Source organism: Bordetella genomosp. 13, assembly GCF_007679965.1.
GTDB lineage: Bacteria > Pseudomonadota > Gammaproteobacteria > Burkholderiales > Burkholderiaceae_B > Bordetella.
In genome coordinates, this window is record NZ_VEHL01000002.1 from 1 (window position 1) to 56,729 (window position 56,729).

Annotated in this window: 50 protein-coding genes and 1 rRNA gene (1 of these 51 running past the window's edge); 31 read left to right on the forward strand and 20 right to left on the reverse strand. The window is 68.3% G+C overall.

Features of this window, described 5'->3' with window-relative positions:
- The first annotated feature begins 167 nt into the window (after positions 1–167).
- The 5 genes from rrf (at position 168) to FS845_RS26450 (ending at position 2,627) form a co-directional block, all read left to right on the forward strand.
- Positions 168–280 (forward strand): 5S ribosomal RNA (gene rrf / locus FS845_RS05865).
- A 99-nt stretch (positions 281–379) separates the two neighbouring features.
- Positions 380–874: a YaiI/YqxD family protein gene (locus tag FS845_RS05870; RefSeq protein ID WP_144631352.1), complete on the forward strand. Its 495-nt coding sequence runs from the start codon at positions 380–382 to the stop codon at positions 872–874.
- Positions 871–1,029 (forward strand): hypothetical protein, encoded by a 159-nt coding sequence (locus FS845_RS26445; RefSeq protein ID WP_186332177.1) that lies wholly within the window; start codon positions 871–873, stop codon positions 1,027–1,029. Before FS845_RS05870 ends, FS845_RS26445 begins: the two co-directional genes overlap by 4 nt.
- 96 nt (positions 1,030–1,125) lie before the next feature.
- A complete protein-coding gene (locus tag FS845_RS05875) occupies positions 1,126–2,109 on the forward strand; it encodes a LysR substrate-binding domain-containing protein (RefSeq protein WP_144631354.1) in 984 nt (327 codons plus the stop codon).
- A 380-nt stretch (positions 2,110–2,489) separates the two neighbouring features.
- Positions 2,490–2,627, forward strand: a complete 138-nt coding sequence (locus FS845_RS26450; protein WP_186332210.1) for a hypothetical protein — start codon at positions 2,490–2,492, stop codon at positions 2,625–2,627.
- A 158-nt stretch (positions 2,628–2,785) separates the two neighbouring features.
- Here the strand turns inward: FS845_RS26450 and FS845_RS05880 are convergent, their stop codons facing one another.
- The 5 genes from FS845_RS05880 to FS845_RS05900 all read right to left on the reverse strand — a co-directional run bounded on the left by FS845_RS05880 (position 2,786) and on the right by FS845_RS05900 (position 9,370).
- Entirely contained in the window at positions 2,786–4,171 is a 1,386-nt protein-coding gene (locus FS845_RS05880; protein ID WP_144631356.1) for an MFS transporter, read from the reverse strand.
- Between the two features lie 84 nt (positions 4,172–4,255).
- Positions 4,256–5,983: a hydantoinase B/oxoprolinase family protein gene (locus FS845_RS05885; protein WP_144631359.1), complete on the reverse strand. Its 1,728-nt coding sequence runs from the start codon at positions 5,981–5,983 to the stop codon at positions 4,256–4,258.
- Between the two features lie 2 nt (positions 5,984–5,985).
- Positions 5,986–8,097 (reverse strand): hydantoinase/oxoprolinase family protein, encoded by a 2,112-nt coding sequence (locus FS845_RS05890; protein WP_144631361.1) that lies wholly within the window; start codon positions 8,095–8,097, stop codon positions 5,986–5,988.
- 405 nt (positions 8,098–8,502) lie between these two features.
- Positions 8,503–8,961, reverse strand: coding sequence for a hypothetical protein (locus FS845_RS05895; RefSeq protein WP_144631363.1), 459 nt, complete (start codon positions 8,959–8,961; stop codon positions 8,503–8,505).
- Between the two features lie 25 nt (positions 8,962–8,986).
- Entirely contained in the window at positions 8,987–9,370 is a 384-nt protein-coding gene (locus FS845_RS05900; RefSeq protein WP_144631365.1) for a hypothetical protein, read from the reverse strand.
- Positions 9,371–9,731: 361 nt separating this feature from the next.
- Between FS845_RS05900 and FS845_RS05905 the strand changes: the two genes are divergently transcribed.
- From FS845_RS05905 to FS845_RS05915, 3 genes are read left to right on the forward strand one after another with little or no spacing between them, the layout of a single operon-like run.
- A complete protein-coding gene (locus tag FS845_RS05905) occupies positions 9,732–10,454 on the forward strand; it encodes a gluconate 2-dehydrogenase subunit 3 family protein (RefSeq protein WP_260986181.1) in 723 nt (240 codons plus the stop codon).
- Positions 10,447–12,216, forward strand: coding sequence for a GMC family oxidoreductase (locus tag FS845_RS05910; RefSeq protein WP_144631369.1), 1,770 nt, complete (start codon positions 10,447–10,449; stop codon positions 12,214–12,216). The genes FS845_RS05905 and FS845_RS05910 overlap by 8 nt, the downstream gene beginning before the upstream one ends.
- Positions 12,216–13,148 carry a c-type cytochrome gene (locus FS845_RS05915; protein ID WP_144631371.1) on the forward strand — a complete coding sequence of 311 codons (933 nt, stop codon included), beginning with the start codon at positions 12,216–12,218 and terminating at the stop codon, positions 13,146–13,148. Before FS845_RS05910 ends, FS845_RS05915 begins: the two co-directional genes overlap by 1 nt.
- 178 nt (positions 13,149–13,326) lie before the next feature.
- Here FS845_RS05915 and FS845_RS05920 read toward each other — a convergent pair whose 3' ends face one another.
- The 5 genes from FS845_RS05920 to FS845_RS05940 form a co-directional block, all read right to left on the reverse strand.
- Positions 13,327–14,625 (reverse strand): MFS transporter, encoded by a 1,299-nt coding sequence (locus tag FS845_RS05920; protein ID WP_186332178.1) that lies wholly within the window; start codon positions 14,623–14,625, stop codon positions 13,327–13,329.
- A gap of 190 nt (positions 14,626–14,815) precedes the next feature.
- Positions 14,816–15,796 (reverse strand): threonine/serine dehydratase, encoded by a 981-nt coding sequence (locus FS845_RS05925; protein ID WP_144631375.1) that lies wholly within the window; start codon positions 15,794–15,796, stop codon positions 14,816–14,818.
- 22 nt (positions 15,797–15,818) lie between these two features.
- Positions 15,819–17,096 carry an MFS transporter gene (locus FS845_RS05930; RefSeq protein WP_144631377.1) on the reverse strand — a complete coding sequence of 426 codons (1,278 nt, stop codon included), beginning with the start codon at positions 17,094–17,096 and terminating at the stop codon, positions 15,819–15,821.
- 33 nt (positions 17,097–17,129) lie between these two features.
- Positions 17,130–18,323, reverse strand: a complete 1,194-nt coding sequence (gene argE, locus FS845_RS05935) for an acetylornithine deacetylase (RefSeq protein ID WP_260986182.1) — start codon at positions 18,321–18,323, stop codon at positions 17,130–17,132.
- Positions 18,323–18,685: a RidA family protein gene (locus FS845_RS05940; RefSeq protein ID WP_144631381.1), complete on the reverse strand. Its 363-nt coding sequence runs from the start codon at positions 18,683–18,685 to the stop codon at positions 18,323–18,325. Before FS845_RS05940 ends, argE begins: the two co-directional genes overlap by 1 nt.
- Before the next feature lie 203 nt (positions 18,686–18,888).
- Between FS845_RS05940 and FS845_RS05945 the strand changes: the two genes are divergently transcribed.
- Positions 18,889–19,896 carry a helix-turn-helix transcriptional regulator gene (locus FS845_RS05945; RefSeq protein ID WP_144631383.1) on the forward strand — a complete coding sequence of 336 codons (1,008 nt, stop codon included), beginning with the start codon at positions 18,889–18,891 and terminating at the stop codon, positions 19,894–19,896.
- Positions 19,897–19,965: 69 nt separating this feature from the next.
- Here FS845_RS05945 and FS845_RS05950 read toward each other — a convergent pair whose 3' ends face one another.
- Positions 19,966–22,146: a malate synthase G gene (locus FS845_RS05950; protein WP_144631385.1), complete on the reverse strand. Its 2,181-nt coding sequence runs from the start codon at positions 22,144–22,146 to the stop codon at positions 19,966–19,968.
- Between the two features lie 375 nt (positions 22,147–22,521).
- On the opposite strand from FS845_RS05950, the gene glcC reads away from it, so the two are divergent.
- A complete protein-coding gene (gene glcC / locus FS845_RS05955) occupies positions 22,522–23,286 on the forward strand; it encodes a transcriptional regulator GlcC (protein WP_144631387.1) in 765 nt (254 codons plus the stop codon).
- Positions 23,287–23,345: 59 nt separating this feature from the next.
- Here glcC and ubiA read toward each other — a convergent pair whose 3' ends face one another.
- Both ubiA and FS845_RS05965 read right to left on the reverse strand, forming a co-directional pair.
- On the reverse strand, positions 23,346–24,263 hold the full coding sequence (ubiA, locus tag FS845_RS05960) for a 4-hydroxybenzoate octaprenyltransferase (protein ID WP_144631389.1): 918 nt from the start codon (positions 24,261–24,263) through the stop codon (positions 23,346–23,348).
- 75 nt (positions 24,264–24,338) lie between these two features.
- A complete protein-coding gene (locus tag FS845_RS05965) occupies positions 24,339–25,538 on the reverse strand; it encodes a PLP-dependent aminotransferase family protein (RefSeq protein WP_144631391.1) in 1,200 nt (399 codons plus the stop codon).
- A gap of 168 nt (positions 25,539–25,706) precedes the next feature.
- On the opposite strand from FS845_RS05965, the gene FS845_RS05970 reads away from it, so the two are divergent.
- From FS845_RS05970 to FS845_RS05995, 6 genes are all read left to right on the forward strand, one after another.
- Positions 25,707–26,234 carry a GAF domain-containing protein gene (locus tag FS845_RS05970; RefSeq protein ID WP_144631393.1) on the forward strand — a complete coding sequence of 176 codons (528 nt, stop codon included), beginning with the start codon at positions 25,707–25,709 and terminating at the stop codon, positions 26,232–26,234.
- A 134-nt stretch (positions 26,235–26,368) separates the two neighbouring features.
- Positions 26,369–27,298: a 4-hydroxy-tetrahydrodipicolinate synthase gene (gene dapA, locus FS845_RS05975; RefSeq protein ID WP_144631396.1), complete on the forward strand. Its 930-nt coding sequence runs from the start codon at positions 26,369–26,371 to the stop codon at positions 27,296–27,298.
- A 221-nt stretch (positions 27,299–27,519) separates the two neighbouring features.
- Positions 27,520–28,296, forward strand: a complete 777-nt coding sequence (locus FS845_RS05980) for a sterol desaturase family protein (RefSeq protein WP_144631398.1) — start codon at positions 27,520–27,522, stop codon at positions 28,294–28,296.
- The gene (locus tag FS845_RS05985) at positions 28,235–29,215 is read left to right on the forward strand and encodes a fatty acid desaturase family protein (RefSeq protein ID WP_144631400.1); all 981 of its coding nucleotides are present in this window, start codon (positions 28,235–28,237) and stop codon (positions 29,213–29,215) included. The genes FS845_RS05980 and FS845_RS05985 overlap by 62 nt, the downstream gene beginning before the upstream one ends.
- Complete coding sequence (locus FS845_RS26780) at positions 29,199–31,364, forward strand: beta-ketoacyl-ACP synthase III (protein ID WP_260986183.1); 2,166 nt, start codon at positions 29,199–29,201, stop codon at positions 31,362–31,364. The genes FS845_RS05985 and FS845_RS26780 overlap by 17 nt, the downstream gene beginning before the upstream one ends.
- A 73-nt stretch (positions 31,365–31,437) precedes the next feature.
- Complete coding sequence (locus FS845_RS05995; RefSeq protein ID WP_260986184.1) at positions 31,438–32,394, forward strand: DUF6999 family protein; 957 nt, start codon at positions 31,438–31,440, stop codon at positions 32,392–32,394.
- A gap of 175 nt (positions 32,395–32,569) precedes the next feature.
- Here FS845_RS05995 and FS845_RS06000 read toward each other — a convergent pair whose 3' ends face one another.
- Positions 32,570–33,913, reverse strand: a complete 1,344-nt coding sequence (locus FS845_RS06000) for an APC family permease (protein WP_144631402.1) — start codon at positions 33,911–33,913, stop codon at positions 32,570–32,572.
- 365 nt (positions 33,914–34,278) lie between these two features.
- On the opposite strand from FS845_RS06000, the gene FS845_RS06005 reads away from it, so the two are divergent.
- Positions 34,279–35,952 (forward strand): GMC family oxidoreductase, encoded by a 1,674-nt coding sequence (locus FS845_RS06005; RefSeq protein ID WP_144631404.1) that lies wholly within the window; start codon positions 34,279–34,281, stop codon positions 35,950–35,952.
- A gap of 48 nt (positions 35,953–36,000) precedes the next feature.
- Here the strand turns inward: FS845_RS06005 and FS845_RS06010 are convergent, their stop codons facing one another.
- The gene (locus tag FS845_RS06010) at positions 36,001–36,285 is read right to left on the reverse strand and encodes a BrnA antitoxin family protein (RefSeq protein WP_260986185.1); all 285 of its coding nucleotides are present in this window, start codon (positions 36,283–36,285) and stop codon (positions 36,001–36,003) included.
- Positions 36,263–36,589, reverse strand: a complete 327-nt coding sequence (locus FS845_RS06015; RefSeq protein ID WP_144631406.1) for a transcriptional regulator — start codon at positions 36,587–36,589, stop codon at positions 36,263–36,265. The genes FS845_RS06010 and FS845_RS06015 overlap by 23 nt, the downstream gene beginning before the upstream one ends.
- Before the next feature lie 150 nt (positions 36,590–36,739).
- Between FS845_RS06015 and FS845_RS06020 the strand changes: the two genes are divergently transcribed.
- From FS845_RS06020 to clsB, 6 genes are all read left to right on the forward strand, one after another.
- Positions 36,740–38,017, forward strand: a complete 1,278-nt coding sequence (locus FS845_RS06020) for a putative Na+/H+ antiporter (RefSeq protein WP_144631408.1) — start codon at positions 36,740–36,742, stop codon at positions 38,015–38,017.
- A 186-nt stretch (positions 38,018–38,203) separates the two neighbouring features.
- Positions 38,204–38,500 carry an FmdB family zinc ribbon protein gene (locus FS845_RS06025; protein ID WP_144631410.1) on the forward strand — a complete coding sequence of 99 codons (297 nt, stop codon included), beginning with the start codon at positions 38,204–38,206 and terminating at the stop codon, positions 38,498–38,500.
- 17 nt (positions 38,501–38,517) lie between these two features.
- Positions 38,518–39,171 carry a DUF502 domain-containing protein gene (locus FS845_RS06030; RefSeq protein WP_144631412.1) on the forward strand — a complete coding sequence of 218 codons (654 nt, stop codon included), beginning with the start codon at positions 38,518–38,520 and terminating at the stop codon, positions 39,169–39,171.
- A gap of 44 nt (positions 39,172–39,215) precedes the next feature.
- Complete coding sequence (aspS, locus tag FS845_RS06035) at positions 39,216–41,006, forward strand: aspartate--tRNA ligase (RefSeq protein WP_144631414.1); 1,791 nt, start codon at positions 39,216–39,218, stop codon at positions 41,004–41,006.
- Positions 41,007–41,070: 64 nt separating this feature from the next.
- Complete coding sequence (locus FS845_RS06040) at positions 41,071–41,931, forward strand: endonuclease/exonuclease/phosphatase family protein (RefSeq protein ID WP_144631417.1); 861 nt, start codon at positions 41,071–41,073, stop codon at positions 41,929–41,931.
- Positions 41,928–43,139: a cardiolipin synthase ClsB gene (gene clsB / locus FS845_RS06045; protein WP_144631420.1), complete on the forward strand. Its 1,212-nt coding sequence runs from the start codon at positions 41,928–41,930 to the stop codon at positions 43,137–43,139. Before FS845_RS06040 ends, clsB begins: the two co-directional genes overlap by 4 nt.
- A 68-nt stretch (positions 43,140–43,207) precedes the next feature.
- Here the strand turns inward: clsB and FS845_RS06050 are convergent, their stop codons facing one another.
- The 4 genes from FS845_RS06050 to FS845_RS06065 all read right to left on the reverse strand — a co-directional run bounded on the left by FS845_RS06050 (position 43,208) and on the right by FS845_RS06065 (position 47,509).
- A complete protein-coding gene (locus FS845_RS06050; protein ID WP_144631422.1) occupies positions 43,208–44,101 on the reverse strand; it encodes a DMT family transporter in 894 nt (297 codons plus the stop codon).
- Positions 44,102–44,117: 16 nt separating this feature from the next.
- Positions 44,118–45,470 (reverse strand): MFS transporter, encoded by a 1,353-nt coding sequence (locus FS845_RS06055; protein ID WP_409929271.1) that lies wholly within the window; start codon positions 45,468–45,470, stop codon positions 44,118–44,120.
- Between the two features lie 129 nt (positions 45,471–45,599).
- Positions 45,600–46,169 carry an SRPBCC family protein gene (locus FS845_RS06060; protein WP_144631427.1) on the reverse strand — a complete coding sequence of 190 codons (570 nt, stop codon included), beginning with the start codon at positions 46,167–46,169 and terminating at the stop codon, positions 45,600–45,602.
- A gap of 71 nt (positions 46,170–46,240) precedes the next feature.
- Positions 46,241–47,509 carry an O-antigen ligase family protein gene (locus tag FS845_RS06065; protein ID WP_144631429.1) on the reverse strand — a complete coding sequence of 423 codons (1,269 nt, stop codon included), beginning with the start codon at positions 47,507–47,509 and terminating at the stop codon, positions 46,241–46,243.
- Positions 47,510–47,698: 189 nt separating this feature from the next.
- Between FS845_RS06065 and FS845_RS06070 the strand changes: the two genes are divergently transcribed.
- The 8 genes from FS845_RS06070 to FS845_RS06105 form a co-directional block, all read left to right on the forward strand.
- The gene (locus tag FS845_RS06070; protein WP_144631432.1) at positions 47,699–48,829 is read left to right on the forward strand and encodes an MraY family glycosyltransferase; all 1,131 of its coding nucleotides are present in this window, start codon (positions 47,699–47,701) and stop codon (positions 48,827–48,829) included.
- The gene (locus tag FS845_RS06075; RefSeq protein ID WP_144631434.1) at positions 48,826–49,944 is read left to right on the forward strand and encodes a glycosyltransferase family 4 protein; all 1,119 of its coding nucleotides are present in this window, start codon (positions 48,826–48,828) and stop codon (positions 49,942–49,944) included. The genes FS845_RS06070 and FS845_RS06075 overlap by 4 nt, the downstream gene beginning before the upstream one ends.
- A complete protein-coding gene (locus FS845_RS06080) occupies positions 49,934–50,695 on the forward strand; it encodes a glycosyltransferase family 2 protein (protein ID WP_186332179.1) in 762 nt (253 codons plus the stop codon). Before FS845_RS06075 ends, FS845_RS06080 begins: the two co-directional genes overlap by 11 nt.
- Positions 50,696–50,888: 193 nt before the next feature.
- Positions 50,889–51,740: an ABC transporter permease gene (locus tag FS845_RS06085; RefSeq protein ID WP_186332180.1), complete on the forward strand. Its 852-nt coding sequence runs from the start codon at positions 50,889–50,891 to the stop codon at positions 51,738–51,740.
- Positions 51,730–53,034 carry an ABC transporter ATP-binding protein gene (locus FS845_RS06090; RefSeq protein WP_144631438.1) on the forward strand — a complete coding sequence of 435 codons (1,305 nt, stop codon included), beginning with the start codon at positions 51,730–51,732 and terminating at the stop codon, positions 53,032–53,034. Before FS845_RS06085 ends, FS845_RS06090 begins: the two co-directional genes overlap by 11 nt.
- Entirely contained in the window at positions 53,021–53,965 is a 945-nt protein-coding gene (locus tag FS845_RS06095; RefSeq protein WP_144631440.1) for a class I SAM-dependent methyltransferase, read from the forward strand. Before FS845_RS06090 ends, FS845_RS06095 begins: the two co-directional genes overlap by 14 nt.
- Positions 53,966–53,985: 20 nt before the next feature.
- Positions 53,986–55,017: a UDP-glucose 4-epimerase GalE gene (gene galE, locus FS845_RS06100; protein ID WP_144631442.1), complete on the forward strand. Its 1,032-nt coding sequence runs from the start codon at positions 53,986–53,988 to the stop codon at positions 55,015–55,017.
- A 94-nt stretch (positions 55,018–55,111) separates the two neighbouring features.
- Positions 55,112–56,729: the 5' portion of a glycosyltransferase gene (locus FS845_RS06105; RefSeq protein ID WP_186332181.1), read on the forward strand. Its footprint extends 980 nt past the window's final position; 1,618 of the gene's 2,598 nt are visible here — the first part of the coding sequence; the start codon lies at positions 55,112–55,114; the stop codon falls past the right edge of the window.

Below are 56,729 nucleotides of genomic sequence, written 5' to 3' on the forward strand. Positions count from 1 at the left end.
ACGCGGCGCCCTCGAGCGCGCCGCCCAAGGTGCTAACGCGCACCGTGCCGGCGAGAACGCCGTGCAACACAACCCCCCAAATACTTGCGTAGGTACCTCAACCGTACCGGCGTGCTTCTTCCTTCAGAGCTGTTGAACACACAGCGTCAACTGCTCGACCAGTTACGCCTGACGACCATAGCAAGGTGGTCCCACCCCTTCCCTTCCCGAACAGGACCGTGAAACGCCTTCGCGCCGATGATAGTGGATGTACATCTGTGAAAGTAGGTCATCGTCAGGCTCTTATCCCAAAACCCCGTAGACTCAATGTCTGCGGGGTTTTGCTTTTGCGGCAACGAAAAACGCTACAACCCTTCTTCCACTTCCCTTCTGGATGGCCATGCATATCTGGGTCGACGCCGACGCCTGCCCCGCCGTCATCAAGGACATCCTCTTTCGTGCCGCGCAGCGGTGGCAGGTGCCCCTTACCCTGGTGGCCAACCAGATGCTGCGTACGCCGCCGTCGCCGTTGATACGCGCGGTGCAGGTGCCCAGCGGCTTCGACGTGGCCGACGCCTATATCGCCAAGCACGCCGTCGCGGCGGACCTGGTCATCACGGGCGACATTCCCCTGGCCGCCGAGGTGCTGGGCAAAGGCGCGATGGCGTTGAATCCTCGAGGCGAGCGTTATTCGAACGAGACCATCCGCGAACGGCTGGCCGTGCGCGACATGATGGAAGAGCTGCGCGCCAGCGGCGTGCAGACAGGCGGTCCGGCGGCGTTCGGCCAGTCGGACAGGAAGGCTTTCGCAAACCAGCTGGACACGCTGTTGGCGCGCCAGGCGCGTTCGAACAACCTGGTGGGGAACGCATCGAAAAAAGGCGGCGATGCATGAGCACCTGGCGGCGCAAGGCTATCGAGGCCGTGCCGGAGCTTCGAGAAGCGGTGCGGCAATGGCGCGGGATCACGGCGCATCGTGCCGACGCACAGACGCTGGCCGCGCTGGAGGCCGCTTGCCAAGGCCGCATCAGGCACGCGCGAAACAGCTAGTCGATGCAATATGATTGAGCGCGCGCGAGGGCGAGCCACCGGCGCCCGGGTGTGCGACATCCGGAACGGCCCTCCGCATTGCAGGCCCCAGCATTCATGCGCTATCGACTTCCTCCTCTGAACACACTGCGGATCTTCGAAGCCGTGATGCGGCATGGCTCCATACGCCAGGCCGCCGGCGAGCTGTGCCTGACGCCGCAGGCCGTCAGCCAGCAGTTGAAGCACCTCGAATCGCATCTGGACCAGCAGTTGTTCCAGCGTGACGTCAGCAGCTTGAAACCGACGGCGGCGGCCCAGCAGTTCTACGTGCACGTGCGCGATGGGCTGGACCGCTTCGCCGACGGCGTGCAGGCCGTGCAGGTGTCGCCCGAGAAGCCGCACCTGTATCTCTACGTCAGCCCGTACTTCGCCACCGAATTCCTGGTGCCGCGGTTGGGGCTGTTCACGTCGTCGATGCCTGACCTGGATCTGCGCATGGCCGTGGGCGTGGAATTGATCGAGCTGGATGCCCAGGGCCTGGATGCCGCGATCCATTGGAACTATGGCGCGCCGCCCGGATACGAAGAGACGCCGTTGCTGGATGACTTGAAGGTGCTGGTGGCGACGCCCGCCTTGCTGACGCGGATGCCCGTGGCCGAGCCCAGGGATCTGCTGCGGCACAACGTGATCTCGTCGTTGGTGGAAAACACGATGTGGGAAGACACGTTGGATCTGCTGGGCGTGTCCGAGCGGCCGACGCAGTCCATCATGCGCCTGCATACGCATGCGGCGATGATGGAGGCCGTGCTGGCGGGGCTGGGGGTGGGTTTCCTGTCCTATGCCGACGCGGTGCGCCACGTCACTGCAGGACGCCTGGTGGCGCCCTTCGGCATGGACGTCCTGGAGCGGCTGCCGCGCGATCGCATGCCGCGTTTCAGCCTGTTGGTGAAGGCCAATCACCACTACTCGCCGGTATTGCAGCAGTTCACGCGGTGGCTGCTGGACGACGTGTGTACCGAGCAGGTCAGCGGCTACCCGTCGAGCTGCCGGATGCCGGCGGAACACGAGCAGGACGGCGGTGCAACCGCGCGTCAGGCCTGAGAGAAGCGCTGACCTCAGGTGAGCGCGAATCCGTCCTGCGATCAGGCTGCCGCGAGCGTGGGCAGATACGCAGGCAGACTTCACCAAGCTTTACGGTCGCGTCTGGGCGAATGCGCAAGGTCCTCACCAAGTCCGCTTCGAACCGGCCTACGACGGATACCGCGGCACCCATTTTTCAGGTGGCGATAAGGCTGACTGCATTGTCCGCGCACCATGGCGTCCGGACCCCTGCGCCGGACATGATCGGTCACCGATCAGGTGTTTCGAATCCATTACGCGATAGAACTCGGATGCGCGATCCAGGCCTAATCCTGACCTGCCGCGTCTGTCGACGCGGAGGAATGGACAGCAAGGAGTCCGCCATGTTCAGGACGATGATATTGATGGGCATAGTGGCCTGCACGATGAGCGGCTGCATCGTGGTGCCCGCCCGTCACGCTTACGAGCCGGCCCCGGTCTACTACCAGCCTTATTACTACCACCCGCACTACTACCACCGTTACTACTACGGCTATTGATCGCGAGCCCCCGCCGGCATCCGATGGCTATGAAAAAGGCCGCCGGCCGCGATCATCTATCGCTGGCGGGCGGCCTCATGACAGGCGCCCTCTATCATCCGATCCGCGGCACGAGCGGCGCGATGGCGTCAAGCGAGGTGTGCGTGAAGGCCGACCCCTCACTGCGCCCGCGCGGCGTCCCCCGGCATCGGCTGGCCGGTTCTGTCCCGGCTGTAGAGCAGCGCGACGATGCCCACCACGGCCCCGAACATCAGGTAGTACGCCGGCATGGTCGTATTGCCGGTGCGCTGGATCAGCCACGCGTTGAGCATCGGCGCGGTGCCCGCGAACAGGGCCACGGCCACGTTGTAGCTGAACGCCATGCCCGTGAACCGCACCCGCGTGTGGAACAGCGCCGGCACCGCCGCGAAGATGCAGCCCAGCAGCGCGGCCAGGCACAGGTTCAGCAGCAGCAGCGACACGACCTTGATCACGTAGCTGCCTTCGGCCAGCAGGTGAAAGCACGGGATGGCCAGCACCAGCACGCCGACGCTGCCCGCCAGCATGAGCCGCTTGCGCGAGATGCGGTCGGCGATGATGCCCATCACCGGGATCATGGCGATGAGAAACAACTGCGGTCCCAGGGACAGCAGGAAGCCGGCCGATTCCTTCATGGCCAGGGCGCTGGACAGGTAGGTCGGGATGTAGGTGGTGACCGTGTACAGCGTGATGTTGGTGACGATGATGAAGCCGCACGATTGCAGCAGCTCGGCGCGGTGGGTGGAGAACAGTTCGCTCCACGTGGCCTGGGGGTGCGCCTTCTTGCTGGCGCGCACGGCTTCGAAGGCCGGAGTTTCTTCGAGCTTGTCGCGGATGTACAGGCCGATGGCGCCCAGCGGCAGCGCCAGCAGGAATGGGATGCGCCAGGCCCATTCGGTGATCTGTTCCACGCTGAAGATGGCCGTCAGCACGGTAGTGATGGTGGCGCCGAACGCGAAGCCGCTGATGCAGCCGACCTCGATCCAGCTGGTGATGGCGGTGCGGCGCTTGTCGGAACAATATTCGGCCACGAAGATGGCGGCGCCGCTGCCTTCGCCGCCCGCCGAGATGCCCTGCAGCAGGCGCAGCAGCACCAACAGGATGGGCGCGGCGACGCCGATGGTGGCGTATGACGGGATCAGGCCGATGGCGAAGGTGGACACGGCCATCATCAGGATGGTGACGGTGAGCACGCGCTTGCGGCCGAAGCGGTCGCCGATGGGGCCGAAGATGACGCCGCCGAACGGCCGGGCAAAAAAGGCCACGGCGAACGCCGCCAGCGAGGCGATCAGCTGCATGCCGGGTTCGGTGGATGGGAAGAACACGCGGCCCAGCACGCTGGCCAGGTAGCCGTATACCGAGAACTCGAACCATTCGACGAAGCTGCCCACCACCGAGGCCAGCACGACCTTGTTCAGTTCCTTCTTGCCCACGGCGCGCGGCGCGGCGGCGGGGCCGCCGTCCCCGCCATGGGCCGCGCGGTCGCGATCGATCGCCACGGTTGCTTGCATTGCGTTGGTGCTCATCGTATTACCCCTTGGATTATGTCCGCCGCATCCGAAGTTCGCCTGGGGATGCGGCGCCGGGTACTGCCCCGGTCTCAAGCATGCTCAGTCGAATGCGTGGGGATAGTCGCGCCGCGCCTGCTCCTCGGAGATGTAGCCGTACGCGACGTCGCGCCTGACCTGTTCGGTCGGGCGGTCGACGGCCTGGCCATAGCCGCCGCCGCCGGGCAGGTCCAGCACCAGGCGCCTGCCTTCGGGAATGCGCTGCGTGCCCTTGGCCTTCATGACCGTACCGTCGTCCATGCCGACCTTGCCGGCCGCGCCGTTGCCTCCGCCGAGGTGGCCGCGCGCCGGAAAATCCACGCGGTCGAACATGGCGTTCAGCGAGAAGTGATAGCCCTCGTGCGCGCCGATCTCGATGCGCTGGCCCAGGCCGCCGCGCCAGCGTCCGGCGCCGCCGGAGTCGGGCCGCAGTTCCTTGCGCCAGATGACGATGGGGCCGATGCTTTCGGTCACCTCGGCGGACATGCTGTGCACGCCGCTGGGGAACGCGGTGGCGCTCAGGCCGTCGCTGGCCGGGCGTGCGCCGGTGCCGCCGGTATTGAAGATCAGCATCTCGTGGCGCGACTGGCTGTTGTCGGCGCGCGTGCCCTGGAATTTCATCTGCAGGTTCCACAGGGCGCTGGCGCCCTCGGCCGGGACCAGATCGGGCTTGTAGGCTTGCAGCGCGCCCAGCACGACGTCGGGGATCAGGTGGCCCAGCACGTGGCGCACGGCGACGGGCGCGGGACGCGGCGCATTCAGGATGCAGCCCTCGGGCGCGCTGATCTCGAAGGGGCGCAGCGAAGCCCAGTTGTTGGGAATGGCGGGCGCGATGGCGCACTTCAGCGCATAGCACGCGTAGGCCTTGGTGTAGGTCAGCGGCACGTTGATGCCGTAGCGGCTGGGGCCCGAGGTGCCGTCGAAGTCGGCGTACAGCGTGCCGTCCTGCGACCTGACCTTCACGCGCAGGTCGATGGGCGCTTCGTAGCCGTCCACGCGCATTTCGTAGGCGTTGTCGCCGGCGGGCAGGGCGGCGATGCGCTCGCGCGTGGCGCGTTCGCTGTGGCTGAAAATGAACTCTGCCAGTTCCTGCAGGTCGGCCAGGCCGAACTCGTCCATCATGCCTTCGAGGCGGCGGCGGCCGGTGTCGTTGCAGGCCACCAGGGAATGGAAGTCGCCGATCACCTGGTCCTGCTCGCGGACGTTGTTGCGCAGGATCTCGATCAGGTCCTCGTTGAGCTGCCCCGCCTTGTAGAACTTCATCAGCGGGATGCAGATGCCCTCTTCGTAGACCTCGGTGGCGTCGGGGCCGAAGCCGCGGCCGCCGATGTCGACGACGTGGGCGGTGGACGCGAAGTAGGCGATCAGCCTGGGCGCCTTGCCTGCGGCAGGCGCACGGAACACCGGCGTGACCATGGTGATGTCGTGCAGGTGGCCGGTGCCCATCCAGGGGTCGTTGGTGACCAGCACGTCGCCGGGCGCAAGCTTGCCGCTGAACCTGGCCACGAAGTGGCCCACGGACTCGGCCATGGAATTGACGTGGCCGGGCGTGCCGGTAACGGCCTGGGCGATCATGCGGCCCTGCGCGTCGAAGACGCCGGCCGACAGGTCGCCGGCCTCGCGCACGCTGGTGCAGAAGGCGGTGCGCACCAGGGTGACGGCCTGTTCCTCGACGACCGCGATCAGGCGGTTCCACATGATCTGTTCGCGGACGCGGATGGTTTCGCTGCCGGCCGCGGCAGCCGCCTCGTGAGAAGCGGCGGGCGTGCCGCGCGTGGGGGATGTTGCCATGCTCAGGCTCCCTTCGAGGAATTGCGTTGGATCAGCAGGCAGCCATCCTGCTGCAGGACCAGGCCGTACCCGGGGCTGACGTACGACGAGGTCTCTTTCTCGGTGACGATCAGCGGGCCGTCCAGGCGCAGGTCGCGCGGCAGGCTGGCGCGGTCGTAGATGGCGCACTCCAGGAATTCGCCGCGTTTGGCGTCGAAGACCTCGCGCGTGGCGATGGGAGGGCACTGCTGGCGCGTGGCCACGCCCTTGCTGTCGTCGGCGTGGACGCGTTCGGGAGGCGCCACGTCGCTGCGCAGCGACAGCGCCCAGCTGACCACTTCGATGTCCAGGCCTTCGACTTCGTGGCCGAACAGCTGCGTGTAGGCCTGCGTGAAGTTGGCGCGCAGGGTGCGCAGCGCGGCGTCGTCGATCTCGCCGTCCGGCGCGTCCACGGGGATCTCCCAGCCCTGGCCCGCGTAACGCATGTAGGCGCGCAGTTCGCGCACGGTCTGGCCGCGGTGGCCGGTCTCCTGCACGAAGCCCGAGACCTCTTCGTTCATCTCGGCGATCATCGCATTGACCAGGCCGGTGTCGAAGCGCGACAGGCGCATCACGGCGCTGCGCAGCGACTCGTAGCCGAAGGGTGCCTGCAGGAAGCCGATGGCCGAGCCCACGCCGGCGCCCGGCGGCACGATCAGGCGGTCGATGCCCAGCTTCTCGCACAGACGCGCGGCATGCAGCGGGGCGGCGCCGCCGTAGGCGATCATGGTGAACTCGGTCAGGTCGCGGCCGTTCTCCACGGCGTGCATGCGCGCGGCGTTGGACATGTTCTCGTCCACCATTTCGGCCACCGCGTAGGCGCCCTGCACCGGCGTGCCCTGCAGCGGATCGGCCACGTGGCGGCGCATGGCGGTCTGCGAGGCCTCGGTGTCCAGCGTGATGGAGCCGCCCGCGAAGCGCTTGGGATCGAGCTTGGCCAGGATCAGGTCGGCATCGGTGACGGTGGGGTGCTGGCCGCCGCGGCCGTAGCAGGCGGGGCCCGGTTCCGAGCCCGCGCTTTCTGGGCCCACGCGCACCTGCTTCAGGTCGTCCACGTGGGCGATGGAGCCGCCGCCCGCGCCGATCTCGACCATCTCGATGACGGGAATCGAGATGGGCATGCCGCTGCCCTTTTTGAAGCGGTAGGTGCGCGCCACCTCGAAGGTGCGGGCTGTCTTCGGATGCAGGTCCTCGATCAGGCAGATCTTGGCGGTGGTGCCGCCCATGTCGAAGGACAGCACGCGTTCCATGCCGTAGCGCGCGGCGACGTGGCTGGCGTAGATGGCGCCGCCGGCCGGGCCCGATTCGAGCAGGCGCACGGGGAATTCCGCGGCACTGGACAGCGACATCAGGCCACCGCCGGAATGGATCATGTACAGCGGGCAGCGCATGCCTTCGGCGGCCAGCGCGTCGGCCAGGCGGTTCAGGTACGAGGACATCAGCGGCTTCACGTAGGCATTGGCGCACACGGTGTTGAAGCGCTCGAACTCGCGTATCTGCGGCGAGACTTCGCAGGAGATCGACACGGACACGTCGGGCAGGGCGCGCTGCAGGCGCTCGCGCACGGCGCGTTCGTGCGTGCCGTTGCGGTAGCTGTGCATCAGGCCCACGGCCACGCTGGTGAAGCCGCCTGCGCGGATCGTCTCGATGACGCGGTCCAGGCCGGGCAGGTCCAGCGGCACCAGTTCATTGCCGCTGGCGTCCAGGCGGCCCGCCACGGGGAAGCGGTCACTGCGGGGAATCAGCGGCGCGGGCAGCTGGATGGCCAGGTCGTACTGCTCGAAGCGCCCTTCATGGCGCATCTCGATCACGTCGCGGAAACCCTCGCTGGTGATGAAGGCGGTCCTGGCGCCGCGCCGCTCGATCAGGGCATTCGTGGCCAGCGTGGTGCCGTGCACGACCGAGCCGATGACGGACGGTGCGATGCCGGCTTCCTCGGCGGCGAATTTCAGGCCCTGCACGATGGCGCGCTCGGGTTTCTGGTAGTCGGTCAGGACCTTGGCGGTATACAAGCGTCCTTCGTATTCCAGTGCGATGTCGGTGAACGTGCCGCCGATGTCTGCGCCGGCCCTGCATGCGGACTGCGTAGCTGTCATGGTGTGCCGTGTCTGATGAGTCTGGGTGGATGGCGCGGCGGCGAGCGCGGCGCGGGCGTCCACGGGCCAGGTCATCATGGGCCGCGCCCGGGGGGCTGACAAACAAGTATTGCGTGGCCCGGGGCAAGTTGGGCTGATCCGGCAATTACCCTGATAGGGTTAACCACGGGCCTGGGATGTCTCCCGGGCGCGGGTGAGGGCGGTGGGTGCGAGCCGCGTACCGGGGGATGCCGCAGTGAGGTCCGGGCGAGCGCTGCTTGCCCGGACCCTGCCGTGATCGCCGATGGAAAAAGCCCGCGTCATGCGCGGGCCGGATGTTGGTATCCAGCCGGTTGCCATATGGCCAGCGCGGCCGCCCGGGCGCAGCGGCGGGACGAACCGAGGCGCCCGGCTTCGAGGACGGGCTCAGCGGTGGACCGGCGGAGCGCTGGATCCAGAGGTCGTTCCAGCCGGCTTCTCCTGCTGCTCCTTGCGTTCGATGTCCTGCTGGGTGGCCTCGTTATTGTTCGACTTTTGAGGCTTGTCCTCGACCTTCGAGGCGGGCGCCATGCGATCGCCGGGGTTTTTTGCACCGTTTTGTAGATTTTGCCCGGCCGCGCCGCCGCCGTTCTGGGGCGGTTCGGTCATGTGGCGTTCGGGCGGGGTACTTTGGTGCGGCGTTTCCTGGGCCTGGGCCAAGCCAGCGGCGGCGGCGGCCAGGACACAGGCGGCCAGAACCGAAGCACGGCGGCGCAGCGGCAGGCGCAAGGCTATCGTCGGGCGGGAACTCATGGCAAAAGCTCCTTTTTGGTCATTGACGTTCAGGAAACAGCAAGCCGCGTGCCGCGAGCGCAAGCGGCGTGCCCGATCGGTGCCGAGGTTCATCGCCAGGGCAATCGTCCCAGCGAGATCAGCGGCGATGGTCGGCGCTGCCTCCCGAGCCCGAAGTCGCGCCGGCGCCCGGCATGCCGGCGTTGCCGGTGGAGCCGGCGGTGCTGCCAGAGGGTCCCTTGCCGCCGCGTGATTCGGTGCCGCTATCGTCCCCAGCCTTTCCATTGCGCTTCACCTCGGAGGCGGGCGCATTGCGGTCGGCGGGCGATTTTTCAATGTTCTGCACTTTAGGGTCGGTGTCGGGTTGGCCCGGCCGCGGCGGCTGCGGCGTAGTGGAGGCCGGCGTATGGCCGCTGGGCTGCTGCGCATGGGCGCCGCCTGCCAGCGCCGCGCAGGCGATCGCCCCGGCCAGCAGGGCGTGGCGGGGACGGAATGAGGGGATTCCGAGGGATTCGTAAGCCATGGGGTCCTCCTGCCTGGAAGCGTTTTGCGTTGCCTTCATGTCGCAAATGCCATGCCGGGCTCGCCACTTGCTCCACGCATTTCCCCGCGAAGCCCGGCGGCGGTTGTGAGTCGCCTTCCATCGCAACCCATTGGGGGCCGGCCTGTTGCCTGCTCCACAACCGGAGCCCATGTACATGGACGATTCCTCCGTCCGGGGCCGGCGGGGCCTGTTGAAGGCCATCACGCTTGGCGTACCCGGCGCATTGCTTGCCAGGGGACACGGTGCCGCCGCGCAACCCGCGCCCGCTGGCGCGCCCGGTGCGTCGGCGCCGCCCGCGCAAGCCCCTGCCGCCAATGATGCCCGCATGCCCGGAAGCGGCATGCCTGCCGCGACCCAGGCCAATACCCGCACGCTGAAGTTCTTCAATCAGCAGGAAGCCCAGGCCGTGGACGCGCTGGTGGCGCGTCTGATTCCCGCGGACGACCTGGGGCCCGGCGCCAAGGAGGCGGGGGTGACGACGTTCCTGGACGAGCAGTTGGCCGGCGCCTGGGGCGCGGGCGATCAGCTGTATCGACAGGGGCCGTTCGAGGCGGGCACGCCGGAGCAGGGTTACCAGCTGTCGTTCACGCCGGCGGAAATGTTCCGGCGCGGACTGGCCGAGCTGGATGCGGCCGTGCGCAAGCAGGACGGCAAGCCGTTTGCCGAATTGAGCGCGGACCAGCAGGACGACTGGCTGGCAAAGATGCAGGCGGGCAAGGTGGATTTCTCGCCCTTGCCGGCGCCGGTGTTCTTCCAGGCGCTGCTGGACGGCACGGTCGAAGGCTTCTTCTCGGACCCCATGTACGGCGGCAACGCCGGCATGGTGGGATGGAAGCTGGTGGGCTTTCCCGGCGCCTATGCCAGTTTCTCGAACGACATCGAGCGGCATGGCGTGATCTGGGCGGGCGAACCGGTGTCGATCGCGATGGCCAAGCCGCATCAGATGGAGCCGGCGCATCGGCATGGAGCGCCGCAGCAGCCGGGCAGCGTTGCGCCCCCTGGCAAGGCGCCGGCCAGCAGTGCGCCCGCCGGCACCCCCGCCAAGGAGGCCTCTCATGGCTGAGAACCTGCCCAAGGTCGACGTGGCCATCATCGGCGGCGGCTGGACCGGCGCGATCATCGGCAAGGAGCTGGCCGCGGCCGGGCAGCGCGTGGTGATCCTGGAGCGCGGCGAGGCGCGCTGGCCCTCGCCGGATTTCCAGGGCCCGAACGTGCACGACGAGCTGAAGTACACGCGCCGCCACGCACTGCACCAGAACGCCGCCACCGAGACCTTCACGTTCCGCAACAACACGCAGCAGAAGGCGCTGCCGATGCGGCGCTGGCAGTTCGCGTATCCGGGCACGCACCTGGGCGGCGCGGGCAACCACTGGTCGGGGGCGTACTACCGCTTCGATCCCACCGATTTCAATCTGCGCAGCCACTACAACGAGCGCTACGGCAAGGGCATCTTCGACGATGACCTGATGAGCCGGGACTGGCCGCTGAACTACGACGAACTGGAGCCTTATTTCGACCGCTTCGATTACCTGGTGGGCGCATCGGGACAGGCCGGCAACATCAAGGGGCAGAAGCAGGAGGGCGGCAATCCGTTCGAGCCGTGGCGGTCGCGGCCCTATCCGAATCCGCCGATGAAGGTGCCGTACGCGCCTGCGCTGTTCGGCGAGGCGGCGCGCAGGCTGGGCTATCACCCCTATGTGCAACCGTCGGCGCTGTGCACGCGGCCCTACGTGAACAACGAAGGCCTGCACATGAGCGCCTGTGTGTATTGCGGCTTCTGTTCGAACTTCGGCTGCGAGCATTTCGCCAAGGCTTCGCCGCAGGTCTGTATCCTGCCGGTGGCGATGAAGCTGGACACCTTCGAACTGCGCACCGGCGCCCACGTGCTGCGCGTGGAGCTGACGGAAGACAAGAAGCACGCGCGAGGCGTGACGTACGTGGACGCCGCGGGCAAGGAAATCTTCCAGCCGGCCGACACCGTGGTGCTCTGCGCGTTCGGCATCAACAACGTCCGCCTGCTGCTGCTCTCTCAGATCGGCAAGCCCTACGATCCCGAGACCAATACCGGCGTGGTCGGGCGCAACTACACGCACCAGACTACGTCGGGCGTGAACCTGTTCTTCGACGAGTCGGTGAACATCAATCCATTCATGGGCGCGGGCGCCGTGGCCGTGACGATGGACGACTTCAGCGCCGACAACTTCGACCACGGGCCACACAAGTTCGTGGGCGGCGGCTATCTGCAGATCCAGGTGGTCAGCGGCGCGCCCATCGGCTACCACCCCACGCCCAAGGGCACGCCGGCCTGGGGTTCGGCCTGGAAGAAGGCCGTGCAGCGCTACTACAACCATTCGGCGTCGATCACCATCACCGGTTCGGCGCAGCCCACGCGGGGCACGAACCTCAGCCTGGACCCGACGTACAAGGACGCCTGGGGCCAGCCGCTGTTGCGCGTGACGTATGACTTCCCGGACAACGACATCCGGCTGTCGGCGTTCCTGACGGAGAAGGGCGACGAGATCGGCCGCGCGATGCGCGGCGTGGTCGCCACCGAACCGGGGCCGCGCAAGAAGCCGTTCACCGCGACGGCCTACCAGTCGACCCACCTGACCGGCGGCGCCATCATGGGGGACGACCCGCAGACCAGCGTGGTGAACCGCTTCGGGCAGGTCTGGGACGTGCCCAACGTGTTCGTGACGGGGGCGGCGCTGTTTCCCCAGAACTCCAACTACAACCCGACCGCCACGGTGGGGGCGACGGCGTACTGGATCGTCGAGAAAATCAAGGCGGACTATCTGCGTTCGCCGGGACCCTTGGTGACGTGATGCGCAAGACGAACTCGGGTATCGGGCTGGTGCTGGCGCTGGCCGTGGGCGTGCCCGTCGTCACGCTGGTGGCGACGTGGCATCAGATGGGCAACTTCGGCGGCGACAGCATCATCCGCGGCACCGAGGTGAAGGCGCCGCCGCCGTCGGCGCGGACCGCCGCCGCGGCCCAGAATCAGCAGGGGCAGCCCGGCGTGCCGGCCAGCCAGGCCACGCCGGCCGTGGGCGGTGATCCCGCCACGCCGCCGGCCAGCGGCAGCCAGTCGGCGCCCCGGCCGCAGGCCGCGCAGCCCGAGCCTGGCCGCAGCGCGCTGGATTTCACGGCGTTCAAACCCTCGTGGCAGGAGCCCTTGCAGAAGGCCGACCCCAAGGCCGGCGCGCAACTGGCCAGCGCCGGCCGTCCGCAGGGCGGCGTGCAGGCCTGCGTGGCCTGCCATGGGCAGCAGGGCGTGTCGCCGGCGGGCGGCAATTTTCCCAACCTGGCGGGCCTGAAGGCGGAGTATCTGGCCAAGCAATTGACGGACTATCACGACGGCAAGCGCAACCATCCGTTGATGAGCATGATCGCCAAGGGCCTGACGCCGGAAGAGATCGGGCAGCTGGCACGCTACTACGCCTCGCTGCCCGCGCCGCCGGTGCAGGCGGCGGCGGGACCGGAGTCGGCGCGCACGCTGGACGCGTTGGGCGACAACGGCCGCGCGCTGCCGGCCTGTGCCAACTGCCACGGGCTGCAGGGCCGTGGGGAAGGGCCGCTGCTGCCCAGGCTGGCGGGGCAGCCGAAGGGATACTTCATCGACCAGATGAACGCGTTCCGCGGCGGGCAGCGCGCCAACGACGACGTGGGCGTGATGCGCGCCTTCGCGCAGCGGCTGACGGCGCAGGAGATCGAGGCGCTGGGCGAGTACTACGCGGGGGCGGCGCGGCAGCAGTGACGCGGGGGCGCATACGGGACCGCATCTGGGCCCGGATGCGCCCGCGCCGGCCTCGAGTGTCGGCGGCCGGCCCCGATGCCCGGGCGCTGCCTTGCCGCATGGCCCGTCGCGGCTGGACGCGGCTGCCTCGGCCTCATGCCGCCGCGGACACTGCCTCGGCAATGTCGACCCGCCCCGATCAACGCATGTCGAACCGCCGCTTCGCGATGATCAGCGCGAAGATGCTGCAGGCCGCGCACACCACCAGATACAGGCCGGGCGGATACGGCAACTCGTTCTGCCGCAGGACTTCGACGAGGATGGGCGCGAGCGTGCCGAATACGGCCGCCGTCAATGAATAGGTCAGCGAGACGCCCAGCGTGCGTACCGGGGTGGGGAACATCTCGGCCAGGAACGCGGGCAGCGCGCCCAGGTAGCCGGCCAGCAGGAGGGCCAGGATGAACTGCGCCAGCAGCAGCGATCCCGCCGTACCCGCGTAGGCCGGCAACTGATGCAGCGGGAAGATCAGCACCGCCATAGCGGCGGCGCTGATCGCCATGACGGGCACGCGGCCGACGCGGTCGGACAGCGCGCCCATGCAGGGGCCGACGATCAGCAGGGTCAGCCCTGACACCTGCGCGGAAAGAATCGTGTAGCTGACGGGCAGGGCCATGTCGATCCTTGCCATGATGGGCAGCATCATGGCGACGAAGCCCGCCGCGGTCGCCGCGAGTACGGCGACGCAGGCCAGCACCAGGCGCAGGCCGTTGCGTGCGAACAGGTCGATGAAGGGCCGCGCGGGCGGTTCCTGGCCGCGGAAGGGCGGCGTTTCCTCGCATTGGTCGTGTAAATACCAGGCCACCAGGGCCAGCACGATGCCGAAGGCGAGCGTGATCCGCCAGCCCCAGTCTTGCATGGCGGTCTCGGACAGCATCGGCGACAGGGACCAGCCCATGCCCCCGGCCAGCAGCGCGGTCACCCCCTGGCTGGTCAGCTGCCAGCTGGCGAACAGGCCGCGATGCGTGCGGGTCTGCTCGGCGACGTAGGTGATGCTGCAACCGATCTGGCCGCCCTGCGCGAAGCTGTGCAGCACCAGGGCGGCGGCGACGCCGATGGGCGCTGCCATGCCGATCTGGTCGTAGGTGGGCATGACGACGATCAGCGCGGTGCCCAGTGCCGTCAGTCCGAAGGACAGGGCCAGCGCCGGGCGGCGGCCCACGCGATCGGCCATCAGGCCCAGCACGAGAGCTCCGAGCGGGCGCACCAGCATCGTGGAGGAGAAGAAGATGGCCATGTGGCCCATCCCCTCGCTCGACGAGACGAAGGGCGCGAACGCATCCATGAGGGCCGACGAGAACAGGCCGTAGATGAGCGCGTTGTACCAGACCAGCGTGCTGCCCAGGCTGGCGGTGGCAATGGCCAGCGCTTGCGCGGGCGTGGTGTCGTCCGTGCGGCGCGGTCGGGCGGGACTGCGAGGTGCCGAGGCTGTGGCGGTCATGAAGCGGGAGTCCGGAAGGGCGCGCGGTTGCGGGAGGCCTTTCATGCATCGAATCCGGACGCATCTTAGTGGCTTTGGCCCCGCGGCCGTGTGGCGTCATGCGCCTTCTGGTAACGAACGTTGACGCGATGCTTCGCCAGCCGCGCGACGCGGCGCGGCCCGCCGGGGCCTGCGCGACCTCGTTCGCGCTTTACACGCCCAAGTGCTTCGCCAGCGTGGCCGGGTCGGTGTTGGTGCCGCACAGCAGCACGCCCACGCGCTTGCCGGCCAGTTCGGTTTTCAGCGGGCCCACCAGGCCAGCGGTGGCGGTGGCGCAGGCCGGTTCCACGGCCAGCTTCAGCTGGTCGAACAGCAGGCGCATCGCATCGCGGATCGCGTCGTCGCTGACCTTCACCAGCCGGTCCACGTTGCGGCGGCACAGGTCGTAGCCGTATTGCTCGGTGTGCGGGGCCATCAGGCTATCGGCGATGCTCTGCATCGCGCCCATCTTGATGGGGCCGCCGGCCGCGAAGCTCTGGTGCATGGCATCGGCGCCTTCGGGTTCGACGCCGTAGACCTGGCAGCGCGGCGCGATCAGCTTGACGGCCGTGGAGACGCCGGCCATGAGGCCGCCGCCGCCGATGGGCACGATGACGGCGTCCAGTTCGCCCGCCTGCTCCAGCCATTCCTCGCCCAGCGTGGCGGTGCCCAGCACGGTGCGGTAGCCGTTGAACGGATGCACGAAGAACCGGCCTTCCTCGGCCTCGATGCGGCGCACGGTTTCGAACGCCGTCTGGCCGTTCTCGGCCAGCACGACCTCGGCGCCGTACTGGTGGCACAGCGCCACGCGTGCCGGGCTGGCGGTCTTGATCATGACCACCTTGGCCGACACGCCCAGCCGCATGGCGGCGTAGGCCACGGCCACGGCGTGGTTGCCGGCCGACACGCACGTCACGCCCGCGGCGCGGCGGGCCTCGTCCAGGGCCAGGATGTTCGAGAACGCGCCGCGCGCCTTGAAGGTGCCGCTGGCCTGCAGCAGCTCGAACTTGAAGTTCAGGCGCGTGCCGGGCACGGGCTCGAAGTCGTCGCGTTCCAGCGTGGGCGTGGTGCGCACCCAAGGCTGCAGCTGCTGGCGCAGCGCCGTGATGGCGGCGCGGTCGGGTTGGGTGGTGGTGTCGTAGGGGGTGGTCATGGGTACAACTGCTCCAGGGGGTTCAGCGCAGGCCCAGCCGGCCGCGCACGCCCGCCAGGGCGGCGATGCTGATCACGGCGGCGAAGATCAGATAGAAGCTGGGCGCGTAGGGATTGCCGGTGGCGGAGATCAGCCAGGTGATGATGAAGGGCGCGAAGCCGCCGAAGATGGTCACGGCGATACTGTAGGCCAGCGACATGCCCGTGGTGCGCGTGCGCGTTGGGAACAGGTCGCTGAGCAGCGCCGGCAGCGCGCCGAAGTAGCCCGACAGCAGCACGCCGATGACGATCTGCACCGCGATCATGGTGCCGAAGGTGGGCGACTGCGCCAGGAAGTGCAGCAGCGGATAGATCAGCACGCCGAACAGCACGGCCGAGGCCAGCATGATGCCGGTGCGGCCATGCTTGTCGGACCAATGCCCGACCATGGGCGCGCAGATGAACTGCACGATGCCGGTGACCAGCGTGGCCGCGAAGGCCGCGGATTGCGGGATCTTCAGCGTCTTGACCGCGTAGGTCGGCATGTACAGCACCAGGTACGTCGCCACGGTGCCCAGCACGACGGTGCCGATGGCCAGCAGCAGGCGCAGGCGGTGCTGCGAGAACGTGTCGGACAGCGGCGTTTCGTTGGGGCCGGCGGCCAGGAAGTCGGGCGTCTCGTCGATGCGGGTGCGGATGTAATAGGCCACCGGCCCGATCAAGAGACCGAAGAAGAACGGGATGCGCCAGCCCCAGCTCTGCAGCTGTTCCGGCGTCAGGTACTGCGTGAGGCCCGCGCCGAAGCCCGCGGCCAGCAGCGTGGTCAGGCCCTGGCTGGCGACCTGCCAGCTGGCGAAGAAGCCGCGCCGGTTGGGCGTGTGCTCGGCCAGGAAGGCGGTGGCGCTGCCGAACTCGCCGCCCGCCGAAAAGCCCTGGATCATGCGCGCGACGACGATGCCGATGGGCGCCCAGATGCCGATGGCCGAGTAGGTGGGCATGACGGCGATCAGCAGCGTGCCGATCATCATCAGCACGATGGACAGCGTCAGCGTGGCGCGGCGCCCGACGCGGTCGGCATACACGCCCAGCACCAGCGCGCCCAGCGGCCGCATGAAGAACGACACGCCGAAGGTGCCCAGCGTCAGCAGCAGCGAGACGGTGTCGTCGTCCGTCGGGAAGAACAGCTTGGCGATGGTGACGGCGAAGAAGCCGTAGACCACCAGGTCGAACCATTCCAGCGCGTTGCCGATGGAGGCCGAGGCGATGATGCGGGTGGACGACGGCGGCTTCCTGCCGTGGGCCGTGAGGGTGGCGGTGTTCATGTGATTATTGTTTCCCCGTGGGAGCGCGTGCGGTCAGTGCGGTTGCGCCAGGTTGTCGATGACTTTGTCCAGGAACGCCACGCATTGTGCGATCTGGTCCAGGGCGACGAATTCATTGGGCTTGTGGGCCTGCTGGATGTCGCCGGGGCCGCAGATCACCGACGGGATGCCGGCGCGCTGGAACTGGCCGGCTTCGGTCCCGTAGGCCACCTTGCGCGTGTCGCGGTCGGCGGTCAGCGCGCGCACCAACTGCGTGATGGCGGCCTGCTCTGCGGCGTCCAGCGAGGGCGCGCCCGCGAGGGTTTCCAGCTCGATGGCGGCGTTCTCGTGCTCCGCGCGCATGCGCGGCAGCAGCACGCTGTCGGCGTACTCCTTGATGCGGCCGAAGAAGGCCTGCGGATCCGCGCCCGGCAGGTTGCGGTGCTCGAATTCGAACTGGCACAGCGCGGGAATGGTGTTGACCGCGATGCCGCCCTGGATGGTGCCGACCTGCGCGGTGCTGAAGGGCACGTCGAAGGCCTGGTCGAAGGGGCCGTCGCGGCGCATCTGATCGGCCAGGTCGCGGATGAAGCAGATCAGTTGCGCGGCGTATTCGATGGCATTCAGGCCGCGCGGCGTCAGCGACGAGTGCGCCGCCTGGCCGCGCACGCAGCAGCGCCACACGTTGATGCCCTTGTGGGCCACGATGACGCGCATCGACGTGGGCTCGCCCACGATGCAGCCCTCGGGCTGCACGCCGCGCGCCTTCAGGTCGGCCAGCATGACCGGCGCGCCCAGGCAGCCGAGTTCCTCGTCGTACGACAGCGCGAAGTGCACGGGCTTGGCCAGGCGCGTGGCGGTGATGCGCGGCAGCAGGGACAGCGCGGTGCCGATGAAGCCCTTCATGTCGCAGGTGCCGCGGCCGTACAGCCTGCCGTCGCGGATCCGCGGCGTGAAGGGGTCGTGGTCCCATTGCTGGCCGTCGACCGGCACGGTGTCGGTGTGGCCCGAGAGCACGATGCCGCCCTGCGTGCTGCCGTCGGCGGCGGGCACGGTGGCGTACAGGTTGGCCTTGGCGCCGCTGCCGTCATGGCTGAGGTGGCAGTCGATGCCGGCGCGGCGCAGGTCGTCGCGCACCATTTCGATCAGGCCCAGATTGGAATTGCGGCTGGTGGTGTCGATGGACACCAGGCGCTGGATCCAGTCGATGGCGGCGTCGGTATTCGAGGCGGGTCGAGGGGCGTTCATCATGCGTCCTTGGTCTGTGCCACGGCCTCGATCTCGACCAGCGCGCCGGGCAGCATCAGGTCGGCGCGCACGGTGGAACGCGCGGGCAGCGTCGCGTCACCGAAAAAGGCGCCGTAGGCCTGGTCGAAGGCGCGGAAATCTTCCACTCGCGTCAGCCACACGGTGGTCTTGACGATGTCGGCGCGGGTCAGGCCGACGCTCTGCAAGTGGCGTTCCAGGTGTTCCAGGCAGGTGCGGGTCTGCGCGGCCACGTCCTCGCCGACGATGCGAAAGCCCTCGCCGAAGGCCATCTGGCCCGAGACGAACACCAGGGAGCCCGCGCGGCGGGTCAGCGAGAACTTGGGGAGCGGCAGGTCGGTCATGGCGGGCGGCGGATCTCGAGGAGGAAATCGATCCAGCATAGTCATCCCTCGCCCGGCGCGCTTCTGAGCGGACGGCAGGTTTGTTTGCGCGGTGGGCAGGCAATGCTGCGGGGCCCCCATGATTGCGGGTTTACCCGCAGTGGGCAGCGGCGCGATCCCGGAGCGCTTGACGCTGGCGAAAGCGCGCCGGTAACGTCTTCGCCATGATGCAAGACGCCTACCGCGCCCCCCAGCATCCCGTCCTGGGCGGCGGGCTGCATGCCTATGTGCCGCACTCGTTCGAAGTGACCGACATCGCCGTCACCGGCTCGGCCTGCTTCATCGCGTCGCGGCCGGTGGGCGCGGGCATGCAGGGTTATCGCGACACGCTGGTGTTCGGCACGGGCCTGTCGGCCAGCTGGGCCGAGGTGGCGCGGCCGCGCGACATCGAAGAGCAGTACGACTGCAGCGGGGCGCTGAAGATCCATCTGCGGCTGGCGGGCGAGTCCGCCATCACCGATGGGCGCGAGCCGGTGCACGCCATCGACGCGGGATCGTGCAGCGCGCTGCTGCAGCCGAGCGGCGCGCGCAAGCTCGAGGTGTTCCGCGCCAGCGACCGCGAGCGGTCCGTCACCCTCTCGTGCTCGCGCGACTATCTGCTGCACGAGCTGGGCCTGGATGCCGAGCGCTACGGTGGCGCCCTGGCGCGCTATCTGGCCGGCGAGCCCGATCCGTTCGCCCTGTTCCACGCGAGCCTGTCGCTGGGCATGCGGCAGGCGGCGCAGAGCTTCTTCGAGCCAATCGATGACCGCGTGGAACGCCGGCTGAGGCTGCAGTCCTGCACGCAGGACGTGCTGCGGCATTTCTTCGCGCTGATGCGCGAGGCGGACGAGTCGGCGTGTCCGCCCCGGCCGCGCGATCGCGCCATCGCCGAGCGCGTGGCGCGGCGCCTGGCCGACGCGCTGCGCGAGCCCCCCAGCATGCAGGAACTGGCGGACCAGTCCGGCGTCAGCGTGTCCAAGCTGGCGCGCACCTTCAAGGCGGTGCAGGGCGTGACGCTGTCGGAGTACCTGCTGGCCGCGCGCATGCGCCACGCGATGGCCCTGATTCGCCAGGCCCGCATGCCGGTGACGCAGGTGGCGCTGGAGGTGGGCTATGACCACGCCGGGAATTTTTCCACGGCATTCCGGCGGCACTACGGCATGTCGCCGCGCGACGCGGCACGGGGGTGATAGCCGTGCAATGAACAAAGCGCCCCGTGCCGTGCGGGCACGAGGCGCTTTTTTGGAAGCGCGATTCGATCAGCGCTGCGCGGCCTTGAATGCCAGGCGGTATTGATGCAGCAGCGGCTCGGTGTAGCCGTTGGGCTGCGCCAGGCCCTCGAACACCAGCGCGCACGCGGCGCGGTACGCGAACGAGGCCTCGAAGTCCGGCGCCATCGCGCGATAGTGCGGGTCGTTGGCGTTCTGCTGGTCGACCACGGCGGCCATGCGCTGGAAGGTCTTCTCGACCTGCTCGCGATTGGTGATGCCGTGGCGCAGCCAGTTGGCGATGTGCTGGCTGGAGATGCGCAGCGTGGCGCGGTCTTCCATCAGGCCTACGTTGTTGATGTCGGGCACCTTCGAGCAGCCCACGCCCTGGTCGATCCAGCGCACCACGTAACCCAGGATGCCCTGCGCGTTGTTGTCCAGCTCGCGCTGGATGTCGTCGGCCGTCCAGTCCGACGGATTCCCCACCGGCACGGTCAGCAGGCCCGCCAGCAACTCGTCGCGCACGTCGTCGAGCCTGGTCTTCTCCAGGTCCTGTTGGACGGCCTGCACGTCGACCTGGTGGTAGTGCAGCGCATGCAGCGTGGCGGCGGTGGGCGAGGGCACCCAGGCCGTGTTGGCGCCGGACTTGGGATGGCCGATCTTCTGTTCCAGCATGGCGGCCATCAGGTCGGGCATGGCCCACATGCCCTTGCCGATCTGGGCGCGGCCGCGCAGGCCGCAGTCCAGGCCTACCAGCACGTTGCTGCGTTCGTACGCGGCGATCCAGCTGCTTCCCTTCATGTCGCCCTTGCGCATCATCGGGCCGGCCTCCATCGACGAATGCATCTCGTCGCCGGTGCGGTCCAGGAAGCCGGTGTTGATGAAGGCCACGCGCTCGGCGGCGGCCTGGATGCAGGCCTTCAGGTTGACGCTGGTGCGGCGCTCCTCGTCCATGATGCCCATCTTCAGCGTGTTGCGCGGCAGCTTCAGCAGGTCTTCGACGCGCGAGAACAGTTCGCTGGCGAAGGCCACTTCGGCGGGGCCGTGCATCTTGGGCTTGACGATGTACAACGAGCCCGCGCGCGAGTTGCGGCGCGCCTTGAGGTCGTGCATCGCGGCCAGCGAGGTGACCACCGCGTCGAGGATGCCTTCGGGCAGCTCGCGGCCGTCGCGGTCCAGCACCGCCGGGTTGGTCATCAGGTGGCCCACGTTGCGCACGAACATCAGCGAGCGGCCGTGCAGCGTCAGCGTGCCGCCGTCGGGCTTGCGGTATTCGCGGTCGGCGTTCAGGCGCCGCGTGAAGGTCTTGCCGCCCTTGCTCACTTCCTCGGCCAGATCGCCCTTCATCAGGCCCAGCCAGTTGCGGTAGACCAGCACCTTGTCGTCGGCATCGACGGCGGCGACCGAGTCTTCGCAGTCCATGATGGTGGTCAGCGCGGCTTCCAGCAGCACATCCTTCACGCCAGCGGCGTCGGTGGCCCCGATGGAATGCTGGCGGTCGATCTGGATCTCGAAGTGCAGGCCGTTGTTCTTCAGCAGCAGGGCCTCGGGCGATTGCGCATCGCCCTGGTAGCCGGCGAACTGGGTGGGGGCCTTCAGGCCGGTGGACTGCCCATTCTTCAGGGCCACGGATAGCTTGCCGTCCTGCACGGTATACGACGTGGCGTCGACGTGCGAGCCCTGCGCCAGCGGCGCGGCGCTGTCCAGGAAGGCCCGGGCGCGTGCGATGACGGCCTGGCCGCGCCGGGCGTTGTAGCCCTTGCCGGCCGCCAGCTCGCCTTCCTGCGAGACGGCGTCGGTGCCGTACAGCGCGTCGTACAGGCTGCCCCAGCGGGCGTTGGCGGCGTTCAGCGCATAGCGTGCATTGGACACGGGCACCACCAGCTGCGGGCCGGCCTGATGGGCGATCTCGCTGTCGACGTTCTGCGTGCCGGCCTGCACCGCGCCGGGCTGCGGCTGCACGTAGCCGATGGTCTCCAGGAACTTGCGATAGGCGGCCGGGTCGGCGATGCGGCCCGGGCGGGCGCGATGCCATTCGTCCAGCTTCTGCTGCAGCAGGTCGCGCTGGGCCAGCAGGTCGCGGTTGCGCGGCGCCAGGTCGTGCGCCAGCTGCGCGAATCCCTGCCAGAAGGCGGCGCTGTCCAGGCCGGTGCCGGGCAGGGCTTCGTCTTCGATGAAGCGGTACAGGACGGTCGCCACTTGCAGGCCGTGTTGCGGGGTGCGGTCGGTCATGGATGTCTCGATGGCTTGGGACGGGCGCCGCGGCGGGCGCGAACCGGTCCCGGTGAACGGGAATATGCGTCGCAGTGGAGCCTGGCGCCGCGCGGGGTCGCGCTGCGCGCTCTCGTTATGGCAGCCATGATCGCCTCGGGCGGGGGCCGATGTCCATAGCGCGGAGTGCTGGTCATACCAGTTTATGAGGGCCGGTTGTCGCGGAATTTTCGATTTCGTGCTTTGATTTCAACAGGTTGGCGTATGTGCTGGATGTTTGCATCCGCGCGGCGGGACCGCGGTCATACCAGTGCCCGGCCGTGGAGGCCGAGGTCGGCGGGACGGTGGCGGCCTGGGGCCCGAGACGCGGCCAGGCGTACGCACAAGGAGAAATTCATGGATATGGAAGTGGCCGGCCGGCCCCGCCAGGTGGCGGACGAGGTGGCCGAACGCATCGAGCGGCTGATCGTGGATGGCGTGCTCAAGGCCGGACAGGCGCTGCCGTCGGAGCGCCGCCTGACCGAGAAGCTGTCCGTGTCCCGCACGGCATTGCGCGAGGGGCTGCGGCTGCTGCGCGCGCGCGGCATCATCCATACCGCGCAGGGCAAGGGCTCGTACGTGGCGCAGATCTCGCAGGTGGACGCGGGCCCGCTGGTGCACCTGTTCAACTCGCAGCCGCGCACGCTGTACGACCTGCTGGAAGTGCGCTCGCTGCTGGAAGGCGAGTCGGCGCGCCTGGCCGCCATACGCGGCACGGACGCCGACTTCATCATGATCCGGCGGCGCTACGAAGAGATGGTGGCCGCGCACGGCCAGGACACCGACATCGCCACGCACGCGCACCTGGACCATGCCTTCCATCTGGCGATCTGCGAGGCCTCGCACAACGCGGTGCTGGTCCATACGCTGCAATCGCTGACCGACCTGCTGCTGGGCTCGGTGTTCGCCTGTGTGAACAACCTGTACCACCGCGCGCCGCACAAGCGGCAGATCGACAGCCAGCATGCGCGCCTGTACAAGGCCGTGGTGGGACGCTTGCCGGATCAGGCGCACAAGGCCGCCACCGAGCACGTCGACAGCGTGCGGCAAAGCCTGGCCGAGATCGAGCAGGAAGAGCAGCGCCTGGTGCGCGCGACGCTGCGGCTGGAGGGGTGGGCCTGAGATGCGGCGGCCGGCATTGCATGCCGGCTGCGTTCAGGCAACGGGCCGGCGCGGGCGCGTTACAGCAACGTACCTGCCAGCGCCGCCGCCACCAGGATGACGCCGACCCAGAGATTGGCGCGGAACAGCATGAAGTTGCGGTCCGGGCGCTGCAGGTTGAAGATGGCCAGTTGCCAGCCCAGGTGCGCCGCCAGCGCCAGCATGCCCACGTAGTACCCCCAGCCCAGGCCCATGGCGTAGCCGCCCCAGGTCCACAGCGCCAGCGTGGCCACGTAGAACCCGCCGATCCACAGCTTGCCCTGGTCGGCGAAGCGCATGGCGGTGGAGCGCAGGCCCAGGCTGCGGTCGTCGCGCACGTCCACGTACGCGTAGATGCTGTCGTAGCCGATCTGCCAGAGCACCGCGCCCAGCCACATGGCCACGGCGGCCAGCGGTAGGATGTCCTGCGTGTCGGACCAGGCCATCAGCATGCCCCAGTTGAAACAGATGCCCAGCACGGCCTGCGGCCAGTAGGTGATGCGCTTGCAGAAGGGGTAGATGAACACGAAGGGCAGCACCGCCACCGCGAGCCAGCGGCTCATGCCGTTGATGAAGAACAGCAGCGAGGCGCACACCAGCAGCTGCGCCACCAGGAAGACGATGGCCTGCTTCATGGTGATCTGGCCGCTGGTCAGCGGCCGAAAGCGCGTGCGCTCGACGTGCTTGTCGATGTCGCGGTCCCACATGTCGTTGACGGTGCAGCCGATGCCGCGCATCAGCAGCGCGCCCAGCGAGAACACGATCAGGCGGCCCAGGTCGGGCACGCCGCCGGCCGCCTGGATCAGCGCGGCGATGCAGGGCAGCAGGGTCAGCCACGTGCCGATGGGGCGGTCCATGCGGCACAGGCGGGCATAGGGCCGCCAGGGGCGGGGCAGCCAGCGTTCTACCCAGTCGGTGAAGACGATGTCGTTGAGGTCGGGGGTGGTGGACTGCTGCACGCTCGATCGAATCTGCAAAAGGATGCGCGGCCGCCCGCGCGCAGTGCGCAAGCGGCCGCCAGGGACGCCGCGGCGTCAGGCCTGCTGGCGGATCAGTTGGCCCAGCACGGCGATGCCGGCCCGGATTTTCTCTTCGGGCACCGTGGCGAAGCTCAGGCGCAGTGTATTGCGGCTGGGCGTTCCGGCATAGAAGGGCGCGCCCGGCACGAAGGCCACGTTCCGCGCGATGGCCTGCACCAGCAGCTGCTGGCTGTCGATGTGGGCGGGCAGGGTCACCCACAGGAACATGCCGCCCTCGGGCCGCGTCCAGCTGGCAGAGGCCGGGAATTCGCGCTGGACGGCATCCAGCATGGCGCTGCCCTGGGCCCGGTAGATCTCGCGCACGGCCGGCAGGTGCTGGGCCAGGAAGCCGTCCTTGACGATCTCGTACACGGCCATCTGCGTGAGCGTGGGCGTGTGCAGGTCGGTGGCCTGCTTGGCCTGCACCAGCTTGTCGATGATGACGCGCGGGGCGGCGATGTAGCCCAGCCGCAGGCCGGGCGCCAGCACCTTGGAGAAGCTGCCCAGGCGGATGACCGTGGCGCCGCACTGGCCGCCCAGGGCCAGCAGGCCGGGCTGCGGCTCGCCAGCGTAGCGCAGCTCGCCGTAGGGATCGTCCTCGATCAGGGGCAGGCCCAGGCGCGCGGCCTGCTGCACCAGCGCCTGGCGGCGCGGCAGGTCCAGCGTGCGGCCGGTGGGGTTCTGGAAGTTTGGCAGGGCGTACAGGAAGCGGCCGCCCACGGCCAACTCGGGCGTCAGCGCCTCGGGGATCAGGCCGCCGTCGTCGGTGGGTACCGGGGCGTAGCGCGGCTGGTACAGGCCGAACGATTGCAGAGCCCCCAGGTAGGTGGGGTCTTCGACCAGCACCTTGCTGTCGCGGTCGATCAGTACCTTGCCCAGCAGGTCCAGCGCCTGCTGCGAGCCCGACACGATCAGGATCTGGTCGGGCGTGACGCGCGCGCCCTGGCGGACGAGGTCCTGCGCCACCCACTCGCGCAGCGGCGCGTAGCCCTCGGTCGGGCCGTATTGCAGGGCGGCGCGGCCATTGCCGGACAGCACCCGGTCGAACGCCGCGCGTACCACCTCTACCGGAAAGCCTGCCGGCGAGGGCAGGCCCCCGGCGAACGAAATGACCTCGGGGCGCTCGGTGACCTTGAGGATTTCGCGGATGGCGGAGCTGGTGAGCTGGTTGGCGCGTTCGGAGAACACGCACGCGGGTTCGATAGGCTGGTCCATGGTCGTGCCTGTGGCGGGAAAAAGATCGTGTTGTGCAGAAATTGCGCAATCATTCTCCCATACGGCCCGGCGCGGTCCAGGGGGCGGGCCGGTGCACCGGGTGCGGTTTTGGCCGGTACAGTTGCGCGCCGGCCACGGCCGCGCGCGCAATCCCGCTACAATCGCCCGATGTTCGCTTCCGCAGCCATTTCCGCCGATTCCAAGCCGCAGCTCTATGCCGAGCTGGCGTCGCAGATGCGCGGGCTGCTGGACGGCGAACACGACCTGATCGCCAACGCCGCCAATTTCAGCGCGCTGGTCTGGCAGGCGGTGCCGGACATCAACTGGTCCGGTTTCTACCTGTACGACGGCGCCGAGCTGGTGCTGGGCCCCTTCCAGGGCAAGCCCGCCTGCGTGCGCATCGCGCTGTCGCGCGGCGTCTGCGGCGCCGCCGCCAGCACGCGCCAGACGCAGGTGGTGCCCGACGTCCACGAATTTCCCGGCCACATCGCCTGCGACGCCGCCTCGCGTTCCGAGATCGTGGTGCCGCTGGTGCGCGACGGCGAACTGATCGGCGTGTGGGACGTCGACAGCCCCGTCCCGGGCCGTTTCGACGACGCCGACCGCCAGGGTATGGAAGCCCTGTGCGCCATCTTCATCAATAGCCTGGGCACGGCAGCCGCCGGCCTGAAAGCCAAAAAACAGCAGCTCATCTGACCGGAGCTCGCTGTTCCGTCGGATGGGCGACGGAACGGCGGCGAAGGCGCTGGGGCTGGTCGGGCGCGCGACTCCACTTCATTCACGGGCACATCCGCACGGTACGACAGACGGTCTGTATCGAAGGAGTATTCATGTCCGTGCAATCGCAAATGTCTTTCCAGGGTGTCTGGATTCCGTTGGTCACGCCGTTTCGCGACGGCCTGCCCGATGGCGCCGCCCTGCGCCGCCTGGTGCGGCATTACGTCGGGCAGGGCGTATCGGGGTTCGTGGTGTGCGGCAGCACGGGCGAGGCCGCGGCGCTGGAAGAGGATGAACAGCTGTCCGTGCTGGACGCCACGCTGGAGGCCGCCGGCGGCCTGCCGGTGATCATGGGCCTGGCGGGCGCCAGCCAGCCGCGCCTGCTGCGGCGCCTGGCGGCGCTGCGCGAACGGCCGGTGGCCGCGGTGCTGTCGGCCGCGCCGGCCTACGTACGGCCGGGCCAGGGCGGCGCGATGGCGCATTTCCTGGCGCTGGCCGACGCCGCGCACGTGCCGCTGGTGCTGTACGACATTCCGTACCGCACGGGCACGACGCTGGACACCGGCACGCTGCTGGCGCTGGCCGAGCATCCCAACATCGCCGCCATCAAGGACTGCGGCGGTTCGCTGGACAAGACGCTGGCGCTGATCGCGCATGGCGGCCTGCAGGTGCTGGCGGGCGAGGACATGCAGGCATTCGGCACGGTGGCGCTGGGCGGGGCGGGCCTGATCGCCGCGGCCGCGCACGTGCGCGCCGACCTGTACGTGGCCATGTACCAGGCGCTGCGGGACCAGCGGCTGGATGCGGCGCGGCGCCTCTGCCTGGCGCTGGCGCCGATGATCCGCCTGCTGTATGCCGAACCCAACCCCGCGCCGCTGAAGGCCCTGCTGGCCCGCCAGGGCTGGCTGCGCGACGAATTGCGCGCGCCGATGATGCGGGCGGCGCCGGGCTTGGCGCTGCAGCTGGAGGCGGCGGCGGCCGAGCTGGACCGGCTATATCCGCCCGTCGGCGAGCTGGAACACCTGTATCCGCCTGCCGCGTGACCCGCCGTGCAGGCGGCCGGGCAGGCCGCCTGCACGGTCCGCGCGGGCTTCCTGCGACATCGCGTGTGACATGGAATCATTTGGTAATCATTGTCATGCCCCGGCGAGCCGGCAATTGCTTATCATCCGCCGTTTCCGATGGCGGCGGTCCGCACGCGCAGCCTGCCGTCCGGTTTCCCGGCCGTGCGAGGTTCCTTTTAGTGTCAACAGGCCCTGAAGACATGGCGCAAGCATTCGAAGCCCTGGCAGCATGGCAGGTCATGCTGTACGGCCTGGCATTCTTCGGCGGCATCTACCTGGTCTTCGGGCTGGCGACGTGGCTGCTGACGCACCGCGTGCTACCCGCGCTGGGCCTGGGCGCGCCGCTGGATACGCGGCCGCTGGCGCCGGGACAGCTGCGCCGCGAGTTGGCGCAATCGGGCGTGTCGATCCTGATCTTCGGCCTGGGCATGGTGTTTCCGTGGGGCCTCCTGCAGCTGGGCTGGGCGCGGCTGGCGCCCGACGCCAGCGGCGGGCGCATCGCGCTGGAAATCCTGGCGCTGGTGGCCTGGAACGACGTGCACTTCTGGATCAACCACCGGCTGCTGCACACGCGCTGGCTGCGGCGGTTCCATACGCCGCACCACCGCTCGATCGTGACCACGCCGTTCTCGACCTACAGCTTCCATCCCGTCGAGGCGCTGATGCTGGGCAACGTGATCCTGCTGCCCATGGTGGTGCACGATTTCAGCTTCTGGTCCCTGCTGTCCGTGCCCCTGTTCAGCCTGTTCTTCAATTGCATCGGCCACGCCAACTACGACTTCTTTCCTCGGGTCTCGTACGCGCACTGGTTCGCGGCCAGCCGGCGGCACCATCTGCATCACGCCTGCTATCACGGCAACTACGGTTTCCAGTTCACGTTCATGGACCGGCTGTTCGGCACGCGCCTGGCCGAGGATGCCGCGCAGGCCCGCATGGCGGGCCGTGCGCCGGGAGAGCGCGTTGCGCCGACTGCCTAGCCTGCACAACCGGCGCGACTGGCAAAGCGTGGCCTACCTGGCCGCGCAGCCCGTCCTGGCCGCCTGGCAATGGGTGCATGGGCTGAGCTGGCCGCTGTACGGGCTGATGCTGTTCCTGACGCTGGGCGTGGGCGTGATCCACCACAACCACGCGCACCGGCGCATGTGGCGCGGGCGCTGGGCCAACCGCGCCACCGATTTCTGGCTGACCCTGCTGCAGGGGCATCCGACCTTCGTGTTCCACGCGGCGCACAACGCCAACCATCACCGCCACGCGCACGGCCCGCGCGACGCGGCGCGCACGTACCGGTTCGGCGGCGACACCAACCATCTGCTGGGCTACCTGCTGCATCCGGTGCAGGCGGCGTGGGTGCTGTATCCGCTGTTCTTCGCCAGCCTGCGCCGGCTGCGCGCGCGCAGCCCGGGCGCGTGGCGCTATTGCATGGCGCAGTATGCGGCGTGGCTGGGCCTGTGGGGCGGATTGCTTGCCGTCAGCCCTGGCAAGGCGCTGCTGCTGGTGATCGTGCCGCAGCTGCATGGCCTGCACTGGCTGCTGGCCACCAACTATCTGCAGCACGCGCATGCCGACGGCGGCCCGCAGCGGCGCTGCCGCATGAGCTACGCGCGCAATTTCGAAGGCCTGGTGAATCCGCTGCTGTTCAACATCGGCCTGCACACCGCGCATCACGAACATGGGCGCGTGCACTGGTCGGAACTGCCCGCGCTGCACCGCGCGCAGTATCGCCATCGCGTGCCGCCCGAATTGATCGAACCCGGACTGCTGCAATACATGCTGCGCGTCTATCTCGTCGGACTGGTGGTGCCGCGCTGCCGCACGCGCGCGCAGATGCATCCCGAGTCCTTGCCCATTTCCCTCGACCTGCAGGAGCGAACTTCCGGCCATGCCCATCGCCTTTGAACGCGTCTACCTGGAAAGCGCCGGCTATTTCATGCCCGGCGAGCCCGTGTCCAACGATGAGATGGACGATTACATCGCGCCGCTGAATCGCGCATCGGGCCGCATCAAGGCGCGCATCCTGGCCGAGAATGGCATCCAGAAACGCTACTACGCCATCGACACCGAAGGCGCGACGCGCCACTCGAATGCGCAGATGGCGGCCGGCGCGATCCGCGACTGCCTGGCGCGCACGGGCCGCGGCCTGGACGAGGTGTCGCTGCTTACCACGGGATCGTCGGGCGGCGACCTGCTGATGCCAGGCCTGGCCGGCATGGTGCAGGGCGAGCTGGCCGCGCCGCCCATGGAGACGCTGTCGGCGCACGGCATCTGCGCGGCCGGTGTCGCCGCCATCCAGACCGCGGCGCAGGGGCTGGAGCTGGGCGGGCACACGCGCGCCCTGGCCGTGGCCAGCGAGATGCCGTCGCGGCTGTTCAAGCGTTCGCGCTTCGCGGCGCAGGACTACAACGCGGATTTCGACGCGCACTTCCTGCGCTGGATGCTGTCGGACGGCGCGGGCGCGCTGCTGCTGGGCACCGGCGGCGGGGCGGTGCCGGGGGCGTCGGCCGGGGTGCGGCTGCGCCTGAAGTGGGTGCACCAGCGCTCGTTCTCGGGCGATTACCCGGTGTGCATGCAACTGGGGCAGTCCCTGGACAAGCGCTCGCACCTGGACTATTCGTCGTGGAGCGAGGCCGAGGCGCAGGGCGCGTTGCTGCTGCGCCAGGACATCCGCCTGCTGCCGCACCTGTTCGACATCGGCATCCACGAGTACGCCAAGCTGGTGCACGAGGGGTGGGTGGAGCCGGCGCGCATCGACCATTTCCTGTGCCATTACTCGTCGGCGAAGTTCATCCCCGTGGTGGAAGACCTGCTGGACAAGGCCGGGCTGGCCATTCCGCCCGAGCGCTGGTTCAGCAACCTGGCGTGGCGCGGCAACACGGGGGCGGCCTCCATCCTGATCATGCTGGCCGAGTTCCTGGAGACGCGCACGTTGCGGCCGGGCGAACAGGTGCTGTGCTACATCCCCGAGTCGGGACGCTTCACCGCGGCGTACATGCTGTTCGAGGCCGAGGACGCCTCCGCGCCGCTGGTGGCCCCGCGCACGGCCGCGGTGGCGGCGGCGTCCGCCGAGGCGTCGGCAGTGATCGAATCGGCGGCGGCCGCGGCAGCGGACATCGCGGGAGTGGGTGAGGCCGGCGTGGATACGTCCGGCGTGGACACGTCCGGCGTGCGCAAGGCTTCCGCCGGCGAGGCCGCCGTGTCCGCGCAGGCGGCGAATGGGAGCGCCGGACACGCGGCCGCCCGGAACGCGACGGTCGTCGCGCCCGTCGCCGACCCGGGCGTGCCGTCCGCCAACCAGCCGGTCATCGCGCCCGCGACGGGCGCCGCGGCCGGGCCCGAGGCCGACGCCATCGCGCCGCCGCACGACCCCGATGCCGCGCCCGACGCGCTGGCGCCCTTGCTGGCCGAGCTTGCCTCGATCTGGCACGACTACCGTTCGCGCGTGTGGCGCACGCCCATGGTGCGCAGCTTGCGCGAAGGGCGCTTCGGCACCGACGATTATCTGAACTGGATGTCGCAGTGGGTGCCGCAGGTGCGCGAAGGCAGCAAGTGGATGCGCGAAGGCGCGGCCTCGCTCTCCGGGCGCTATGCCGCCCTGGCCGCGCTGATCGGTACGCATGCAGGCGAAGAGCAGAACGACTTCAAGATCCTGTTCCAGGACTACCGCAACGCGGGCGGCCGGGTCGAGGACATCGACCAGCTGCGCCGCAATCCCGGCGGCGAAGCGCTGAACGCCTATCTGCACGGTCTGGCGGCCCGCACGGATCCCATCGGCCTGCTGGGCGCCATCTACATCATCGAGGGCACGGGCCAGCGCATCGTGCCGGCGCTGCTGCCGCTGTTGAAGGCCGCGCTGCCGCTGCCGGCCAATGCCTTCAAGTTCCTGGAATACCACGGCCACAACGACGAGCACCACCTGGCGCGCTGGCTGGCCGCGGTGGAGATGGTGCTGCTGGTCGAAGAGCCGGGCGCGGCGCGCCGCATCGTGGATACCGCACGCCGCACGGCCATGCTGTACCTGATGCAGTTCGAGCACATCACGGAGCAGTGAACATGAATCCGTCGACACGCCGCGACACCGCGCAAACGTCCACGCGCCTGCGCGGGCCCGCCGGAGCAGCACGATGAGCCCCACGCCCGATTTCCTGAACCGGCCGCACGACCCGGCCGATCCGGATCCGTGGCTGGCGCTGTACCTGGACCGCAGCACACCCTTGCCCGACGAGGTGAAGACGGCGTGGCTGGTGGACTCCAGCAGCGCGTCGCGCCAGTATCTGCTGCCGTTTCTGCGGCCGCTGGCGCGCGCCTTCATCATCCTGATCCAGATCGTCAAGACCTTCATGCCGCGGCGCTGGTCGCGCTCGAAGCTGCTGCATCGCATCCTGGCGTGGGGGCTGGAGCACTTCGTGTCGCCGCAGGCCAACTGGCTGATCCTGCGCCACTTCCACCTGGGCGCGCAGGTGCTGGCGTTCATCGCGCGCAATTCGCCGGTGCCCATCACGACCACGCCGCTGGAACCGCGCGCCATCGCCGACCTGGCCGACGAGATGTTCGTCAAGCACGACCTGAACCTGTTCAACTTCGTGATCCGCCTGAACCAGGCGCTGCGCGACGCGGGCACCGATCTGCACGCGCCCGAGCGTGTGGATTTCTCGATGCTGCACGATCCCGGCCTGCGCTTGGAAGACATGCCGAACCGGCGCCGCAACTTCCTGGACCTGCAGAGCGCCATCGAGCTGTTCACGCCGATGTACCAGCTGCTGCTGACGGACAACGACTTCTGGCGCGCGGCCAATTCGCTGCAGCTGGACGAGACGATAGGCGTGTACGCCGCGCGGCTGATGGGCGCCCCGGAACACCTGATCCTGGTCAACAACAAGCACCCGCTGGTGCCGATGTCGACGCTGCGTGCCGGCCATCGCCTGGTGCTGCATGGCCTGTCGACCGAGATGCTGTACTGCCTGCTGCGCCGCGCGCAGGCGGAGCAGGCAGAGCGGGATGCGCAGGGCGAGACCGCGGCCCCGGCCGAGGCCCCGCTTGCATCGCCGATCACCGGGGCCGGCATGGGCGGCCAGGGCTGAATGCTCTGCATGCCATCGATGACATGCCGCGCAGCCGGGCAGCCCCGCGACACGCGCGCCGGCATGGGCCGGTCGCGCCTTGCCAGCCAGGCGCGAGCCGGATGCGCTGGTCGGTGCCCTGACCGGTGCCCCTGACCGATGCGCGACCAGCAGCGGCTCACGCGTCGATGGACGCCTATCCCCGCCGCAGGAAATACAGCGCCGGCACGCCCAGCGCCAGCACCGCCAGGCCCAGCAGGGACCCGATTCCCGCATACACCGCGCTGGACCACACCAGGCCCGCGCAGGTCAGCGCCAGCAGGATCGGCGTCAGGGGATACAGCGGCACCTTGAAGGGCCGCGGCTGGTGCGGCTCGCGCTGGCGCAGCCTGATCAGCGCCAAGGCCACCAGCATCATGAACAGCCAGAACACCGGCGCGGTGTAGGCCACCAGGGCTTCGACCGAGTTCTCGGCATAGTGGCCGACCCCCACCAGCAGCAATGTCAGCACGCCCTGCACCAGCAGGCCGTTGGCGGGCGACTGGCCGCGTTCGCTCCAGCCCGACAGCTTGCGCAGGCCCGGCAGGTCGCGCCCCAGCGCGTGGTACACGCGTCCGCCGGTCAGGATGGTGCCGTTGATCGTCGTCAGGGCGCCCCAGCACACCGTCATCGCCAGCAGCGTGGCCGCATACGGCCCGGCTACCAACTGCATGACTTCGCTGCCCACGGCCTGGCTGCGCTGCAGGCCTCCCAGGCCGAAGATCTGCAGCAGCGCAAGATTGACCAGCAGGTAGGCGCCCACCACGATCGCCGTGCCGATCAGCATCACGCGCACCACGTCCCGCGCAGGATTGCGCAGTTCGCCGCACAGGTAGGCCGCCTCGTTCCAGCCGCCGTAGGTCAGCAGCACGAACACCATGCCCATGCCCAGCGCGCCGGCCAGGCTGCCCTCGATGGGCATGGGCGGCGGCGGGGGCGGCATCTCGGCGCCCAGCGACATCAGGCCGGCCACCACGATGGCGGCCAGCGAAGCGACCTCCAGCCCCGTCAGCAACAGCTGTAGCCGCTTGGAAGGGGAAGTGCCGATCATGTTCAGCAGCGTCAGCGCGACGATGGAGATGACCGCGTGGAAGGTGATGCCGTTGGGGCCCAGCGGCAGCAGTCGCTGCGCGTATTCGCCGTAGATGAAGGCCACGGTGGCGATGGCGCCGGTCTGGATCACCGTGCCGCGCGCCCAGCCGAACAGCAGGGCCACGCGCGGGCTCCAGGCCCGGCTGAGATAGTGGTATTCGCCGCCCGAGTCGGGATAGGCCGAGCCCAGTTCGGCATAGCACAGGGCGCCGATCAGCATCACCGCGCCGCCGGCCAGCCACATGGCGATGTACATCGGCACCGAACCGGCGTTCTGTGCCACCAGCGGCGGAAAGCCGAAGATGCCGATGCCCATCACCACCCCGACCAGCACCCCCACGCCGTCCGTGACCGACAAGCCGTGGGCGCGGTCTGCCGTGGTGGCCGTCGTCGTCGCGGTGGCCGTCATGCGGGGCTCCCCGCGGAATGCTTCGAGGGGAAGGGGAGGGCAGGCACGGCAGCCGGCCAGGCCGACGTTGGGCGAACAGACATCCGACTTTCTCCGGGAGAGCGCCCCGGGGCCCAGGTGTTGAACGGACCGGCAGGCGCGTTTCTGACAACAGACTGAAAACCCACAGACCGAGCATACCGGGGAAAGGTTCAAAAAAGCGCGGACTGCATGATGTCCGCCGCAGTCCGCGCGGCGACGAAACTTGCCTGATTCTCCGCGCGTGGACCACGGCTTGCGGTCCCGCATCATGGGGAGCAAGATACGGCCGGATAACACGACAGTCCGCGCCGGCCGCTTGCCGGACGCACGAGGAGACGACACGCATGACCGCAGACAAGGCGCCGTCCGCGTCAGAGACGACGAACGCAGCCCGGCCCGCCACGGCCCGGCCGCATGCGGCCCGTTACGACTACATCATCGTTGGCGCGGGTACATCCGGCTGCCTGTTGGCCAACCGCCTGTCGGCCGATCCGGCCGTGCGGGTGCTGCTGCTGGAGGCGGGCGGGCGCGACAACTGGCACTGGATCCACATTCCGGTGGGCTATCTGTACTGCATCGGCAACCCGCGCACCGACTGGTGCTATCGCACCCAGGCCGATCCCGGCATCGCTGGGCGCAGCCTGGGCTATCCGCGCGGACGGGTGCTTGGGGGCAGCTCCTCCATCAACGGCATGATCTACATGCGCGGCCAGCGCGCCGACTACGACGGCTGGGCGGCCATGGGCAATCCGGGCTGGGGCTGGGACGACGTGCTGCCGCTGTTCAAGGCCAGCGAAGACCACCATGGCGGCGCCAGCGAGTTCCACGGCGCGGGCGGGCAGTGGCGCGTCGAGCGCCAGCGGCTGACCTGGCCGCTGCTGGACGCATTCCGCGACGCAGCCGCCCAGGCGGGCGTGCCGTCCGTCGACGACTTCAACCGCGGCGACAACGAGGGCTGCGATTACTTCGAGGTGAACCAGAAGCGCGGCGTGCGCTGGAATGCCGCGAAGGCGTTCCTTCGGCCCATCGCCGGCCGGCCCAACCTGACGGTGGAGACGGGCGCGCAGGTGTCGCGCGTGCTGTTCGAGGGACGCCGCGCGGTGGGCGTGCGGGTTCGCCAGGGCGACGGCCCCGAGCGGGACGTACGCGCGAACCGCGAAGTGGTGCTAGCATCCGGCGCCATCGGCTCGGCGCAACTGCTGCAGGTCTCGGGCGTGGGACCCGGCGCCTTGCTGCAGGCGCATGGCGTGCCCGTCGTGCATGACCTGCCGGGCGTGGGCGGCAACCTGCAGGACCACCTGCAATTGCGTCTGGTGTACCGCGTGCGCCGCGCGCGCACGCTGAACATGATGGCGGCGACCTGGTGGGGCAAGGCCGCCATGGGCCTGCACTATGCCTTCGCGCGCGGCGGGCCGCTGAGCATGGCGCCGTCGCAGCTGGGCGCGTTCGCGCGCACCAGTCCCGACCATGCGCGCGCCAATGTGCAGTACCACGTGCAGCCGCTGTCACTGGACAAGTTCGGCGATCCGCTGCACGCCTTCCCTGCGTTCACCGCCTCGGTGTGCAACCTGCGGCCCACCAGCCGCGGGCACGTGCGCATCGCCTCGCCGGATCCGCGCGACCCGCCCGAGATCCTGTGCAATTACCTGTCGACCGACGCCGACCGCAAGGTGGCCGCCGACAGCATCCGCCTGACCCGCCGCATCGTCGCCCAGCCCGCGCTGGCGCGCTTCGATCCCGAGGAGTATCGCCCCGGTCCGCAACTGCAGACCGACGCGGACCTGGCGCAGGCCGCCAGCGAGATCGGCACGACCATCTTCCATCCGGTGGGCACGTGCAGGATGGGCAGCGACGCGCAGGCCGTGGTGGACGCGCAATTGCGCGTGCACGGCGTGCAGGGGCTGCGGGTGATCGACGCGTCGATCATGCCGACCATCACGTCGGGCAACACGAATTCGCCGACATTGATGATCGCGGAGAAGGGGGCGCGGTTGTTGCGGGAGGCCGGCTGGGTGTAGCCGCCGCAATCGAACCCAGGCGAGAGCCGTGGACGGGCGTTGGGCGGATCATCCCGGCTGATGTGTACGGAGCCAGTCCTTCAGTGCCTCGTTCATACGAGTCTGCCAGCCTTTTCCGGTGGCCTTGAATGCTCGCAGGACTTCCTCATCGAATCGGATCGTCGTAGCCGCCTTGCGTACTTCCGCCGTGCTGCCGACGGGGCGGCCACGACGGCGTGCCTCGATCTGTTCGGGCGTATGCACACGCGCGAACTGCCTGGTCACGGCCTGATCCAAGCTTTGCAACAGCGCGGCTTCGACGTCGGTCATGTCAGGGTCGGTGTTCTTGGGCATCGAGCTTCTCCTTCATTTTGGCCAAGGAGGCGGCGGAGATATTGTCCAGCCTGGATTTGGCATACACGAGCAACGGGACCAGTTCGCCGTTGGCCAGCCGCAGGTAGTAAATGATCCGGGCGCCACCGCGCTTCCCGGTTCCTGCCCGCGTCCAGCGAACTTTACGGCAGCCGCCCGAGCCGGGAATGACATCACCTGCTTCCGGGTTGACCGAGATCCAATCCACAAAGGCTTCGCGTTCGCTGTCGGTCCATACCTTTTCCGCCCAAGCAGCAAATACATGGGTTTCGATCACAGTCATCATAGTTTATTTGTACTAACAAATAAATTGCAAGCACGCCTGGTCTTTGCTCGGCTTCGAGTGCTTTTTCCACTGCCCAGGCCGACGTGACTGCTATATTCCCGGCGAGTTCGCGCGCGGGCGCGGCACCCTTTAATAAATAAGACCTCCGGCATGCCCCAACCCCTGGAAATCGTCGCGACGCTGCTGTTCGCCATCGCGGTCCTGCACACTTTCTCCGTGTCCTTCTTCGCGCGCATGGCGCACCGCAACGGGCCGCACGCCGGCGTCTGGCACATGCTCTCCGAGGTCGAGGCCGTGTTCGGCATGTGGGCCTTCGTACTGGTGGCCTGCATGGCGCTGCTGGGCGGCACGCGCAGCGCCGTCGAATACATGGACACCCGCAATTTCACCGAGCCGCTGTTCGTGTTCGCCATCATGGTGGTGGCGGCCAGCCGGCCGGTCCTGGAAGGGGTCAGCCTGCTGCTGCGCGTGGTGGCGCGGCTCTTGCCGGTGCGCCGCGAGCTGGCCACGTTCTTCGTGGTGATGGCGCTGGTGCCGCTGGGCGGCTCGTTCATCACCGAACCCGCCGCGATGACGTTGGCCGCGCTGCTGCTGCGCGACGGCTATTTCCGCGCGCCCGGCCGCGCGGGCTTCAAGTACCTGACCCTGGGCGTGCTGTTCGTCAACGTGTCCATCGGCGGCGTGTTGACGGCCTACGCCGCGCCGCCGGTGCTGATGGTGGCCGGCACCTTCGGCTGGGACACGGCGTTCATGGCCCAGCATTTCGGCTGGCGGGCCGCCGCAGCCGTGGTGATCAATGCGCTGGCGCTTACCATCGTGTGCCGGTCGGCGCTGCTGGAAGGGGCGATCGGTACCGGCAAGGGCGTGGACGCGGACGACGCCGACACGTCGCGGGCGCCCGTGCCGCCCTGGGTCATGCTGGTGCACCTGCTCTTTCTGGCGGGCATCGTGCTCACGGCCCATCATCCGGCCGTATTCCTGGGCCTCCTGATGCTGTTCATCGGCTTCGCCGAGGCCTACAAGCGCCACCAGAACCGCCTGCTCATCAAGGAAGGCCTGATGGTCGGCTTCTTCCTGGCCGGCCTGGTGGTGCTGGGCGGCCTGCAGAAGTGGTGGCTGCAGGACCTGCTGGGTGGCCTGTCGCCGGTGGTGCTGTTCTGGGGCGCCACGGCGCTGACCGCCATCACCGACAACGCCGCGCTCACCTACCTGGGATCGCTGGTCGAAGGCACCAGCGAGGCCTGGCGCTACATGCTGGTGGCCGGCGCGGTCACGGGCGGGGGCCTGACGGTGATCGCCAATGCGCCCAATCCGGCCGGCTTCGCCATCCTGAAGAACCATTTCCCGGATGGCAGCATCTCGCCGGGGCGGCTGTTTCTCTGCGCATCGGCCCCCACGCTGGTGGCGGCCGCGATGTTCCTGCTGTAGGCGCTTTGTAACCGCGACAGGGACATCGCCGTGTCTGCCGGCACGCGCGTAAACGCCCTGTCCGAATCTTCGGGCTAAAATTCCAGACTTGCCGTGTTTTTTCCGGCTGACCGTCCGTGCGTCCGCGCCCGCCCCGCCTGCTGGGTGGGCGGCCCTTGGCGCCGTGTTCCTGCAAGTGTCCGTCCAATGCCCATCTACGCCTATAAATGCACCGCGTGCGGCCATGCCGAAGACGTGCTGCAGAAGATTTCCGATGCCCCGCTGACCGTCTGCCCGTCGTGCGGCCAGGCGGCCTATGCCAAGCAGGTCACCGCCGCCGGCTTCCAGCTCAAGGGCTCTGGCTGGTACGTCACCGACTTCCGCGGCAACGGCTCGCAACCGTCGGTCGCCAAACCCGCGTCCGATGGCGCAGGCGCCGCCCCGGCCGCCGCGCCCGCGACCCCCGCCGCCACGCCGACGCCGTCCTCGTCGTCCTCGACCTGATGGCCGGGCGCCGCGGCATGTTCAAGAAGTACTTCATCACCGGCTTGCTGGTGTGGGTGCCCCTGGCCATCACCATCTGGGTGCTGAGCCTGCTGGTCACCACGCTGGAAGGCTTCGTGCCGGGCTTCCTTACCTCGCAGTCGCTGTTCGGGGTGAACATTCCCGGCTTCGGCTTCGTGCTGGTCATCCTGGTCGTTCTGGCCACGGGTGTGCTGGCCGCCAACCTGCTGGGACGCAGCCTGCTCGAGCAATGGGAGCGCCTGCTGGGCCGCATCCCGCTGGTGCGTTCCATCTACAACTCGGTCAAGCAGGTCAGCGACACCGTGCTGGCCCCCAACGGCCGCGCGTTCCGCCAGGCCGTGCTCATCCAGTACCCGCGCGCCGGCTCGTGGACCATCGCGTTCCTCACCGGCTCGCCCAGCGGCGAAGTGGCGTCGTACCTGCCAGGCGAACACCTGAGCGTGTACATCCCCACCACGCCGAACCCCACCTCGGGCTTCTTCCTGATGATGCCGCGCGACCAGGTGGTCGAGCTGCAGATGTCGGTCGACGCGGCCCTGAAGTACATCGTGTCGATGGGCGTCGTGGCGCCGCCGCCGCAGTCCGGCGTGCCGCCCGAGTCCGTCCCTCCGGTTCCCGCAGCGCCTGCCGCGCCGCGCGCCGAACCCTGATCCACTGCTACGCTGAACAAGTTCATACACGGAGTCATCCCGCAATGCGTACCTGCTACACCGGCCAGGTTTGTCGTGACCATCTCGGCCAGACCGTCACCCTGAACGGTTGGGTGAACCGCCGCCGCGACCACGGCGGGGTCATCTTCATCGACATGCGCGACCGCGCCGGCCTGGCCCAGATCGTGTTCGATCCGGACAACGCCGAGGCCTTCGCCACCGCCGAGCGCCTGCGCAACGAGTTCTGCATCCGCATCACCGGCCTGGTGCGCGAGCGTCCGGCCGGCACGGCCAACGCCGACCTCGCCTCGGGCGAGATCGAAGTGCTGTGCAAGGAAGTCGAGATCCTGAACGCGTCGGTCACCCCGCCGTTCCAGCTGGACGACGACAACCTTTCCGAAACCACCCGCCTGACGCACCGCGTGCTGGACCTGCGCCGCCCGCAGATGCAGCGCAACCTGATGCTGCGCTATCGCGTGTCGATCGAGGTGCGCAAGTTCCTGGACGAGTTGGGCTTCGTCGACATCGAAACGCCGATGCTGACCAAGAGCACGCCCGAGGGCGCGCGCGACTACCTGGTGCCCTCGCGCGTCAATGCCGGCCACTTCTTCGCGCTGCCGCAGTCGCCGCAGCTGTTCAAGCAGATGCTGATGGTGTCGGGCTTCGACCGCTACTACCAGATCACCAAGTGCTTCCGCGACGAAGACCTGCGCGCCGACCGCCAGCCCGAATTCACGCAGATCGACTGCGAGACCTCTTTCCTGAACGAATTCGAAATCCGCGAGATCTTCGAAGGCATGATCCGCCACGTCTTCAAGGTCGTGCAGGGCGTCGAGCTGCCCGCTCCGTTCCCGCAGATGACCTGGACCGAAGCCATGCAGCGCTATGGTTCGGACAAGCCCGACATGCGCGTCAACCTGGAATTCACCGACGTCACCGACGTGATGGGCGACGTGGAATTCAAGGTGTTCGCCTCGGCCGCCACCACCGCCGGCAGCCGCGTCGTGGCGCTGCGCGTGCCGGGCGGCGCCGCCATGCCCCGCAGCGAGATCGACGCCTACACGCAGTTCGTGGGCATCTACGGCGCCAAGGGCCTGGCCTACATCAAGGTCAACGAAACGGCCAAGGGCCGCGAAGGCCTGCAGTCGCCCATCGTCAAGAACATCCATGACGCTGCTCTGAAGGAATTGCTTGATCGGACCGGTGCACGGGACGGCGACATCCTGTTCTTCGGCGCCGACCGCGAGAAGGTCGTCAACGACGCCATCGGCGCGCTGCGCGTGAAGATCGGCCACAGCGAGTTCGGCAAGAAGACCGGCCTGTTCACCGCGGGCTGGAAGCCCCTGTGGGTCATCGACTTCCCGATGTTCGAATACGACGAGGAAGAAGGCCGTTACACCGCCGCCCATCACCCGTTCACCAGCCCCAAGGACGGCCACGAGGACTTCCTGCAGACCGATCCGGGCCAGGCCTACGCCAAGGCCTACGACATGGTGTTGAACGGCTGGGAGATCGGCGGCGGCTCGGTCCGTATCCACCGCGAGGAAGTGCAGAGCAAGGTGTTCCGCGCGCTGAAGATCGGCGCCGAGGAAGCCCGCGAGAAGTTCGGCTTCCTGCTGGACGCACTGCAGTACGGCGCGCCTCCGCATGGCGGCATCGCCTTCGGCCTGGACCGCATCATCACCATGATGGCCGGCGCCGAGTCGATCCGCGACGTGATCGCCTTCCCCAAGACGCAGCGCGCACAGGACCTGCTGACGCAGGCCCCGTCCGCCGTCGACGAGAAGCAACTGCGCGAGCTGCACATCCGCCTGCGCAACGTCGAAGCGAAGTAAGCCGCGCGGCGGCCGCCCTGCCGGGTGGCCGCCGCCCCGGGTTTCAGAAGGGCGCCGTACTTTCATGTCTCTGTTGCGCGTCGTCAGCTACAACATCCACAAGGGCCGTTCGGCCCTGGGTGGCCGTGAATCGTTGAACGAGCTGCGCCTGGGCCTGTACGGCCTGCGGCCCGACCTGGTCTTCCTGCAGGAGGTCCAGGGCCGCAACGAGACCGCCACCGTCATCGACCAGCAGCACCAGTCGCTGGCGGCGGCGCTGCACATGCAGGTGGCCTACGGCCGCAATGCCATCCGCAACCGCAGCGATCACGGCAACGCGCTGCTGTCGCGCTATCCCATTCTCGATTTCGAGAACCAGGACATCTCCGACCATCGCCTGGAGCAGCGCGGGCTGCTGCACGCGCGCATCGACGTGGGCGGCACCACGGTGCACTGCTTCGTGGTGCACCTGGGCCTGTTCGCGGCCAGCCGCTCGCGCCAGGTGCAGGCGCTGACCGACCGCATCGCGGCGCAGGTGCGCGCGCACGAGCCCGTGGTCATCGCGGGCGACTTCAACGACTGGGGCGACAAGCTGGCGCCGCTGTTCGTGCAGCAGCTGGGCCTGTACGAGGTGTTCTCCAACGCGCCGCGCTCGCAGGGCGGCGAGTTGCCCAAGCTGCGCGATTCGGTGCGGCGCCTGGGCCAGACGCTGCGCGGGGCGCGGCAGCATCCGGGAATGCTCGAGCGCATCAACCAGCTGGGCATGGGCGGCGCCTACTGTCCAGTGCCGCCGCCGCGCACCTTCCCGGCGGTGTTCCCGTGGTTCCGACTGGACCGAATCTACCAGCGCGGCTTCGCCGTGCGCAGCGCACGCGTGCTGCACGGGCGCCAGTGGTCGCGGCTGTCCGACCACGCCCCCTTGCTGGCCGAGCTGGAACTGCCTTGAAGAACACCAACATCGGCCTGACCTGGGTCGACGGCAACAGCGTCAGGCTGTTGCAGAACGGCGCCGATTTCTTTCCCGCGCTGTGCGGGGCCATCGACCGCGCGCAGTCCAGCGTGCACCTGGAAACCTACATCTTCATCCCGGACCGCACCGGCCGCCGCGTGCTGGAAAGCCTGGAGGCCGCGGTGCGGCGCGGCGTGAAGGTGCGGGTGGTGCTGGACGGCTTCGGCAGCAACGACACGGCGCACGAGGTGCAGGCGCGCATCGTGGCGGCCGGCGGGCAATGCCGCATCTTCCGCCCGGAGCCGCGCTGGCTGGGCAAGCTGGCGTTCTCGCGCGCGCGGCTGAGGCGCCTGCACCGCAAGACGGCCGTGATCGACGGCGAATGCGCCTTCGTGGGCGGCATCAATGTCGTCGACGATTTCGACGACCTGGAGCCCAGCGACGAACTGGGGGCGCCGCGCTTCGACTTCGCGGTGGAGGTGTGCGGGCCGCTGGTGGCCGACATCGTCTACGCGCAGGACCTGATGTGGGTGCGCCTGAACTGGGCGCGCCTGCGCCGCCATCCACGCGAGTGGCGCGACATGCGGCTGGTCAAGCCGGTGCGGGGCGACGCGGCGCCCGCGGGCACGCATCGCGCGGCGCTGGTGCTGCGCGACAACGTGCGTTTTCGCCAGACCTTCGAACGCGCCTATCTGTACGGCATCCGCCATGCGCGCGACCAGATCCTGATCGCCAACGCCTACTTCTTTCCGGGGCGCCTGTTCCGCCGCGCCCTGCTGCAGGCGGCCGCGCGCGGCGTGCGGGTGCGCATGCTGCTGCAAGGCAAGCCCGAGTACCGCATGCAGTACTACGCCACGCGTGCGTTGTACGAGCAGTTGCTGGCCGGCGGCATCGAGATCTACGAGTACATGCCGGGCTATCTGCACGCCAAGGTGGCGGTCATCGACCAGATCGCCAGCGTGGGCTCGTCCAACCTGGATCCGTTCAGCCTGCTGCTGGCCCGAGAGGCCAACGTAGTGGTGGACGATCCCCCGTTCGCGCTCGAGCTGCAGCAGCGGCTGGAGCATGCCATCGAGACCGGCGGCCGCCGCGTCGTGCCGCAGGAATACCTGAAGCGCGGCTGGGTGCGGCGCGTGGTGGACGCGGCCTCGTACCTGATGCTGCGCCTGGGCGTGGCGCTGACGGGCAAGTCGGGGCAGTACTAGGCGGGCCGCCGTTCGGACAGCCGGCCGGACCTGCCGCCGCGCGCCGACCCCGCAGTCCCAGGTAGCCGCTAGGCGGCGCCGGGGCGCTTCCCGGCCCGCAGCCGGTCCGTCAGCCCCAGCGTCAACGCCGTTCCCGCCAGGATGATGCCGGCGCCCGACATGATGCGCGGCGTCAGGTCTTCATTCAGGAACAACACGCCCCACAGCACGCCGAACACCGGCACCAGGAAGGTGACGCTGACCGCGCCCGTCGGCCCCACGTTGGCGATCAGGCGGAAGAACATGATGTAGGCGATGCCCGTGCAGGCCAGCGCGAGCAGGACCGTTGCGCTCCACGCCTCGAACGACACGGGCTGCGCCGGCCAGCGCCAGATGGCCAGGGGCAGCAGCACCAGCGCGGCGGCCATCATGCTGCCGGTGGCGTTGGCCAGCGCGTCCACGCCGGCCAGGTAGCGCTTGGTGGCATTGGCGGCCACGCCGTAGAACAGCGGCGCGCAGACCGCGGCCAGCACGGCCGGGCCCGTGCCGCCGGATTGGAACTCCAGCTTGTCCCACACCAGCACCACGATGCCCACCATGGCCACGGCCAGCCCGATCTGGCGGCGCACCGGCAGGCTGTCCTTCAGCCAGAGCCAGCCGATCACCGCGCCCCACACCGGCGTGCTGGCATTGGCCACCGACAGGAAGCCCGCGCCCAGCGACTGGGCCGCGTAGGCGTACAGCAGGAAGGGGATGGCCGCGTTGGAGGTGCCCACCGCCAGCACCGCGGGCCAGCGCCGGGCGATGATCGGCAGCTTGCCGCGCAGGGCGGCCAGGGGCAGCAGGAACAGTGCGGCCAGCCCGACGCGCAGTTCCATCAGCGCGGCCGGCCCGAACTCGGGCACCGCAATGCGCATGAACAGGAACGAGCCGCCCCATACGGCGGCCAGCAGCAGGAGGTCGGTGCCATCGCGGCGGGTCATGGCGTGTGCGTATCGCTTATCGGGTGACGACGTTCTTCATCTTGATGCGGTGGGCCAGCAGTGCGCTGGCCAGCGACAGCACGATGCACATGGCCAGGCCGGCACGCACGCCGTCCAGCACCGAGGCATGCGAGATGGCGATGCCCACCAGCGCCGTTCCGGCGGCGCTGCCCACGGCACGCGTGGTCTGCACCAGCGCCGAGGCCACGCCCACGTCGCGCCGCTCGCTGAGCATCTGCATGAACAGCGTCAGGTTGGGCAACAGGAAACCCAATGCGGTGCCGTTGACGAAGAAGGCCGCCAGGATCCACCAGGCCGGCGTACCGGCGCCGATGGCCAGCACCATGCCCGAGCCCGCGGCCAGCAAGGCGCTGCCGAACACCATCAGGCGCTGTGGCTCGGACTGTTTCGGGAACAGCCGGCCGTTGATGAGGCTGCCCACCGAGATGGCGGCCACCAGGGGAGTGAGCAGCAGCCCGGCCTGGCTGGGCGTGTAGCCCAGCTCGTGCTGCAGCAGCAGCGGGCTGTAGAAGATCAGCGTGAACATGACGGCGCCCACGGCCACCGAGCACAGGTTCAGCAGCTGCTGTTCGCGCCCGTCCAGCACGCGCAGCGGAAAGATGGGCGACGGAAAGCGCCGCTCGTAGGGCACCAGCAGCACGGCGGCGGCCACGCCGGCCAGCGCCAGGCCCAGGCCCAGCCCGGGGTGCGCCGTGTCGCCGGGCGCGAAGGCGACTTCCATGGCCGCCAGCGGCGCGCCCACCGCCACGACCAGCAGCAGGCTGCCCAGCCAGTCGATGCGCCGCGTCTCGCCCGCGGCGGCCTGGGGACGGATGGCGGGGAAATAGCGCGCCAACAGGAACAGCGCCGCCGCGCCCGCGACGGGCGAGATGAAGAACGCCGCGCGCCAGCCCAGCGCCTGCGTGGCGGCGCCGCCCAGCACGGGACCGATGCCGCTGGCCATGGCGAACGCGGCGGACACCAGCGCCATCCAGCGCACGCGCTGCCTGGCGTCGGGGAACAGGTCGGCGGGGGCGGCGAAGGCCGTGGCGATCATCATGCCGCCCGCGATGCCCTGCAAGGTGCGAAAGGCGATGAGCTGCTGCATGGTCTGCGACAGGCCACAGGCGATGGAGCCCAGCGACACCATGATGACGGAGGCCAGCATCAGCGGCTTGCGGCCGTACATGTCGCCCAGCCGGCCGAAGATGAGGATCGAAACCGCGGTGGCCAGCAGGTAGCCGGTGCCCACCCAGGCATACAGCGCCATGCCGTTGAGCGCGGCCGCCACGCGTGGCAGCGTGGTGCTGACGATGGTGGAGTCGAAGGCGACCAGGACCACCGTGGCCGATACGCCCGCCATGGCCATCAGCAGGTCGTGGCGCGAGCGGGCGGGTTCGGGGGTGGAATTGGGGGGCGATGCGGGAGGAGGTTGCGAACCTGCTGGCGGCGTGTTCATGCCGCCAAGAATATCACCGCCGACCCGCCGCCCGAAGCGCTATCGAAACAGCGTGTGATAGCCCACCAGCACCACTACCACGGCCAGCGCCATCGCCCAGGACCAGCGCGAACTGGACAGTCCGCGCGGTTCGGGTTCGGGCGGCGGGGGCGGCGGCGCCAGGCGCGGCTGCCGCGCCATGTGCTCGATGAACGCACCGAAGAACTTGTCGACGATCCTGCCGCCGGCCTTCATGATGGTCAGTTCGCCCAGCTCGGCCAGCTTGCCACCCGCCATCGCGGCCACCGTGTAGCTCAGGCGGGTGCCTTCCTCCTTGGCCGCCAGGGTGATCTGTGCGGTGCCGATGGCCAGGCCGGCCGCCTGGCCCTTGCCTTCGAAAGCAAGGGTGCAGCCGTTGGGCGCGTCGACGTCGGACAGCAGGATCTCGCCTTCATAGTCGGTCTCGAAACCGGCCACCTTGGTACGTATCACCAGGCCGTATTCGGTGGGGCTGCGCTGTTCCACCTTGATGCAGCCGGGCAGGCAGCGCTGCAGCACGACGGGATCGATGAGCGCGGCCCAGGTCTGGTGGGGCGAGGAAGGAATCCATTGGGCATCGGCAATGCGCATGGTTGTCTCCTTTTTCAGGACGGCCTTCAGCGGGCCGTTGCAACCATTCTGGCGCGATATGCCGCGCTTGGCTACTGCGGGCGTTGCGGGGAAGTATCGTCCGGTATCGCCCCTGGGCGCGAAAGCACCGCCAGGACCGCCAGCATGGTGACGTAGAAACTGAGCGAGCGCATGCCCCGGAACATCAATTCCGTCAGGCCGAAGATCGCGAAACCCAGGCATATCGCCAGGCCCATGGCCGCGGCGGTCCGGCCCGCCTGGGGGTGATGGCGTTGCATGCGGCGCAGGAACAGCCACGCGGGGGCCAGGTACAGGACCAGCATGGCCAGTACGCCCGGCACGCCGTGCACGGCCAATGCCATCAGCAGGTCGTTGTGCGTTTCCCCGAAACCTTCGGCTACATATGCGGAGACCTTGCCCTGCTGGCCGCGCAGCTTCAATTCCTCGACGAATCGCGCGCCGTTGCCCACGCCGGTCCAGGGGTGGGCCTGGAACATCGCCCAGGCCGAGCGCCAGAGCTGCAGCCGGATGCACATGGACGTGTCCGCCGTCTGGTCGACCGTCTCGCATTGCCGCACTTCCTGGAAGCCCTGGGCCACCCGGTCGCGCAGGCCGCTGCTGGCGGCGCCCGCCGCGGCCAGCACGGCCACGATGGCAACCAGGATGGCCAGCGTGCGCAAAGGGTGCCGCATGCGGCGGCTGAGCATCAGGGCGATGATCGCGAACAGGGGCACCGCCAGCCAGCCGGTGCGGGTCTGGGTCAGGATGAACCCCAGGAAGGCGGCACAACCCAGCGTCAGCTTGGCATACTTCTCCAGCGTGGGCATGCGCGTGAGCGTCCATTCGAGGCTGTAGAGCACCAGCACGCCGGTCAGGAGCATCAGGTTGCCGTAGCTGACGGCATTGAATTGCGGGGTGACCGGCCGTTCGAACGAAGGCCATGAGAGGTAGAACACCACCGCGAACGAGGCGGCGCTCGCCGCCAGCAGGCCCCACACGAAGTGCCGCAGCAGCCGGGCGTCCAGCACGGCCAGGCCGGCCAACAGCAGGGGGAAGGCCAGGGACACGCGCCACGCGCGTTCGATCTCGGTGGACCGCCAGGTGTGCGTGACGGTCTGGCTGAACAGGGTGGCTGCCAGCGGCAGGCACAGGGCAAGGATCAGCCACCCGTAGGGACGCAAGCGCGACCAGGCCTCGCCCGCCCTCGTGCCGGCGACGACCATGCAGGACAGCATGAGGGCGTAGAACATGCCGCTGGAGCCGCCAAGGATCAGCAGCGCAATCGGAGCCAGGGCGACCAGCACGGTGGGCAGTATGGAAACGCGGAAGCTGGACGTCATCGGGCGCGATCAGAAAAAATCGGGTGCCGCACATCTATGGCGGCTGGGCAGTATAGCCGGCCCGACCGGGCGTCCCACCGGTGTTCGGATGCAACAGCGCTCGAAAAATGGCGTAGTTCCGTCATTTCCCCTCGTCCGCCCACTACAATCCGGGGCCATGCACGCGCCCCGCCGACCGATTCCCTTTGTATGCTTTATTTACTGGTAGCGTTTCTCGTATCGCTGATATTCACGGTCCTGGTGCTTCGATACAGCGCTTGGCATGCTCCCCTGACGGGGGACCATGACCTGGAGGGTGTCCAGAAGTACCACGCCAAGCCCGTGCCCCGCATCGGGGGCCTGTCGCTGGTGGCGGCGATGGTGGCCACCTGTATTGCGGCAGCCCAGCGCGAGCCGCAGGTGCTGCCGGAACTGGTGCTGCTGCTCGGGGCGTCGGTCCCCGCTTTCGCGGGGGGGCTGGCCGAGGACCTGACCAAGCGGGTGCGTGTCGTCGTCCGCCTGGGACTTGCCATGCTGTCGGCCTTGCTCGCCTACTACCTGCTGGGCGCCGCCGTGACGCGCGTGGACATTATCGGGCTGGACTGGCTGCTGGGCTTCGGCCTGGTATCGCTGTTGTTCACCATGGTGGCGGTCAGCGGCGCGGCGAACGCGATCAATATCATCGACGGCTATAACGGCCTGGCCGCCGTGGTGTCCGCCATGATTTTCGGCGGCTTCGCCTATGTCAGTTTCTATCTCGGCGACCGGCTGCTGGTGATTCTCGCGCTGGGCATGCTGGGGGGTATCGTCGGGTTCCTGTTATGGAACTATCCCAACGGCCATATTTTTCTGGGCGACGGCGGCGCGTATTTCCTGGGTTTCATGATCGGCGAAATGTCGGTGCTGATGCTGGCGCGCCATCCCGAAGTATCGGCGTGGTTTCCGCTGCTGCTGTGTATTTATCCGGTTTTCGAAACCCTTTTCTCGATTTACCGCAAACGATTGCTGCGCGGCGTGTCGCCGGGGGCGCCGGACGGCGTGCACCTGCACATGCTCGTGTACAAGCGTGTCGTGCGCTGGGCGGTGGGCTCGGCCGAGGTCAGGCACCTGACGCAGCGCAATGCGCTGACGTCCCCCTATCTCTGGCTGCTGTCGTCGCTGGGGGTGATCCCCGCCGTATTGTTCTGGCAGATGCCGATCGTGCTGATGCTCTGCGTATTCGCCTTTTCGGTGACCTATGTCGTGCTGTACCGTCGCCTGGTGCTGTTCCGCATGCCGCGCTGGATGATCATCCAGAAGCAGCACAAGCGGCGCGGTTATTTCGGCCCCAAAGATAAATGATCGTTTTCGTCCGCTCCTATATCGCGGAGTTCGACGCGCGGCTGGGCAAGTATTTCCAGGCACTGGGCGCCGCGGGGTTGCCTTACCGGTTCATCGGCTGGAACAAGGACGGCCGGCAAACCGTCGCGCCGGACGGGTCCCACTATTACCAGCGACGCGCGCGCCTGGGAGCGGGGTGGGCCAATCTGCTGGCATTGCTGGGCTGGAACCTTTACGTATTGCGGCAACTGATGGCGTTGCGCGGCCAGGTGCGCGTCGTGCATGCCGTCGACCTGGATACGGCCGTGGCGGCCTGGCTGTTCTGCCTGGTATTCCGTCGCCGCCTGGTATTCGACCTGTACGACAAATACACGGCCGTGCGCAATATCGGTGGCCTGCCGGGCCGCCTGATCGATGCCCTGGAGAGCGGCATCGCGCGCCATGCGGCGCTGACCCTGATCGCCAGCGAGGAGCGGCGCGCCCAGCATCGGCTGGAACCGCGGCAGTCCAACGTGGTGGTGCTCGAGAACGTGCCCCAGGCAGAGGTGGGCGCCGCCGCGCCGCCGCACGCGATTGCGCCGTGGAAGATCGGCTACTTCGGCGTGCTGGAGCCCCGGCACCGTGGCCTGGAGGACCTGCTGGCCGCCTGTGGCGGGCGTCCCGACGTCGAATTGCACATCGCCGGCTACGGCGGGCTGGCCGATCACGTCGCCAGCGTCGCGGCGCGCAGCGGCAACGTGCATCTCCACGGCGCGATGTCCAGCGGGTCCGGGCTGGCGCTGATGGCCGGCATGGACGTCCTGGTGGGTTTCTACTATCTGTCGGTCCCCAACCATGCCCATGCTTCGCCGAACAAGTACTACGAACACCTGATGCTGGGACGGCCCATGGCCACCACGCAGGGCACCCCCCCGGGGGAGCGTGTACGCGCCGACGGGACGGGCTGGGCGCTGCCGGAGGGACGAGAGGCCATCGCCGCCTGGCTGGATACGCTCGACGCGGCGCAGATCCTGCAGCGCGGCGCGCGAGCGCGCGCGATCTGGGACCAGCGCTATGCTTCCTACCTGCAGCAGCACTATCAAGGCGTCTACGTCTCGCGGATACGCCTGCTGCTCGGAGAAACGCATGCCGGATAGCGCGCCCGCGGTATCCGTCATCATGCCCACGCACGATGCACGGCGCTACATCGCCGCGGCGATCGATTCCGTGATCGCCCAGACGCAGGCCGACTGGGAACTGATCGTGGTCGACGATGCCTCCGGCGACGGCACGGCCGACCTCGTCCAGGCCTACGCCGCGCGCGATGCGCGTATCCGCTATGTCCGCAATCCTCGCAACCTGGGCGTGGCCGCGACGCGCAACCGGGCCCTGGACCTGGCGCGCGGCCGATACGTCGCGTTCCTGGATAGCGACGACCTGTGGATGCCGGGCAAGCTGCGGGCGCAGGTGGCATTCCTGGACCAGACCAGAGGGGCGGTTTCCTATGGCCATTATCGACGGATCGACGAGACCGGCCAGGCGATGGGGGACGTGCGTCCGCCGGCCCATATCGACTATCGCGCGATGCTGCGCTCGAACTTCATCGGCAACCTGACCGGCATCTTCCGGCGATCCGAGCTGGGCGACCTGCGTTTCGTGACGGCGGGCCACGAAGACTACCTGTTCTGGCTGGATGCGATGCGCCGGGCCCGGACGGCCGCCGCCACGCCGTTCGACGGACCGCTGGCATCCTACCGCGTGCTGCGCGGATCGCGTTCGGCCAACAAGCTGCGCGCCATGGCGTGGCAATGGAGGATCTATCGCGACCATCTTCGGCTTTCCGTCCTGCACAGCGCCTGGCTGTTCCTGCACTATGTTTTTCTTGCGCTGAAGAAGCGCTCGGGGTGAGGCGCCAGGCAGTCCGGGCGTGCCGATCGCCCCGCGTGGGCCGGCCTATAATGCGGCCACAGCGCCCTCGGACGTAGCGGCCGCCCTTGTGCCGGTACGGCCGTGCCTTGCGGGTCCCACGCACGGCCATTTCCGCCGCGTTCCTGTGCGCAGCACCATACAACTCGAATCCACCGGCGCCGGCCGCCTCAGAATGAGTCAAAGCAGACCGAACATCGTCAATCCCGCCACGCGCCACCGGGCCTCGCCCATGGCCCTGTTCGCATCGATCCTGAAGCATCGCTCACTGATTGCCAGCCTGGTCCGGCGCGAAGTCGTGGGCCGCTACCGCGGCTCGGCCTTCGGATTGCTGTGGTCGTTCTTCAATCCGGTCTTCATGCTCCTGGTCTACACGTTCGTGTTCAGCGTGGTCTTCAAGGCGCGTTGGCCAGGCGGCAGCGAGTCGCGCACCGAATTCGCCCTGGTGCTGTTCGCCGGCCTGATCGTGTTCAATTTCTTCGCGGAATGCATCAATCGGGCGCCCTCGCTGGTGTTGTCCAACGTCAACTACGTCAAGAAGGTCGTGTTCCCGCTGGAGATCCTGCCGTGCGTGGCGGTGGGATCGGCGTTGTTCCACCTGGGAATCAGCCTGGCGGTCTGGATGCTGTTCTACGTGATCTTCTATGGCGTGCCCCATGCCACGGTGCTGCTGTTCCCCGTGGTGGTCCTGCCTCTGGCGATCATGATCCTTGGCGTGAGCTGGTTCCTGGCCGCGCTCGGCGTGTTTTTGCGGGACGTGACGCAGTTCATCGGGATCCTCACGACGGTGCTCATGTTCGTCTCCCCGGTCTTCTATTCTCCGTCCGTGCTGCCCGAGCAGTACCGCTGGTTCCTGCACCTCAGCCCGTTGACCATGATGGTCGAGCAGGTGCGCGGCGTGCTGTTCTGGGGGCACGGCGTCGACTGGCTGGGCTGGGGGCTCTATACGGCCGTCGCCCTGATCGTGGCGTCCCTGGGCTATGCCTGGTTCCAACAGACGCGGAGGGGCTTCGCCGATGTCCTCTGACAACCTGGCCATCTCGGTCGAGCAGCTCGGCAAGACCTTCAACCTGTACGACAAGCCGCGCGACCGGCTGCTGCAGATGATGTCGTTCGGCAGGCGCCAGTACTACCGCCAGTTCCATGCGCTGGAAGACGTGTCGTTCCAGGTCGAACGCGGCGAGACGATCGGCGTCATCGGCCGCAACGGGTCGGGCAAGTCCACCTTGCTGCAGATCATCTGCGGCACGCTGACGCCCAGCACCGGCACGGTCTGGACGCGCGGCCGCATCGCGGCGCTGCTGGAGCTGGGCGCGGGGTTCAATCCCGAGTTCACCGGCCGCGAGAATGTCTATCTGAACGCCTCGATCCTCGGGCTGACGCGCGCGGAAACGGAAGCGCGTTTCGACGACATCGCCGCCTTCGCCGACATCGGCAATTTCATCGATCAACCCGTACGCACGTATTCCAGCGGGATGTACGTGCGGCTGGCCTTCGCCGTGGCCATCAACACCACGCCGGAAGTGCTGATCGTCGACGAGGCGCTGTCGGTGGGCGATGCCCGCTTCCAGTTCAAGTGCATGCGCCGCATCAAGGAGATCCAGCAGGAAGGCGCGGCGGTGCTGTTCGTCAGCCACGACGTGGGTTCGGTGCGCAACCTGTGCCAGCGCGCCGTCTGGCTGGATCGCGGCAAGCTGCGCATGCAGGGGGAAGTGGCGTCCGTCACCGGCCGCTACGCCGAATTCCTGTACGACGACGCGCCGGCCGACGAGAAACCCGATTCGCCCGTGCAGCCCGCGCAGGCCGAGGCCGACGTCAAGGAAGCCAGCGACGCGAATTTCACGCTGGATGACAAGCCTGCCGCGCACTGGGGATCGCAGGTGGGCCTGATCCGCTATGCCGCGGTGGTGTCCGCCAACGGACGCAAGAAGGAACTGCTGAACTGGGGGGAGCCGGTGCGCATCAAGATCGCGTTCCGGCTGCCGCAGAACGTCGATCCCAGCCTGGTCAGTGTCGCGTTCTCGATCAAGAACGAAAAGGGCGTGGACCTGCTGGTCGATTCGACCCGGCACGATCCCGCGCTGCGCCCCGATCCCGGATCGGCCGAGTGCGTCCTCAACTTCGCGTTCGTCAATCACCTGGTCCCGGGCCGGTATCTGCTGGTGGCCGCCATCGAGAGCGCCGAGCCGCAGTCGACCAGCTATTACGAATACATCGAAGGCGCACAGTATTTTTCCGTGATCGCCGACGGGCCCATGATGGGCGTCTTCCAACCCGCCATCGAGAAATACTTTGACGGAAAAGAGCATGCCGCCGACTGACATCAATAGCCGGGAATACTGGAACGGCCGCTTCGATGCCGACTGGGAAGTGAACCAGGGCAAGGAGCAGTCGCGCTTCTTCTCGAACGTCGCCTACGAGAATCTGCCGTCGTGGCTGGTCCAGCAGCAGAAGCAGGACGGCTGGACGCTGTGCGACTGGGGCTGCGCCCAGGGCGATGGCACGGATGTGCTGGCGGGCCTGTTCGGTCCGCAGAACGTGACGGGCGTCGATTTCGCCGACAGCGCCATCCAGAAGGCGCGACAGGCGTATCCCGCGATCCGCTTCGAGGCGCAGGACTGGCTGGCCCAGGACGCGCAGGTGTCCGACACCTTCGACATCGTGTTCTCGTCCAACACGCTGGAGCACTTCACCCGGCCGTACGACGTGCTGCCGCGACTCATGGCGCGCGCGCGGCGCTGTGTCACCCTGGCGCTGCCTTTTCTCGAGAGGGATCGCATCGATGAGCATTTCTTCAGCTTCCTGCCCGAGAACATCCCGCTGACGCCCGCGGCGGGATGGGTGCTGGCCCATGCGGCGGTCCAGGACTGCCGGAACCTGCAGCCCACGCATTGGCACGGGTTCCAGATCATCCTGGTATACGCGCGCACCGAATGGCTGCAGACCGCCAACCTGCACCTTGCCGACGTGCGTTTCGAGGCCAACGGCGGCGAGGCCGATCTGGCGAAGCACAGTGCCGGTCCGGACCCGGAGCTCGACGGCTTGCGCCAGCAGCAGGCCGAAAGCCACGAGCAGCTGCGGACGATTTCCGGACAACTGGCCGCCCTGAGCGCCCGGCTGGAACAGATCGAAGGGTCGCGCGCCGCGGAAATCAAGGATCTGGAAGCCCAACTCGCGCAGATCCGCGCGTCCACGTCCTGGGCCTTGACCGGGCCGTTGCGCCGGCTGGGCCGCCTGTTTGGCCGCAGCTAGGCCATAAACGGATTCTTGCCATGTCTTCTGTCATTCTGGTCACCGGAGGTGCGGGATTCATCGGTTCGCATACCCTGGTCGAGCTGATCGCCGCCGGTTTCGAACCCCTGGTGCTGGACGATTTCTCCAACAGCCGTCGCGACGTGCTGACGCGCGTGGAGCGGATCGCCGGGCAGCCCGTGCCTTGTGTCGAAGGCGACGTGCGCGATGCCGCGACGCTGGACGCGCTGTTCGCGGGGCAGGCGGCCAAGGGCCAGCCCGTCCAGGCCGTGCTGCATTTCGCCGCGCTCAAGGCGGTGGGCGAGTCGGTGGCCCAGCCGCTGCGCTACTACGACAACAACGTCGGCGGCACCCTGGCGCTGCTGCAGGCCATGCAGCGCGCCGACGTGCGCAACATCGTCTTCAGTTCATCGGCCACGGTGTACGGCCAGCCGCAACACCTGCCGTTCGACGAATCGCATCCGCTGGGACCATTCAATCCCTACGGGTGGACCAAGGCCATGGTCGAGCAGATCCTGCAGGACCAGTGCCAGGCGGACGATGCTTTCACCGCGATCAGCCTGCGGTACTTCAATCCCATCGGCGCGCACCCCAGCGGCCTGATCGGAGAGGATCCGCGAGGCATTCCCAACAATCTGTTTCCCTACATCGCGCAGGTGGCGGCGGGCCGCCTCGCCGAGCTGCAGGTGTTCGGCGACGACTACGACACGCCCGACGGCACGGGCGTGCGGGATTATCTGCACGTGTGCGACCTGGCTGCGGGCCACGTGCGCGCGCTGGAGTACGCGGCCAGGCCGCAAAGCCCCGGATTCCGCGCCATCAACCTGGGCACCGGCCAGGGCACCAGTGTGCTCGAAATGATAAGCCTGTTCGAAAGCGTCACGGGACAGAAAGTCCCCTACCGCATCCAGCCGCGCCGCCCCGGCGACCTGGATGCGACGTGGGCGGACCCAGCGCTGGCGAAAGCGCTGCTGGGATGGACGGCGCAACGCGACGTGCGGGAAATGTGCCGCGACGGCTGGCGCTGGCAGGCGTCGCAGCAGCAGGGTTGAATGGCCCGGCGTCTACTGGCGGGCGCGTGGCCTGCCGGAGGGTGACCGGGCATCGATCGACGAAATCAATCTCCCCGAAAAAATGAGCGTAGGCATGGAAAACAAAGGTGCGGCTTCGGTCGCTAGGCAGGTGGGCGTCTTCCTGTATCGCGCGGCGCGATTCGTCGGCAAGCGGCTGCCGTTGTCCCATGGCGTGAAGTCGCGCGCCAAGGCAAGGGTGCTGGCCGTGGTGTCATGGCTGCAGCGCCGCAACCGCCACCGCAAGGTGCTGGACGTCGGCAAGATGGTGGGCGGGGTCGAGATGCGGCCGGAGGCTTGTGGCCTGGTGCCCGGCCTGGTCAGCGTGATCCTGCCGGTCTACAACCAGGCCTACCTGATCACCGAGGCCGTCGACAGCGTGCTGGCGCAGACGTACCAGGACTTCGAACTGATCATCGTCAATGACGGCTCGTCCGATGGCGTCGAGCAGGTCCTGCAGCCCTATCTGTCGAATCCCAGGGTGCGCGTCTACACGCAGAAGAACCAGCGCCTGCCCAAGGCGCTGTCCAATGGCTTCGACCTGGCGCAGGGCGAGTTCTGGACCTGGACGTCGGCGGACAACATCATGGAGCCGCGCATGCTCGAGATGCTGGTCGAGCGCCTGCGCGGCGATCCCACCATCGGCATGACGTACGCCGACTACTACGCCATCGACGACCGCGGCGAGTTGCTGCAGGACCCCGCCTGGCGCGCGCACAATCGCAAGAATGTGGCCTCCGGCGAGATCGAGCTGCCGCGCAACACCGACATGCTCAACACGGTGCAGGACAACTTCATCGGCGCCTGCTTCATGTACCGCGGCTGGATCGGCCGCTGCTTCGGCGACTACGATCCCCAGCTGGGCATCGAGGACTACGACTACTGGATGCGCATCAACGCCTTCTTTCCGATCCGGCACCTCGAGAAGACGGCCTTCCTGTATCGCTACCGCGTGCACGACAACACCCTCAGCGCGCAGGCCCAGGAGCATCGCATCCTCGAGAAGGTGCAGCGCCTGATGACGTACGAAGGCGAGCGCGCCGCGTTCTACCGCCAGCCCCTGTCGTACCTGGTGGACGATGAGTCGCGCAGATGGCTGACCCGCCGTGGCGTGGCCGCGCGACAGATGCAGCCGCTGCCTCAGGATGGCGAGCTGCCGCGCGGTGCCCGCCTGGTCGTGGTGGCGGGCATCGCCACGGTGGCGCGGTCGCCGCATCGTTTCCGCGATGCCGGGGCGCTGGTGGTGCTGCTGAACGACGAGCGGGCCGACTACGTCCGCGCGCACGATGCCCTGTCCACCGGCGCGCTGGCGCTGGCGCCCGACGCCGCATCCGCCGCGCGCATGCGGCTGCTGTCCCGCTGCCCCGTGCTCGACATCTCGTCGGGCCAGGCGTTGTCCGGCCTGCAGGCCTACGCCAGGAACCGCCTGTTCTTCCACGCCACGCGCCAGCCCGACGAGCTGGCCCGCCAGCGTCCGCAGCGGCTGCTGCCGCCGGCGGGCCAGGGCGTGATGCTGCAGGTCGACGACTTCGTGCAGGGTGGCCTGGAGAACGTCGTCATCGACCTCGCGATCTCCCTGCGCGACCTGGGTCATCGCGTGAGCATTGCCGTGCTGGGCCGCGAGGGCCATGCGGCGCAGGCGGCGCGCCAGGCGGGACTGACGCTGCACTCGTTCGGCAAGCGTCCCTCGCAGC

Excerpts from the sequence above, each read along its gene's own strand:
- FS845_RS05870 (WP_144631352.1), top strand. The coding sequence starts at position 380 with ATGCATATCTGGGTCGACGCCGACGCCTGCCCCGCCGTCATCAAGGAC.
- FS845_RS26445 (WP_186332177.1), top strand. The coding sequence starts at position 871 with ATGAGCACCTGGCGGCGCAAGGCTATCGAGGCCGTGCCGGAGCTTCGA.
- FS845_RS05875 (WP_144631354.1), top strand. The coding sequence starts at position 1,126 with ATGCGCTATCGACTTCCTCCTCTGAACACACTGCGGATCTTCGAAGCC.
- FS845_RS05880 (WP_144631356.1), bottom strand. The coding sequence starts at position 4,171 with ATGAGCACCAACGCAATGCAAGCAACCGTGGCGATCGATCGCGACCGC.
- FS845_RS05885 (WP_144631359.1), bottom strand. The coding sequence starts at position 5,983 with ATGGCAACATCCCCCACGCGCGGCACGCCCGCCGCTTCTCACGAGGCG.
- FS845_RS05890 (WP_144631361.1), bottom strand. The coding sequence starts at position 8,097 with ATGACAGCTACGCAGTCCGCATGCAGGGCCGGCGCAGACATCGGCGGC.
- FS845_RS05895 (WP_144631363.1), bottom strand. The coding sequence starts at position 8,961 with ATGAACCTCGGCACCGATCGGGCACGCCGCTTGCGCTCGCGGCACGCG.
- FS845_RS05900 (WP_144631365.1), bottom strand. The coding sequence starts at position 9,370 with ATGGCTTACGAATCCCTCGGAATCCCCTCATTCCGTCCCCGCCACGCC.
- FS845_RS05905 (WP_260986181.1), top strand. The coding sequence starts at position 9,732 with ATGCCTGCCGCGACCCAGGCCAATACCCGCACGCTGAAGTTCTTCAAT.
- FS845_RS05910 (WP_144631369.1), top strand. The coding sequence starts at position 10,447 with ATGGCTGAGAACCTGCCCAAGGTCGACGTGGCCATCATCGGCGGCGGC.
- FS845_RS05915 (WP_144631371.1), top strand. The coding sequence starts at position 12,216 with ATGCGCAAGACGAACTCGGGTATCGGGCTGGTGCTGGCGCTGGCCGTG.
- FS845_RS05920 (WP_186332178.1), bottom strand. The coding sequence starts at position 14,625 with ATGACCGCCACAGCCTCGGCACCTCGCAGTCCCGCCCGACCGCGCCGC.
- FS845_RS05925 (WP_144631375.1), bottom strand. The coding sequence starts at position 15,796 with ATGACCACCCCCTACGACACCACCACCCAACCCGACCGCGCCGCCATC.
- FS845_RS05930 (WP_144631377.1), bottom strand. The coding sequence starts at position 17,096 with ATGAACACCGCCACCCTCACGGCCCACGGCAGGAAGCCGCCGTCGTCC.
- argE (WP_260986182.1), bottom strand. The coding sequence starts at position 18,323 with ATGAACGCCCCTCGACCCGCCTCGAATACCGACGCCGCCATCGACTGG.
- FS845_RS05940 (WP_144631381.1), bottom strand. The coding sequence starts at position 18,685 with ATGACCGACCTGCCGCTCCCCAAGTTCTCGCTGACCCGCCGCGCGGGC.
- FS845_RS05945 (WP_144631383.1), top strand. The coding sequence starts at position 18,889 with ATGATGCAAGACGCCTACCGCGCCCCCCAGCATCCCGTCCTGGGCGGC.
- FS845_RS05950 (WP_144631385.1), bottom strand. The coding sequence starts at position 22,146 with ATGACCGACCGCACCCCGCAACACGGCCTGCAAGTGGCGACCGTCCTG.
- glcC (WP_144631387.1), top strand. The coding sequence starts at position 22,522 with ATGGATATGGAAGTGGCCGGCCGGCCCCGCCAGGTGGCGGACGAGGTG.
- FS845_RS05965 (WP_144631391.1), bottom strand. The coding sequence starts at position 25,538 with ATGGACCAGCCTATCGAACCCGCGTGCGTGTTCTCCGAACGCGCCAAC.
- FS845_RS05970 (WP_144631393.1), top strand. The coding sequence starts at position 25,707 with ATGTTCGCTTCCGCAGCCATTTCCGCCGATTCCAAGCCGCAGCTCTAT.
- dapA (WP_144631396.1), top strand. The coding sequence starts at position 26,369 with ATGTCCGTGCAATCGCAAATGTCTTTCCAGGGTGTCTGGATTCCGTTG.
- FS845_RS05980 (WP_144631398.1), top strand. The coding sequence starts at position 27,520 with ATGGCGCAAGCATTCGAAGCCCTGGCAGCATGGCAGGTCATGCTGTAC.
- FS845_RS05985 (WP_144631400.1), top strand. The coding sequence starts at position 28,235 with ATGCCGCGCAGGCCCGCATGGCGGGCCGTGCGCCGGGAGAGCGCGTTG.
- FS845_RS26780 (WP_260986183.1), top strand. The coding sequence starts at position 29,199 with ATGCCCATCGCCTTTGAACGCGTCTACCTGGAAAGCGCCGGCTATTTC.
- FS845_RS05995 (WP_260986184.1), top strand. The coding sequence starts at position 31,438 with ATGAGCCCCACGCCCGATTTCCTGAACCGGCCGCACGACCCGGCCGAT.
- FS845_RS06000 (WP_144631402.1), bottom strand. The coding sequence starts at position 33,913 with ATGACGGCCACCGCGACGACGACGGCCACCACGGCAGACCGCGCCCAC.
- FS845_RS06005 (WP_144631404.1), top strand. The coding sequence starts at position 34,279 with ATGACCGCAGACAAGGCGCCGTCCGCGTCAGAGACGACGAACGCAGCC.
- FS845_RS06010 (WP_260986185.1), bottom strand. The coding sequence starts at position 36,285 with ATGCCCAAGAACACCGACCCTGACATGACCGACGTCGAAGCCGCGCTG.
- FS845_RS06015 (WP_144631406.1), bottom strand. The coding sequence starts at position 36,589 with ATGATGACTGTGATCGAAACCCATGTATTTGCTGCTTGGGCGGAAAAG.
- FS845_RS06020 (WP_144631408.1), top strand. The coding sequence starts at position 36,740 with ATGCCCCAACCCCTGGAAATCGTCGCGACGCTGCTGTTCGCCATCGCG.
- FS845_RS06025 (WP_144631410.1), top strand. The coding sequence starts at position 38,204 with ATGCCCATCTACGCCTATAAATGCACCGCGTGCGGCCATGCCGAAGAC.
- FS845_RS06030 (WP_144631412.1), top strand. The coding sequence starts at position 38,518 with ATGTTCAAGAAGTACTTCATCACCGGCTTGCTGGTGTGGGTGCCCCTG.
- aspS (WP_144631414.1), top strand. The coding sequence starts at position 39,216 with ATGCGTACCTGCTACACCGGCCAGGTTTGTCGTGACCATCTCGGCCAG.
- FS845_RS06040 (WP_144631417.1), top strand. The coding sequence starts at position 41,071 with ATGTCTCTGTTGCGCGTCGTCAGCTACAACATCCACAAGGGCCGTTCG.
- FS845_RS06050 (WP_144631422.1), bottom strand. The coding sequence starts at position 44,101 with ATGACCCGCCGCGATGGCACCGACCTCCTGCTGCTGGCCGCCGTATGG.
- FS845_RS06055 (WP_409929271.1), bottom strand. The coding sequence starts at position 45,470 with ATGGCCATGGCGGGCGTATCGGCCACGGTGGTCCTGGTCGCCTTCGAC.
- FS845_RS06060 (WP_144631427.1), bottom strand. The coding sequence starts at position 46,169 with ATGCGCATTGCCGATGCCCAATGGATTCCTTCCTCGCCCCACCAGACC.
- FS845_RS06065 (WP_144631429.1), bottom strand. The coding sequence starts at position 47,509 with ATGACGTCCAGCTTCCGCGTTTCCATACTGCCCACCGTGCTGGTCGCC.
- FS845_RS06070 (WP_144631432.1), top strand. The coding sequence starts at position 47,699 with ATGCTTTATTTACTGGTAGCGTTTCTCGTATCGCTGATATTCACGGTC.
- FS845_RS06075 (WP_144631434.1), top strand. The coding sequence starts at position 48,826 with ATGATCGTTTTCGTCCGCTCCTATATCGCGGAGTTCGACGCGCGGCTG.
- FS845_RS06080 (WP_186332179.1), top strand. The coding sequence starts at position 49,934 with ATGCCGGATAGCGCGCCCGCGGTATCCGTCATCATGCCCACGCACGAT.
- FS845_RS06085 (WP_186332180.1), top strand. The coding sequence starts at position 50,889 with ATGAGTCAAAGCAGACCGAACATCGTCAATCCCGCCACGCGCCACCGG.
- FS845_RS06090 (WP_144631438.1), top strand. The coding sequence starts at position 51,730 with ATGTCCTCTGACAACCTGGCCATCTCGGTCGAGCAGCTCGGCAAGACC.
- FS845_RS06095 (WP_144631440.1), top strand. The coding sequence starts at position 53,021 with ATGCCGCCGACTGACATCAATAGCCGGGAATACTGGAACGGCCGCTTC.
- galE (WP_144631442.1), top strand. The coding sequence starts at position 53,986 with ATGTCTTCTGTCATTCTGGTCACCGGAGGTGCGGGATTCATCGGTTCG.